The sequence below is a fragment of the Paenirhodobacter sp. genome, assembly GCF_041916475.1.
In the GTDB taxonomy this organism is placed as follows: Bacteria; Pseudomonadota; Alphaproteobacteria; order Rhodobacterales; family Rhodobacteraceae; genus Rhodobacter.
On the sequence record NZ_JAYRZN010000016.1, the window covers coordinates 1 to 55,395 of the forward strand.

51 protein-coding genes and 2 pseudogenes (1 of these 53 only partly in view) are annotated in these 55,395 nt (G+C 67.7%); 16 read left to right on the forward strand and 37 right to left on the reverse strand.

Translation table 11 applies throughout. The features are described from left to right. The 19 genes and pseudogenes from ACOMG5_RS08490 to fsa form a co-directional block, all read right to left on the reverse strand. Positions 1 to 127, reverse strand: a pseudogene (locus ACOMG5_RS08490) (bifunctional methylenetetrahydrofolate dehydrogenase/methenyltetrahydrofolate cyclohydrolase); the annotation flags it as partial. Further along, positions 124 to 429 carry a chorismate mutase gene (locus tag ACOMG5_RS08495; RefSeq protein ID WP_420343364.1) on the reverse strand — a complete coding sequence of 102 codons (306 nt, stop codon included), beginning with the start codon at positions 427 to 429 and terminating at the stop codon, positions 124 to 126. The gene ACOMG5_RS08495 and the pseudogene ACOMG5_RS08490, both read right to left, overlap by 4 nt. 54 nt (positions 430 to 483) lie before the next feature. Further along, complete coding sequence (locus ACOMG5_RS08500; RefSeq protein WP_420343365.1) at positions 484 to 1,077, reverse strand: MOSC domain-containing protein; 594 nt, start codon at positions 1,075 to 1,077, stop codon at positions 484 to 486. Next, complete coding sequence (locus ACOMG5_RS08505; RefSeq protein ID WP_420343366.1) at positions 1,077 to 1,853, reverse strand: methyltransferase domain-containing protein; 777 nt, start codon at positions 1,851 to 1,853, stop codon at positions 1,077 to 1,079. The genes ACOMG5_RS08500 and ACOMG5_RS08505 overlap by 1 nt, the downstream gene beginning before the upstream one ends. Positions 1,854 to 1,860: 7 nt before the next feature. After that, positions 1,861 to 3,762 (reverse strand): ATP-dependent zinc metalloprotease FtsH, encoded by a 1,902-nt coding sequence (gene ftsH / locus ACOMG5_RS08510; protein WP_420343367.1) that lies wholly within the window; start codon positions 3,760 to 3,762, stop codon positions 1,861 to 1,863. Positions 3,763 to 3,840: 78 nt separating this feature from the next. Then, complete coding sequence (tilS, locus tag ACOMG5_RS08515; RefSeq protein ID WP_420343368.1) at positions 3,841 to 5,040, reverse strand: tRNA lysidine(34) synthetase TilS; 1,200 nt, start codon at positions 5,038 to 5,040, stop codon at positions 3,841 to 3,843. Further along, positions 5,031 to 5,867 (reverse strand): tol-pal system protein YbgF, encoded by an 837-nt coding sequence (gene ybgF / locus ACOMG5_RS08520; RefSeq protein WP_420343369.1) that lies wholly within the window; start codon positions 5,865 to 5,867, stop codon positions 5,031 to 5,033. Before ybgF ends, tilS begins: the two co-directional genes overlap by 10 nt. Positions 5,868 to 5,870: 3 nt before the next feature. Continuing rightward, positions 5,871 to 6,410 (reverse strand): peptidoglycan-associated lipoprotein Pal, encoded by a 540-nt coding sequence (pal, locus tag ACOMG5_RS08525; protein WP_420343370.1) that lies wholly within the window; start codon positions 6,408 to 6,410, stop codon positions 5,871 to 5,873. A gap of 65 nt (positions 6,411 to 6,475) precedes the next feature. Then, entirely contained in the window at positions 6,476 to 7,792 is a 1,317-nt protein-coding gene (gene tolB / locus ACOMG5_RS08530) for a Tol-Pal system beta propeller repeat protein TolB (protein WP_420343371.1), read from the reverse strand. A 104-nt stretch (positions 7,793 to 7,896) separates the two neighbouring features. Further along, the gene (tolA, locus tag ACOMG5_RS08535; RefSeq protein WP_420343372.1) at positions 7,897 to 9,321 is read right to left on the reverse strand and encodes a cell envelope integrity protein TolA; all 1,425 of its coding nucleotides are present in this window, start codon (positions 9,319 to 9,321) and stop codon (positions 7,897 to 7,899) included. Between the two features lie 12 nt (positions 9,322 to 9,333). After that, positions 9,334 to 9,822, reverse strand: coding sequence for an ExbD/TolR family protein (locus tag ACOMG5_RS08540; RefSeq protein WP_420343373.1), 489 nt, complete (start codon positions 9,820 to 9,822; stop codon positions 9,334 to 9,336). A gap of 3 nt (positions 9,823 to 9,825) precedes the next feature. After that, positions 9,826 to 10,521, reverse strand: coding sequence for a protein TolQ (gene tolQ, locus ACOMG5_RS08545; protein ID WP_420343374.1), 696 nt, complete (start codon positions 10,519 to 10,521; stop codon positions 9,826 to 9,828). 170 nt (positions 10,522 to 10,691) lie between these two features. After that, positions 10,692 to 11,093: a tol-pal system-associated acyl-CoA thioesterase gene (gene ybgC / locus ACOMG5_RS08550; RefSeq protein WP_420343375.1), complete on the reverse strand. Its 402-nt coding sequence runs from the start codon at positions 11,091 to 11,093 to the stop codon at positions 10,692 to 10,694. Continuing rightward, positions 11,090 to 11,722, reverse strand: coding sequence for a hypothetical protein (locus tag ACOMG5_RS08555; protein WP_420343376.1), 633 nt, complete (start codon positions 11,720 to 11,722; stop codon positions 11,090 to 11,092). Before ACOMG5_RS08555 ends, ybgC begins: the two co-directional genes overlap by 4 nt. Before the next feature lie 110 nt (positions 11,723 to 11,832). Beyond that, on the reverse strand, positions 11,833 to 14,802 hold the full coding sequence (gene ileS / locus ACOMG5_RS08560; RefSeq protein WP_420343377.1) for an isoleucine--tRNA ligase: 2,970 nt from the start codon (positions 14,800 to 14,802) through the stop codon (positions 11,833 to 11,835). 174 nt (positions 14,803 to 14,976) lie between these two features. Continuing rightward, on the reverse strand, positions 14,977 to 15,675 hold the full coding sequence (locus ACOMG5_RS08565; RefSeq protein ID WP_420343378.1) for a CDP-alcohol phosphatidyltransferase family protein: 699 nt from the start codon (positions 15,673 to 15,675) through the stop codon (positions 14,977 to 14,979). Between the two features lie 47 nt (positions 15,676 to 15,722). Further along, positions 15,723 to 16,658, reverse strand: coding sequence for a tyrosine recombinase XerC (locus tag ACOMG5_RS08570; protein ID WP_420343379.1), 936 nt, complete (start codon positions 16,656 to 16,658; stop codon positions 15,723 to 15,725). Further along, complete coding sequence (locus ACOMG5_RS08575; protein WP_420343380.1) at positions 16,640 to 17,350, reverse strand: DUF484 family protein; 711 nt, start codon at positions 17,348 to 17,350, stop codon at positions 16,640 to 16,642. The genes ACOMG5_RS08570 and ACOMG5_RS08575 overlap by 19 nt, the downstream gene beginning before the upstream one ends. Positions 17,351 to 17,467: 117 nt before the next feature. Continuing rightward, positions 17,468 to 18,121, reverse strand: a complete 654-nt coding sequence (gene fsa / locus ACOMG5_RS08580) for a fructose-6-phosphate aldolase (protein ID WP_420343381.1) — start codon at positions 18,119 to 18,121, stop codon at positions 17,468 to 17,470. A 68-nt stretch (positions 18,122 to 18,189) separates the two neighbouring features. Here fsa and ACOMG5_RS08585 point away from each other — a divergent pair, with 68 nt between their 5' ends. The 6 genes from ACOMG5_RS08585 (at position 18,190) to ACOMG5_RS08610 (ending at position 25,267) form a co-directional block, all read left to right on the forward strand. Further along, a complete protein-coding gene (locus ACOMG5_RS08585) occupies positions 18,190 to 20,370 on the forward strand; it encodes a primosomal protein N' (protein WP_420343382.1) in 2,181 nt (726 codons plus the stop codon). Positions 20,371 to 20,504: 134 nt separating this feature from the next. Then, positions 20,505 to 21,146: a GcrA family cell cycle regulator gene (locus ACOMG5_RS08590; RefSeq protein ID WP_420343383.1), complete on the forward strand. Its 642-nt coding sequence runs from the start codon at positions 20,505 to 20,507 to the stop codon at positions 21,144 to 21,146. 84 nt (positions 21,147 to 21,230) lie between these two features. Beyond that, a complete protein-coding gene (gene rimO / locus ACOMG5_RS08595) occupies positions 21,231 to 22,625 on the forward strand; it encodes a 30S ribosomal protein S12 methylthiotransferase RimO (RefSeq protein WP_420343384.1) in 1,395 nt (464 codons plus the stop codon). Between the two features lie 54 nt (positions 22,626 to 22,679). Next, positions 22,680 to 23,066 carry an SH3 domain-containing protein gene (locus ACOMG5_RS08600; RefSeq protein ID WP_420343385.1) on the forward strand — a complete coding sequence of 129 codons (387 nt, stop codon included), beginning with the start codon at positions 22,680 to 22,682 and terminating at the stop codon, positions 23,064 to 23,066. A gap of 80 nt (positions 23,067 to 23,146) precedes the next feature. Continuing rightward, entirely contained in the window at positions 23,147 to 24,802 is a 1,656-nt protein-coding gene (gene ettA / locus ACOMG5_RS08605; RefSeq protein ID WP_420343386.1) for an energy-dependent translational throttle protein EttA, read from the forward strand. Positions 24,803 to 24,850: 48 nt separating this feature from the next. Next, positions 24,851 to 25,267 carry a hypothetical protein gene (locus ACOMG5_RS08610; protein WP_420343387.1) on the forward strand — a complete coding sequence of 139 codons (417 nt, stop codon included), beginning with the start codon at positions 24,851 to 24,853 and terminating at the stop codon, positions 25,265 to 25,267. Here the strand turns inward: ACOMG5_RS08610 and ACOMG5_RS08615 are convergent. From ACOMG5_RS08615 to hspQ, 6 genes are all read right to left on the reverse strand, one after another. Continuing rightward, entirely contained in the window at positions 25,264 to 26,142 is an 879-nt protein-coding gene (locus ACOMG5_RS08615; RefSeq protein ID WP_420343388.1) for a class I SAM-dependent DNA methyltransferase, read from the reverse strand. The two genes, ACOMG5_RS08610 and ACOMG5_RS08615, sit on opposite strands and share 4 nt — an antisense overlap. A gap of 104 nt (positions 26,143 to 26,246) precedes the next feature. Beyond that, positions 26,247 to 28,127, reverse strand: coding sequence for an acyl-CoA synthetase (locus tag ACOMG5_RS08620; protein WP_420343389.1), 1,881 nt, complete (start codon positions 28,125 to 28,127; stop codon positions 26,247 to 26,249). 123 nt (positions 28,128 to 28,250) lie between these two features. Further along, positions 28,251 to 28,694, reverse strand: a complete 444-nt coding sequence (gene lysM, locus ACOMG5_RS08625) for a peptidoglycan-binding protein LysM (protein ID WP_420343390.1) — start codon at positions 28,692 to 28,694, stop codon at positions 28,251 to 28,253. 82 nt (positions 28,695 to 28,776) lie between these two features. Beyond that, positions 28,777 to 30,561, reverse strand: coding sequence for an ABC transporter transmembrane domain-containing protein (locus ACOMG5_RS08630; RefSeq protein ID WP_420343391.1), 1,785 nt, complete (start codon positions 30,559 to 30,561; stop codon positions 28,777 to 28,779). Positions 30,562 to 30,634: 73 nt separating this feature from the next. Further along, entirely contained in the window at positions 30,635 to 31,132 is a 498-nt protein-coding gene (locus ACOMG5_RS08635; protein ID WP_420343392.1) for a hypothetical protein, read from the reverse strand. Positions 31,133 to 31,429: 297 nt separating this feature from the next. Then, on the reverse strand, positions 31,430 to 31,756 hold the full coding sequence (gene hspQ / locus ACOMG5_RS08640; protein ID WP_420343393.1) for a heat shock protein HspQ: 327 nt from the start codon (positions 31,754 to 31,756) through the stop codon (positions 31,430 to 31,432). Between the two features lie 186 nt (positions 31,757 to 31,942). Between hspQ and ACOMG5_RS08645 the strand changes: the two genes are divergently transcribed. Then, entirely contained in the window at positions 31,943 to 32,521 is a 579-nt protein-coding gene (locus ACOMG5_RS08645) for a lytic transglycosylase (RefSeq protein WP_420343394.1), read from the forward strand. Here ACOMG5_RS08645 and ACOMG5_RS08650 read toward each other — a convergent pair. The 4 genes from ACOMG5_RS08650 to ACOMG5_RS08665 all read right to left on the reverse strand — a co-directional run bounded on the left by ACOMG5_RS08650 (position 32,518) and on the right by ACOMG5_RS08665 (position 38,927). Then, positions 32,518 to 33,114, reverse strand: coding sequence for a LolA family protein (locus ACOMG5_RS08650; RefSeq protein WP_420343395.1), 597 nt, complete (start codon positions 33,112 to 33,114; stop codon positions 32,518 to 32,520). The two genes, ACOMG5_RS08645 and ACOMG5_RS08650, sit on opposite strands and share 4 nt — an antisense overlap. A gap of 62 nt (positions 33,115 to 33,176) precedes the next feature. Further along, positions 33,177 to 36,311, reverse strand: coding sequence for a DNA translocase FtsK 4TM domain-containing protein (locus ACOMG5_RS08655; RefSeq protein WP_420343396.1), 3,135 nt, complete (start codon positions 36,309 to 36,311; stop codon positions 33,177 to 33,179). An 8-nt stretch (positions 36,312 to 36,319) separates the two neighbouring features. After that, a complete protein-coding gene (locus ACOMG5_RS08660) occupies positions 36,320 to 37,498 on the reverse strand; it encodes an aminotransferase class I/II-fold pyridoxal phosphate-dependent enzyme (protein ID WP_420343397.1) in 1,179 nt (392 codons plus the stop codon). 112 nt (positions 37,499 to 37,610) lie between these two features. Further along, positions 37,611 to 38,927, reverse strand: a complete 1,317-nt coding sequence (locus ACOMG5_RS08665) for an amidase (RefSeq protein WP_420343398.1) — start codon at positions 38,925 to 38,927, stop codon at positions 37,611 to 37,613. Between the two features lie 83 nt (positions 38,928 to 39,010). Between ACOMG5_RS08665 and ACOMG5_RS08670 the strand changes: the two genes are divergently transcribed. Next, complete coding sequence (locus tag ACOMG5_RS08670; protein ID WP_420343399.1) at positions 39,011 to 40,237, forward strand: UbiH/UbiF/VisC/COQ6 family ubiquinone biosynthesis hydroxylase; 1,227 nt, start codon at positions 39,011 to 39,013, stop codon at positions 40,235 to 40,237. A gap of 91 nt (positions 40,238 to 40,328) precedes the next feature. On the opposite strand, the gene ACOMG5_RS08675 is transcribed toward ACOMG5_RS08670, so the two are convergent. Both ACOMG5_RS08675 and ACOMG5_RS08680 read right to left on the reverse strand, forming a co-directional pair. Beyond that, positions 40,329 to 40,676 carry a hypothetical protein gene (locus ACOMG5_RS08675; RefSeq protein WP_420343400.1) on the reverse strand — a complete coding sequence of 116 codons (348 nt, stop codon included), beginning with the start codon at positions 40,674 to 40,676 and terminating at the stop codon, positions 40,329 to 40,331. Positions 40,677 to 40,733: 57 nt separating this feature from the next. Next, positions 40,734 to 41,072 carry a winged helix-turn-helix transcriptional regulator gene (locus ACOMG5_RS08680; RefSeq protein WP_420343401.1) on the reverse strand — a complete coding sequence of 113 codons (339 nt, stop codon included), beginning with the start codon at positions 41,070 to 41,072 and terminating at the stop codon, positions 40,734 to 40,736. A 102-nt stretch (positions 41,073 to 41,174) separates the two neighbouring features. Here ACOMG5_RS08680 and ACOMG5_RS08685 point away from each other — a divergent pair, with 102 nt between their 5' ends. From ACOMG5_RS08685 to ACOMG5_RS08700, 4 genes are read left to right on the forward strand one after another with little or no spacing between them, the layout of a single operon-like run. Beyond that, complete coding sequence (locus tag ACOMG5_RS08685) at positions 41,175 to 42,038, forward strand: SDR family oxidoreductase (protein ID WP_420343402.1); 864 nt, start codon at positions 41,175 to 41,177, stop codon at positions 42,036 to 42,038. Between the two features lie 39 nt (positions 42,039 to 42,077). Then, positions 42,078 to 43,163: an NAD(P)/FAD-dependent oxidoreductase gene (locus ACOMG5_RS08690; protein WP_420343403.1), complete on the forward strand. Its 1,086-nt coding sequence runs from the start codon at positions 42,078 to 42,080 to the stop codon at positions 43,161 to 43,163. A 51-nt stretch (positions 43,164 to 43,214) separates the two neighbouring features. Next, positions 43,215 to 43,559, forward strand: a complete 345-nt coding sequence (locus ACOMG5_RS08695; RefSeq protein ID WP_420343404.1) for a carboxymuconolactone decarboxylase family protein — start codon at positions 43,215 to 43,217, stop codon at positions 43,557 to 43,559. Positions 43,560 to 43,615: 56 nt separating this feature from the next. Then, entirely contained in the window at positions 43,616 to 44,500 is an 885-nt protein-coding gene (locus ACOMG5_RS08700) for a GH25 family lysozyme (protein WP_420343405.1), read from the forward strand. 6 nt (positions 44,501 to 44,506) lie between these two features. On the opposite strand, the gene ACOMG5_RS08705 is transcribed toward ACOMG5_RS08700, so the two are convergent. Continuing rightward, a complete protein-coding gene (locus ACOMG5_RS08705) occupies positions 44,507 to 47,008 on the reverse strand; it encodes a GcvT family protein (protein WP_420343406.1) in 2,502 nt (833 codons plus the stop codon). 154 nt (positions 47,009 to 47,162) lie between these two features. Here ACOMG5_RS08705 and ACOMG5_RS08710 point away from each other — a divergent pair, with 154 nt between their 5' ends. Continuing rightward, a complete protein-coding gene (locus ACOMG5_RS08710) occupies positions 47,163 to 47,924 on the forward strand; it encodes a hypothetical protein (RefSeq protein WP_420343407.1) in 762 nt (253 codons plus the stop codon). Between the two features lie 152 nt (positions 47,925 to 48,076). Next, positions 48,077 to 48,514, forward strand: a complete 438-nt coding sequence (locus tag ACOMG5_RS08715) for a PRC-barrel domain-containing protein (RefSeq protein ID WP_420343408.1) — start codon at positions 48,077 to 48,079, stop codon at positions 48,512 to 48,514. Positions 48,515 to 48,565: 51 nt separating this feature from the next. Here ACOMG5_RS08715 and ACOMG5_RS08720 read toward each other — a convergent pair whose 3' ends face one another. Beyond that, positions 48,566 to 49,552 carry a 2-hydroxyacid dehydrogenase gene (locus ACOMG5_RS08720; RefSeq protein ID WP_420343409.1) on the reverse strand — a complete coding sequence of 329 codons (987 nt, stop codon included), beginning with the start codon at positions 49,550 to 49,552 and terminating at the stop codon, positions 48,566 to 48,568. An 87-nt stretch (positions 49,553 to 49,639) separates the two neighbouring features. Here ACOMG5_RS08720 and ACOMG5_RS08725 point away from each other — a divergent pair, with 87 nt between their 5' ends. Together ACOMG5_RS08725 and ACOMG5_RS08730 are read left to right on the forward strand one after the other, a co-directional pair. Further along, on the forward strand, positions 49,640 to 50,248 hold the full coding sequence (locus ACOMG5_RS08725; RefSeq protein ID WP_420343410.1) for an SH3 domain-containing protein: 609 nt from the start codon (positions 49,640 to 49,642) through the stop codon (positions 50,246 to 50,248). A 51-nt stretch (positions 50,249 to 50,299) separates the two neighbouring features. Then, entirely contained in the window at positions 50,300 to 51,190 is an 891-nt protein-coding gene (locus tag ACOMG5_RS08730) for a cation diffusion facilitator family transporter (RefSeq protein ID WP_420343411.1), read from the forward strand. Here ACOMG5_RS08730 and ACOMG5_RS08735 read toward each other — a convergent pair. The 4 genes and pseudogenes from ACOMG5_RS08735 to coaBC form a co-directional block, all read right to left on the reverse strand. Further along, on the reverse strand, positions 51,187 to 53,205 hold the full coding sequence (locus ACOMG5_RS08735) for a M3 family metallopeptidase (protein WP_420343412.1): 2,019 nt from the start codon (positions 53,203 to 53,205) through the stop codon (positions 51,187 to 51,189). The two genes, ACOMG5_RS08730 and ACOMG5_RS08735, sit on opposite strands and share 4 nt — an antisense overlap. A 56-nt stretch (positions 53,206 to 53,261) precedes the next feature. Beyond that, a pseudogene (locus ACOMG5_RS08740) lies at positions 53,262 to 54,065 on the reverse strand (HesA/MoeB/ThiF family protein); the annotation flags it as partial. Next, positions 54,008 to 54,481, reverse strand: coding sequence for a dUTP diphosphatase (gene dut / locus ACOMG5_RS08745; protein WP_420343413.1), 474 nt, complete (start codon positions 54,479 to 54,481; stop codon positions 54,008 to 54,010). The pseudogene ACOMG5_RS08740 and the gene dut, both read right to left, overlap by 58 nt. Beyond that, on the reverse strand, positions 54,478 to 55,395 hold the 3' portion of the coding sequence (coaBC, locus tag ACOMG5_RS08750; RefSeq protein ID WP_420343414.1) for a bifunctional phosphopantothenoylcysteine decarboxylase/phosphopantothenate--cysteine ligase CoaBC. Its footprint extends 288 nt past the window's final position; the window shows 918 of its 1,206 coding nt (coding positions 289-1,206); its start codon lies beyond the right edge, outside the window; it ends in the stop codon at positions 54,478 to 54,480. Before coaBC ends, dut begins: the two co-directional genes overlap by 4 nt.

The window sequence follows — 55,395 nt, forward strand, 5'->3', positions numbered from 1 at the left end:
CCTCGCCCACCAGCACAACCGCCAGACCGGGCACCACGCCACGCGCCTTCAGAGCCGCAACATGCGCCCCCACACGCCCGCGAACACCCGCCGCAAAAGCCTTCCCGTCAATAATCGCCGCGCTCATCCACGCTCTCCCTTGCCCAGAACGATTTCCTCACGGGCGATCGACCATTCGACCATCCGGCGCCAAATCTCTTCCACAAGATCGGGATCGAGGCTCTGCGCAAACGCGGCATTCCGGGCATTCTCCACGACTTCCTCCACCCGCGCATCGATCCGCGCGGGCCACCCGAGTGCGGGTTTCAGCGCGATCGCCCGGTCGATCAGCCGCGCACGATGGGCCATCAGCTCAATCAGCTGCCGGTCGGTCCGGTCGATCTCCGCCCGCAATTCGGTCATGTCGGGAATGGTGGATGGGTCCCGCATCGGCCTCGCCCCTGATTGACACCTGTGCCCGTATTGCAGCTTCCGCGGCGCGGCTCAACCCCGGGCATCCGCGAGATGCGCCCAGGGCCGCTGCCCCGGCACATGCAGGCGCAGGATTTGCCCGAGCCGCAGCTGGCCCGGACGCTCGACCCAAACGGTGACCCCGCGCCGCCCCTGCGCGGCGGGCTTGTAGCGCGCCCCGGTGCCCGGATGGATGCCTTCGATCACGCGCCCGGGCAGAACACAGGCCTGGTTCTCCATATCGACGACCAGCGTCGCGCCATCAGGCCCCTGCAACCGCGACGACGGCGGCAAATGGGTCAGATCGGGCAGCCCCCGCAGCACGACCGACGCGCCCACCCATTCCGGCGCCAGCTGCGAGATCCGCATCGCGAAAGCGGTTTCGGCCAGCTCTTCCTCTGACAGCACCGACAGCTGCCGGACATTGGCGATCTCGGTTCCCTTCGGATGCTGCTGCGCGACACGGCTGCAGCTCGGCCGGGTCAGGCCCGAATGCGCTTCGCCCACTGCCCCGCCGAAAGCCAGATCGAGGCTCGGTACCGGCTCCGAGGCGAGCCCGCCCCCCACCGGCACCCGCCCGAGAAATACCACCTCGCCGCGGAACTGCGTGGGCGTCAGCGCCGGCATCAGCGCACCCTCAGTACGAAGAACAGCCGCCGGAACGGGAACAGCACGCTGCCATCGGCCTCCGCCGGATAGGCGACATGCAGCGCCGCCTCATAGCGCGCGATCAGCTGCGCCAGCTCCTGCGCCGAGAGTTTCTCCGCGAAGGGGCGCATCGTGGTCGATTCCGTGAAAAGCCGCACCGGATGGCCGTCGCGCGCGGCGGGCAGGCGCTGAATATATTCGGTGGTCCAGATATCCGCCTGCCCGAGCGGCGCAAGCAGGCGGGCATAGTCCATCGGCCCCGCCACGGGCGGCACCCAGCCGGTAAAATCGAACCGGTCCGGGAACATTTCGGCCGCGAAATCGCGCAGGAACCGATGCGAAGGCGCCCCGCTCTGGACCGGCATCTGAACGGCGAGGGTGCCCCCCGGCGCCAGGAGCCTCGCCAGCCGCGGCAGGAGCCCGGCATGGTCCCCCACCCATTGCAGCGCGGCATTGGAGAAGATCAGCGCCGAGGGCTTGCCCGGATCCCAACTGCGGATATCGGCGAGATCGCAGCGGCGATAGGCGCCGGTCGCCGCGGCACGGGCGATCATCGCGGGAGAAGCATCGACGCCCACCAGCTTCTTGTCGGGCCAGCGGGCGGCGAGGGCGGCGGCGGCCGCACCCGAGCCGCAGCCCAGGTCGATCACCTTGCCATGCGGGAGCGCCCCGACCCGCGCGATCAGATCCAGCGCGGGGCGCAGCCGCAGGTCCTGAAAGCGGTCATAGGCGTCCGGGTTCCAGTCCTGCGTCATCTTCGCCTCAGGCCGAGGGTTTCGGCGCGGTATCGCCCTTCGGCGCAGGCTTGGTCTTGGGCAGCGCGGTCACCGAGGGCAGATTGCCGGAGGGCGGCTCGTCGCCATGGTCACCCTGGATCGGCTCGCCCGCCATGACCTTGCGGATCTCGTCCCCGGTCAGGGTCTCGTATTCCAGCAGGCCCTGCGCCAGGCGCTCCCATTCCTCGTGGTTTTCCATGAGGATCCGGCGCGCGTCCTGATAGCCGGTCTCGATCAGCTCGCGCACCTCTTCCTCGATCAGCTCCTTGGTCTTGGTCGAGACGGAGAAGCCGCCGGTATTGCCCTGATAGCCCTCATGCGCCTCGGAATAGTCGATGTTGCCGACCTTGTCGGACATGCCCCACCGCATCACCATCGCCCGCGCGATCGCCGAAGCCTGCATGATGTCGCCGGCCGGGCCGTTCGACACATGCTCCTCGCCCCATTTCAGGATTTCGGCCGCCTTGCCCGCCATGGTCATGGCGATCTTTTCCTTGGCTTCGTCCTTATGGTAGTTCAGCCGGTCCATTTCCGGCAGGCTGACCACCATGCCGAGAGCCTGACCGCGGGGGATGATCGTAGCCTTGTAGACCGGGTCGCATTTCGGCAGTTTCAGCCCGACCACGGCATGTCCCGCCTCGTGATAGGCGGTCATTTCCTTCTGCTCGGGCGTCAGCACCATGGACCGGCGCTCCACCCCCATCATCACCTTGTCCTTGGCGTTCTCGAAATCTTCCATCGTCACGAAGCGCCGCCCGACGCGCGCAGCCATCAGCGCCGCTTCGTTGACAAGGTTCGCGAGATCCGCGCCGGAAAACCCTGGCGTGCCGCGCGCAATCACGCGCAGGTCCACATCCGGCCCCACCGGCACCTTGCGGGCATGCACGGTCAGGATCTTCTCACGGCCCTTGATATCCGGGTTCGGCACATGGATCTGCCGGTCGAACCGGCCGGGGCGCAGCAGCGCCGGGTCCAGCACGTCGCGCCGGTTGGTCGCGGCGATGATGATGATGCCTTCATTGGCCTCGAACCCGTCCATCTCGACCAGAAGCTGGTTCAGCGTCTGTTCGCGCTCATCGTTGCCACCGCCGATGCCGACGCCGCGGGCCCGGCCGACCGCGTCGATTTCATCGATGAACACGATGCAGGGCGCGTTCTTCTTCGCCTGTTCGAACATGTCGCGCACGCGCGACGCGCCGACGCCGACGAACATTTCCACGAAATCGGAGCCCGAGATGGTGAAGAACGGCACCCCCGCCTCGCCCGCAATGGCGCGCGCGAGCAGCGTCTTGCCGGTACCGGGCGGGCCCACGAGCAGCGCGCCCTTCGGGATCTTGCCGCCCAGGCGGCTGAATTTCTGCGGGTTGCGCAGGAATTCGACGATCTCTTCCAGCTCTTCCTTGGCCTCATCGATGCCGGCCACGTCGTCGAACGTCACCCGGCCCTGCTTTTCCGTCAAGAGCTTCGCCTTGGATTTGCCAAAGCCCATGGCGCCGCCCTTACCGCCGCCCTGCATCCGGTTCATGAAGAAGATCCAGATGCCGATCATCACGATGAAGGGCAGCCACACGCCCAGAAGCGACATGAAGCCCGATTGCTGTTGCTTGACCACATTCACGGTCACGCCCTTGCCGATCAGCGTTTCGGCGATCGGGTCGGATTGCGGCTTCACCGTGGCATAGGTCGCGCCGTCGCCGGTCTGATAACGGACATCCTCGCCGTCGATCTGGACCGATTTCACCTCGCCCTTGTCCACGGAGTTGATGAAATCGGAATAGGCCACCTGCCGCGAGTTCATCGAAGTCTGGCCGTCACCGAACAGGTTGAACAGCGCAAGAATCAACAGGAACAACACGGCCCAGAAAGCCAGATTGCGTGCGTTGCCCAAGAGGCACCTCCAGATCAGACCGGGCCGCGGGACGCTGCCCGAGCCTTTCGTGTGAAAATAGGCATTACGGGGCGAGGTTCAACGCCTGAATCCGGCAAAGGCGAAACTGCCGCGGAGGTTGTGCACCTTCCAGCCGCCCGGAAGCCCCGCAAAAGGGGCCGCAAGCAGGCTTTCGCCGCGCCAGATCGCGGGCGACGCCATCACGGCCGCCCGGCTGAGGCCGGCCTCGCGCCAGGCCGGGCATTGGGCGATGGCGGCGCCAAGCGGCGCCACCTCGGCCGCGGGCCCCTCGGTCCGCCAGCCGTCCCAGACCGCGCCGACGGGCAGGCGCAGCCCGGCCACCGCGCGCAATTCGCGGGCAATGATGATCTCCCCCCCCGACAGGCGCAGCCGGCATCCGTGCAGCGTCGCATCGCGCATCTGCCCCAGGAGCCCGGCGAGCTGCGCCGCCCGCGGCGGATAGTCCGCGCAGGCGACCCAGATCAGCGCCGCGTTCACTAGCCTGCGCCGCAATTCCGGATCGAGCGCGGCGAAGGGCGCCGCCGCGATCCGGATCTCGGCCTCCCGCACCGCCACATGCGGCCCGGCCCAATCGCGCAGCATGCGCTCCAGCGCCGCATTCGCCGCCGCCAGATGCCCGGTCACGGCGCCCACCGCCGCGGGCGTCACCCCGGCCGGGCGAAGCCCTGCCATGGCGCGGCGCGCGCGCACCCGGCCGAACCGCGCGTTCTCGTTGCTCGGATCGTCGATCCAGCCGATTCCCCGCTCCCGCAGCCAGCCGCGCAGCGCCCCGCGCTCAACCCCGAGCAGGGGCCTGCACCACATCACCCCTTCGGCCGCGAACCGTGTGCGCATGCCGCTCAGCCCTTCGAGCCCGGCCTCGCGCGCAATCCGCATCAGAAAGGTCTCGGCCTGGTCATCCGCGGTATGGCCGAGCAACACCATGCCAATGCCACGCTCCCGCGCCCAGGCGCCGATCAGGCGCAGGCGCGCGCGGCGCGCGGCATCCATCACATTGCCCCGCGGCGCCTCGGCCCACCGCAGCACTGTATGCGGTACGCCAAGCGCCGCACAGGCCCGCCCCACCGCCGCAGCCTCCGCCGCCGATTCCGGGCGCAGGCCATGATCCACCGTCGCCGCCTCCACCGCGAAGCCCGCAGTCCGCGCCGCATGCAGCAGCGCCACCGAATCGCCGCCCCCCGAGAGCGCAACCCCGACGCGGCGGGGCGCATCGGGGCCAAGGGCTTCGGTCAGGATCGCTCCGAGGTCTACTGGCATCCCTGCTGGCTCAGCGTGGCAGGCACACGGCCCGCGGCCTGGCTGCTCGGGAATCGGGCCGCCACCTCGCGCAAAGTGGTGCAGGATTCGGCCTTCTGCCCGAGCGTGGAGAGCGAACGCCCGAGCTCGAACAGGTTGTCGGCCGCGCGCGGGCCTTCCGGATCGGCCGAGAAGGCGTCGAGCCAGGCCCGCGCAGCACCCGGCACATCGCCTGCCTTGCTGAGCGAATCCCCGGACATATAGGCCGCTTCCGCCGTCAGCGGACCGCCCGGGTAGGTTTGGGCAAAGGTCTTAAAGAGGTCCGCGGCGCCGCGAAAGTCACCTTGACCGAGCACCTCCTTGGCCCGGTCGAAATCTGCTTGCTCGTTCACGGTCAGATCGCCTTTCGGCGCATTGGTCACATTCGGCGCAGGCGCGGTGAGCGCGGAGGCCGTGCTTTTCGGAGCCGCGCCGCCGATCGGCGCCGCATTCCCGACGGAGCCCGGATCGCAGCCCTCTTCCAGCTCGCACACCCGGAATTCCAGGTCGCCGATCCGGTTGGTGCCGTCCTTCACCACACGGTCGATCCGGTTCGACAGATCCTCCGTGCGCGAGGTCAGCCGCGAGATCGAGGCTTCCATCGTATCCATCCGCTGGAGCGCGCTGGCGCCCCCGGCGGCCTGCATGCCCTTAGCGCCCGAAGCCACCAGCTCCGAGCGCAGGGATTGCAACTGCGACGACAGCTGGCCGAGCTCCTTGCGGATATCGGCCAGCGTCTCCTTGTCCTGGGCGAAGGCGGGCGCTGCCAGCGCCAGCGCCATCGCCGCCCCCAGCAGAACCCGCCGCATCGCTTAGCTCCCCGCGCCGAGCGAGATCACCGTGACCGCGCGCCGGTTTTGCGAGAAGCACGATTCCGAGGCGCAGGTCGCGAGCGGGCGTTCCTTGCCGTAGGAGACGGTGCGCAGACGGCTGCCGGAAATGCCCTGCGAGACCAGGTATTCCTGCACCGCGGTCGCGCGGCGGGCGCCAAGCGCGAGGTTGTATTCGCGGGTGCCCTGTTCGTCGGCATGGCCTTCGATGATCGCCGAATATTGCGGATGGCTGTTCAGCCATTGCGCCTGGCCGGAGAGGATCTGGCGTGCCTCGTCGGAGAGCGTGGACTGGTCGACCACGAAGTGGACCATGTCACCCACCTTGGCGTTGAAATAGGCCGGCGAGTTCGGGTCGTTGATATTGCCCATGGCAACGCCGCCCGCGCCGCCCGCGCCATATTGGCCCGAGCCGTAGGCGCCGCCGGGATCGTCCACGCCGTTGCCGTATTTGTCGGGGTTGTTACAGGCCGCGAGGCCGAGGAGTGCCAGCGCCAGTGCTGCCTTGGATGCGAAGTTCATGTCGTTTCCGCCTTTTGTTTCTGCCCTTCGGGGCTGACGTTATCAGATGAAGAATCCGGTGTGAATCAGGGAAGCAGCGGCCCCCAGGACGGGTCCGATGCCCCGCCCGGATTGCCGACCTTCTTCAGGTTGCGCCCGAAGATATCCACGCTGTAGAGCTGCGCGCCGCCGCCGGCGCCCGGCGCCTCGCGGGTGAACATGATCACCCGGCCGTTCGGAGACCAGGTCGGGCCTTCGTCCAGGTAGGAGGCGGTCAGCAGCCGCTCCTCCGAGCCATCCGTGCGCATCACACCGATGAAGAAGCGCCCGCCCGATTGTTTGGTGAAGGCAATCAGATCGCCGCGCGGAGACCAGACCGGCGTGCCGTAGCGGCCATCGCCATAGGAGATGCGCACCGGCTCGCCGCCCGAGGCCGACATGATGTAGATCTGCTGGCCGCCGGAGCGATCGCTCTCGAACACGATGCGCGAGCCATCCGGGCTGAAGGAGGGCGCGGTGTCGATCGCGGGGCTGTTCGTCAGCCGTTGCGGCGAGCCGCCGTTCACGCCCGCCTTGTACAGGTCCGTATTGCCGCTCTGTTCGAGCGAGAACACGATCGAGCCGCCATTCGGCGCGAAGCGCGGCGAAAAGGCCATCGTTCCGGGGGTTTCGGGCAGAAGCTGCCCCGAGGCATTGCCCACGTTCATGAGCTTGATCCGGGGGAAACCTGTCTCGAAGGTGGTGTAGAGCACCCGGTCTCCGGTGGGCGAGAACCGCGGCGCCAGCACGATGGTGGAGCTGTCGGTCAGGTAGTTCACATTGGCGCCGTCATAGTCCATCACGGCGAGCCGCTTCTGGCGCGCGTTCTTCGGCCCGGCTTCGGAGACGAACACCACGCGGCTGTCGAAATAGCCGCCCTCGCCGGTGATCCGGCTATAGATCACATCCGCGACCTTATGCGCCAGCCGACGCCAGTTCGCGGCGGAGCCTGCCAGCTGCTGGCCCGCGCCCAGCTCCTGCCCGGCATAGACGTCGAACAGACGGAACTTCACCACCAGCTTGCCGCCCTGGTTCGACACCCCGCCCACGACCAGCGCCTGCGCGTTGATCGCCTGCCAGTCCTTGAAGCTGACCGGGGTGTTGAAGGAGCCGAATTTCTGGATATAGGCGCCGTCCTGGATCCGCCGGAACAGGCCCGAGCCCTCCAGATCCGAATTGATCACCTTGGTCAGGTTCGCCGCAGCCTCCCCCGCCCCGCCTTCATCGATGAAGACCGGCATGGCATAGGGCATCGGCTCGACCACACCGTCGTCGATCTCGATATGCAGCGGGCCCTGCTGGGCGTGCACCACGCCCGGCCCGATCATCAGCGCCGCGACGGCGGCAAGTGCAAAACGGAACATCACAATATCCCTCTTGGGCTCCGGCCCGTTCTATCCAAAATGCCCCGCAAGCAACATCACAAGGCGTCGAGGTGAAGCGATTTCGCAGGACTGAGTCCTTTGCGTCACTTCATCCTCATCTTGTTCGGGTCGAACACGATCTCGATCTGCTGCCACCAGCCGTATTTCTCCTTCGGCAGCGGGAAGCCATCGGAGCCGCAGCGGATGATCGCGCGCCGCGCCGCCTCGAAGGCCTGCTTCGCCGCCGCATCCGAGCCGCCCGAAGAGCTCGCCATCTTGATCGTTTTCGTGTCCGGCTTGCCGTCCTGGTTCATGTTGACGAGCACCGTCACCGTGGTCCGCATCGCCTCGGAGCTGAGCGCCCCGACGTTCCAGCAGGCCTTCACATCGACGATCAGCGCTTCCTTCTCACCCGCGGTCACCGGCGGGCCGTTCTTGGCGATGCCGAGCCCGCCCGAGCCCGCGCCCTGGCCCTTGCCGGTCCCGGTTTCGGCGCCCATGGCCTCGGCCAGGGCGTCGTTGATGCCCGAGCCGGAGCCCGCCTTCGCCTTGTCCGCCGCGGCCTTCGCGGCAGCAGCCTTGGCGGCCTTGTCGGCGGCAGCCTTGGCATCGGCCGCCGCTTTCGCCTTCGCTGCCTTGTCGGCGGCGGCCTTGGCATCCGCTGCGGCCTTTTCCTTCGCGGCCTTGTCGGCGGCAGCCTTGGCATCGGCCGCAGCCTTCTCCTTCGCCGCCTTCTCCGCCGCCGCGATCTTCAGCTCTTCGGCATTGTCATCCGTCGGCTCCGCGTCGACCGGCTTGTTGGGCCGGTTCTTCGGGCGTTGTTGCGTGCTCGGCGCCGAGGTCTTTTCCGGCTCCTGCTCGGGCTCCGGCGTCGGCTGCGAGGTGGCCTCCGGGCGTGCGGCCGCGTCCTTCGGCTTCTCCACCGGCTCGGGTTTCTTCGCCTCTTCGGTCTTCTCAGGCGGGGTATCGGCCTTCGCGACCTGCGTATCTGGCTCCGGCGCGGGCGCAGGAACCGGCGCCACGCGGGGCGCAGGGCGCTCCTTCGGGCGCGGCGAGAAATCGGGCGAGGCGGTATCCTGCGGCCGCTCCACCGGCGGCAGCATCGAGGGCGGAATTTCCGTTACCTCCGCCTTTGGCGTTGGCGTGGCCACGGCCGACAGGTCGGGCTTCGGCTCCGGCTTCGCGGCGGGCGGCGGCGGGGCCGAGGGCGCGGCCGCGGGCGGCGGCGCCGCTTCGGCCGTAGCCTCCTCCGGAGCCGCCTCGGGCGGCGCGGCTTCGGGCTCGGCCGCGGCAGGTGCGCCGCCAGCCGGGGCCTCGGGTGCGGCCTCGCCCTTGGCAACCGTGTCCTCGCCCCCGGCCGCGGCCTGCAAGGCCTCGAAATCCGCCTGCGAGATCACCGCGACCTCGGTCATTTTCACCGGCTCCGCGGGCTTGGTCGGGAACCATTCACTGCCGACGATCGCCCAGAGGATCACCACGATGTGGAGCCCCGCCGAAACGATATTGCCGGTCTTCTCTGCCCTGTCCATGCTCATGGCGGATCAGTTCCCTTTGGGAGCCTTCCCCGTCAGCTGCGGCCCGCCGGTGTCGGTCACCAGCACGATATTCGTGAAGCCGCCCGCGTTCAGCGCCCCCATCACCTGCACCACATGGGCATATTCGATGCCCCCATCGGCGCGCAGGTAGATCTTGTCGGAGGTCCGCTCGGCCGCAACAGCGCGCAGCTGCTCGACCAGCGCCGCCTCCTCGACCGGGGTATTCATCAGCGACACGGTCCCGTCCTTCTGCAGCGAGATCGTCAGCGGCTCTTCCTGTTCGGTGGGCACGGCCTTGGCCGCGGTCTTCGGCAGCTCCAGCGGCACGCCCACGGTCATCATCGGCGCGGCGACCATGAAGATGATCAGCAGCACCAGCATCACGTCGACCATCGGCGTGACGTTGATCTCCGCCATCACACCATGGCGGCCCTTGCCCCCGCGACGGCGGCGGCCACTGCCCCCGCCCGCCTTCTTCATCACCCCCGCGCCCATCGCTCAGGCGTCCAGCTGGCGCGAAAGGATCGTGGAGAATTCGTCGGCGAAGGCCTCGTAGCCCGCGGTGATCTTGTCCGCATCGCCTGACAGCTTGTTGTAGAAGATGACGGCCGGAATTGCGGCGACAAGACCGATCGCGGTGGCGACGAGCGCCTCCGAAATCCCGGGCGCCACGACCGCGAGCGAGGTGTTCTGCGAGATCGCGATTTCCTCAAAGGCGACCTTGATCCCCCAGACCGTCCCGAACAGGCCGACGAAGGGCGCCGTCGAGCCGACGGTGGCGAGGAAGCTCAGCCCCGAGTTCAGATGCTCGCCCTCCTTGGCGATGGCGATATCCATCGAGCGGTCGATCCGCGCCTGCGCCCCGGCGATCAGCTCGCCATCCTGGCGGTGGCTGCGGCGCCATTCCAGCATGCCGGCAGCAAAGATGCGCTGGCTTGCGCCGGAAGGCGTCGGGCCGATCTGATCGAAAAGCTCATCGAGCGGCTCGCCAGACCAGAAAGCCTGATCGAAGGCCGCACCTTCCGAGCGCGCGGCGCGGAAGGTGATGAACTTCCGGATGATGATCGACCACGACCAGAAGCTGGCGAGGGTCAGCGCGAGCATCACCAGTTTCACGGTGATCGAAGCGCGCAGGAAAAGCGCGAGCAAGGAGAAATCAATCTCCTGCGCATGTGCGAGGGTTTGCTGGTCCATTTAGGTGCCTTGGGCGTTCACTGCTCTGATGAAACCGTCTTCGCGGTTCCTTTACGCCGATTCTATCCGAGGATCAGGGGGAACGCCATAACAACTGCGTCATCACGCGCGGATGAACGCCGCCATGCGGCAGGCACATGCCTGCCACCGGCTCCCAAGGCAGTGTGCGATCAGTGCACGGGCGGCGCAAGACGGTGGCGCACATCCGCGGGCAAACGCGCCGGTGCGCCGGCATCATTGAGGCAAACGAGCGTCACCGTGGCCGCAAACAGCCGCTCGCCATCGCGCAGCACCAGCTGATCCAGCACGATCCGCGCCCCGGTCGCGGAGATCAGCTCCGTCCGGACCTCGAGCGTATCGTCGAATTTCGCCGGGCGCAGGTAATCCGCCTCCACCCGGCGCACGGCAAAAACGATGCCATGGTCGCGCTTCAGTGCCACCTGATCCACGCCAAGCGCGCGCACCCATTCGCTGCGCCCGCGTTCGATGAACTTCAGGTAGTTCGCGTAATAGACGATGCCGGCGAGGTCGGTGTCCTCGTAATAGACGCGGAGGGCGAAGCTGTGGCTCATCCGATCCTCGCGGCCAGGCGGAGAGCATGGCTCGGGTCCTGCGCGCAGGCGGGCAGGACCGGATCGTAGGCTGCGCGGATCAGCCCCGCAATGCCGGGGCGCAGCACCGTGACCCCGCGCATCTGTGCGAGCGGCGGATGCGCATCGAACGCCGCCTCCCCCCAGAGCAGGATCACCTGCGTCGCAAGCGACAGCGCGATCGTCTCGGCCGGGGCCTCGTCCAGCGCGGGATCCATGCGGATGAAGGCGAAGCAGGCGCGGATCGCGCCATCGGCATCGAAGCGGAAGGCGCGGTACTGGTTGGCGCCCTGATCATCGAGCCGGGCGACGATATCCGCGAGGCCGTCGATCAGCTGATCGAGGTTCGGCACCTCCAGCAGCTCCTGCCAGTCGCGGAAGAAGAAGATCATCAGGTTCGCGCCGAGCTCCGGATCCGTCTCGGCCATCTTGTGGCCCGCCAGCGCGACCACCGCTTCCACCGCGCCCTTCACCGTCGCGAGCGTGGCCGCATCCACCCCGAACACCACCGGCACGATCGGCCGCCCCCAACGGGCAAAGAGGTAATCGCCCCCCGCCCGGGTGAACATTCGGGTGACGTCTGCGGGCGTCAGGGTCTCGGTTTCAGTCATGGTCAGCCCCCGGTTTGGCGCCACCCTAGGCGAAAGCGGGGGCGGGGTGAAGCTTACCAAAAGGAAAAAGGGCGCCAGCGTGGCGCCCTTTTACGGCATTGCATGGGCTCTCAGCCGAGGACCGCGTCGCAGCGGGCACAGGTATGCGCGTGCTTGTGGCTGCCGACGTCGGGCAGGATTTTCCAGCAGCGCTCGCATTTCTCGCCATCGGCACGAACGAATACAACCGCAACGCCCGGCACCTCGGCCAGACGGAAGGCATCGGCGGGTGCCGGATCCGTGGTCACCGTGAGATCCGAGGTGATGCACAGATCGGCGAAATCTGCCGCAGCGAGAGCACCGGCCAGAGCCGGATCCTCGACATGGACAACAGGCGCCGCTTCCAGCGAGGCACCGATGACCTTCGCCGTGCGCTGCACTTCGAGGGCCGCGGTGACGGCGCGGCGGGCGCGGCGGATGCCCTCCCATTTCGCGGCCAGGGCGGCATCGCGCCAGGCATCCGGCGTTTCCGCGAAGTCCTGCAGATGCACCGAGCCGTCTTCCGACGGGAACCGGCTGAGCCAGACGTCTTCCATCGTGAACGGCAGGATCGGCGCCAGCCAGGTGGTCAGGCGGTGGAACAGCAGGTCCAGCACCGTGCGCGCGGCACGGCGGCGCAGGCCGCCCGGCGCATCGCAATAGAGCGCGTCCTTGCGCACATCGAACCAGAAGGCGGAAAGATCCACGGTACAGAAGTTGAACAGCGTCTGGAACACGCCCGAGAAATTGAAGCCGCGATAATCCGCGCGAACCTGGGCATCGAGCTCCGCCAGACGGTGCAGGACCCAGCGTTCCAGCTCCGGCATTTCGGCGGGCCTCAGGCGCTCGGCCTCAGTGAAGCCTGCAAGCGCGCCCAGCATGAAGCGCAGCGTATTGCGCAGACGGCGATAGCTGTCGGCGGTGCCCTTCAGGATTTCCGGCCCGATGCGCTGATCGGCGGTGTAATCCGTCTGTGCCACCCACAGGCGCAGGATGTCGGCGCCATATTGCTTGATCACTTCGGCCGGCACGATGGTATTGCCGAGCGACTTGGACATTTTCATGCCCTTCTCGTCCAGCGTGAAGCCATGCGTCACCACGTTGCGATAGGGTGCGCGGCCCTTGGTCGCACAGCCCTGCAGCAGCGAGGAATGGAACCAGCCGCGGTGCTGGTCGGTGCCTTCGAGGTAAACGTCCGCGATGCCGTCCGCGGTGCCATCGGCCCGGTCGCGCAGCACGAAAGCGTGGGTCGATCCGCTGTCGAACCAGACATCGAGCACATCGAACACCTGTTCATAATCCGACGGATCGACGATACCGGAGAGCACACTTTCCTTGAATCCTTGCACATACCAGACATCGGCGCCGTCCCGCTCGAAAGCGGCCTTGATCCGGGCATTCACCTCGGCATTGCGCAGCAGGAAATCCGGATCTGTCGGGCGCGCGCCCTTTTTCGTGAAGCAGGTGAGCGGCACGCCCCAGGCGCGCTGACGGCTCAGCACCCAATCGGGGCGGTTCTCGATCATCGCATGCAGGCGGTTGCGGCCGGAAACAGGGGTGAATTTCACCAGCTCCTCGATCGACTTCAGCGCCCGCTTGCGGATCGTATCGCCATACTCCCCCATACCGTCATGCAGCTCGAAATCGATCGCGGCGAACCATTGCGGCGTGTTGCGATAGATCACCGGCGCCTTCGAGCGCCAGCTGTGCGGATAGCTGTGTTTGATCTTGCCCTTCGCGAGCAGCGCGCCGGCATAGGCCAGCTGCTTGATATTGGAGACATTGGCCGGGCCCTCCTTGCCATTCTGGTCGAGGATCGCCTCGCCCCCGAACAGCGGCAGATCCTTGCGGTAGCTGCCATCCGCCTCGACGTTGTAGGTCATCGGCAGCTTGTATTTCAGGCCCATCTGATAGTCGTCGTCGCCATGCGAGGGCGCGGTGTGCACGAAGCCCGTCCCGGCATCTTCGGTGACGTGATCGCCGGGCAGGAGCGGCACAGCGAAATTCCAGTTGTTGCCATCGTCCTCGGAGCCCTCGACCAGCCCCCTGTACGGATGAGCAAGGACCAGCTCCCCAAGCTCATCAGGAGCCACATCCCGCAAGCGGGTCCAGCCCGCGATTTTTGCCGCGGCCTTCACACTCTCGGCCAGCGCATCGGCGAGGATCAGCACCTCGCCGGCCACGGCGGTGGATTTCTCCTCCACCGCATCCACCCGATAGGCGCCATAGGCAATGCCCGGGCCATAGGCCACAGCGCGGTTCTGCGGGATCGTCCAAGGGGTTGTGGTCCAGATGACGACCGAAGCCCCCTTCAGCAGGCCGCTATTTGTCTCTCGCGAGGCGCCAGGCGCCCCGTCAGGGATGGCCACGACGTTCGACGGGGCCTTTACGACCTTGAACCGAACCCAGATCGTGTGGCTGGTGTGGTCGTGATACTCGACCTCGGCCTCGGCCAGCGCGGTCTTCTCCACCGGGGACCACATCACCGGCTTCGAGCCCTGATAGAGCGTGCCGTTCATCAGGAACTTCATGAATTCCTCGGCGATTACCGCCTCGGCGTGGAAATCCATGGTCAGGTAGGGGTCGTCCCAGTTGCCGGTGACTCCGAGGCGCTTGAATTCCTCGCGCTGGATGTTCACCCAGCTCTCGGCAAAGGCGCGGCATTCCTGGCGGAACGCCACCACATCCACCTCGTCCTTGTTCAGGCCCTTGGCGCGGTATTGCTCCTCGATCTTCCATTCGATCGGCAGGCCGTGGCAATCCCAGCCCGGCACATAGCGGCTGTCATGGCCCATCATCTGATGCGAGCGCACGATGATGTCCTTGATCGTCTTGTTCAGCGCATGGCCGATGTGCAGATGGCCGTTGGCATAGGGCGGGCCGTCGTGCAGCACGAAGGGCGCGCGCGTGGCGCCCCTGGCGCGCAGCTGGCCATAAACGTCGAGCCGCTCCCAGCGGGCGAGCCAGTCGGGCTCGCGCTGCGGCAGGCCCGCGCGCATCGGGAACTCGGTTTCGGGCAGAAATACGGTATCGCGGTAATCGACGGTGGCGTCAGTGCTCATCGGAATGTCCTGTGGAAACGGGCGCATCCCGCGCCCATGGAACGGCTCACATCTCCCGGCCACCCTGACGCGTCAGAGCGCCGGGCCGGTAATTCGATGGATATGAGCACACCGGGTCATGCGGCGCGTTATAGGCAAGGCACTCGCGCGCGGCAAGCGCCTTGACCGGCCGCTTCAGGGCCGCGCGCGCTCAGGCACGAGCTGCTGCACGATGCCCACCACCATCAGGTAGATCGACGTCACCACCAGGCCCCAATGCGCGATATGCCCTTCGGCGAAATCGAGCCAGGCGGCCCAGGCGGCAAAGATCGTCCAGGCCAGCGCCACCGGCAGCGACAGCCAGCGCCAGCGCATCGTCCGCGTCGGGTGGATGAATTTCAGCGGGAAGAACATCGCGACGGACAGCGCCAGAACCACACCGAGGATCGTCCAGTAGCCGGGCTGCAGCGCAAACATCACCAGAACCACCATGTTCCAGCAGGCAGGAAAGCCGGAGAAGGAATTGTCCTTCGTTTTCATGCGCGTATCGGCAAAATAGATGACGCTTGCATAGGTGATCGCGATGATCGCGAGCCAACCCGTCCAGCCCGGCAGCAGGCCCGATTTGAACAGCGCATAGGCCGGGATGAAGACATAGGTCAGGTAATCGACGATCAGGTCCATCAGGACGCCGTCATAGGTCGGCCAGTTGTGCTTGGTATCGTAGCGCCGCGCGAGCGGGCCATCCACGCCATCCACCACCAGCGCGACCACCAGCCACAGGAACATCAGCGCCCATTTTTCCTCGACGGCCGCCAGCATCGCCAGCATCGACAGCACTGCGCCGGTCGCAGTGAGGAGGTGAACCGAAAGAGCTTTGAAGCGAATATCCATGCCCCTCTCTGCCCCAAAGCGCGCGGGGGCGCAAGGCGCGGCGCCGTTCAGGCGCGGGGATGGGCGGCGTTGTAGACCTCCATCAGGCGGGCGCTGTCGACGGCGGTATAGATCTGTGTGGTCGACAGGCTGGCATGGCCCAGAAGCTCCTGAATCGCCCGCAGATCGCCCCCGGCCGCGAGCAGATGAGTCGCGAAGCTGTGGCGCAGCGCATGCGGCGTCGCCGTCGCGGGCAGGCCGAGCGCGCTGCGCGCGCGCTCCATCGCCAGCGCGACCAGCCGCCCATTGAGCGCGCCGCCGCGCGCGCCGCGAAACAGCGCCGCCGCGGGCTCCGGCGCCCAGGGGCAGAGCCGTACATATTCGGCCACCGCCTCGCGCGCCACGGGCAGCACCGGCACCATACGCTCCTTGCCGCCCTTGCCGCGGATGCGCAGCGATTCCGGCAGCGGCAGATCGGCGCCGGTAAGGCCGAGCGCCTCCGAAATCCGCAGCCCGCAGGCATACATCAGCGTGACCACAGCCGCATCCCGCGCCGCGATCCAGGGTTCCATCGCCTGCAGGTCGACCTGGGCGATCACCTGCTGCGCCCCCTCCTCGCTCAGGGGGCGTGGCAGCTTACGCTCGAATTTCGGCGCACGGGTCGCGAGCACATGGGTCGCATCGAACCCTTCGCGATCCGCGAGCCAGCGGAAGAAGGCTTTGACCGATGACAGCGCCCGCGCCAGCGACCGGGCTCCAAGGCCCCTGCCCCGCTCATGGGCCATCCAGGCGCGCATATCGGCGGGCGCCACCTGCGCCAGACGCGAAAGCCCGAGGCTGTCGCCCAGATGCTGGTGCTGGAAACCCAGAAAGCCCGCGACGTCGCTCCGGTAGGCGGTGAGCGTATGCTCGGAAACGCCCTCCAGCGCGCGCAGATGGTCGCACCAGCGCAGGAGCGCATCGCCCACCGCGGGCGATACGCCCGTCAGGCCAGCGCCAGCCACCGCCGCATCGTCCGCTCGAACGCCCCGGCGAAGAAGCCAAGGAGATCTGTCCCCTGCGAAGGCCGGAACTGATCCGCATCCTCGGCGCCCAGCACCAGCATCCCGGGCAGCCGCCCCTCGCCGAGGTCGAGCCGCATCAGCGCCTCCGACCGGATCCAGTCCGCCGCAGGGCCGAACACGGCCACGGAATCGGCATGGGTGCGGCGCAGCACCACCGGGCGCGCCGGGCGCCCATGCGCGCCGCGCATGTATTCGGTGACGAAGCCGGGCCCGGCCACGACCAGCGCATCCCCCAGCCGCGCGAGCGCCGCATCGCGCGTGCCCTGCTTCGTTTCCAGCACGAGGCGCACCGAATCGACGCGCAGGATATCGGCGATATCGGCCGAGAGCAGCCGCATGAAGCTCTCGAAATCCAGCGCCTCGAGCATTCGCAGGATCGCGCGGTGGATCTGGTTCGTGCCGGCCAGGTTTTCATAGGCGGCGGCGATCACGGTGCGGTGGGTATCTTCGAGGCGGTCCAGCCGGCGCTCCAGCCGCTCCATCGCGACGCCGCGCAGGTCGATCACATTCTCGCCCATCGCCTTTTGCGTCGCAGTAATCAGGGCCCGCATCAGATCATGGTCGCCGAGGATCACCTCGGGGTCCGCCATGATCTTCTCGCGCATCTGCTCTGCCAGTCCCATGTCGTTCATTGTGTCTGCCTCACCGGGATTTTTGCCGAGGCTGACACAGATCCGGTAAATTTTGCATGGATATTTCGAATTGCGCGGATTTATGGCCCGCGGGGTCGCCCGCGGGCCACAATCATGTCAGACGATCTTCTGGCCGGTCTTGGCCCAGTCCTTCAGGAACTGGTCGAGCCCCTTGTCGGTGAGCACATGGTTCGCCATCGCCTTGATGACCGAGGGCGGCGCGGTGATCACGTCGGCGCCGATCCGGGCCACATCGGTGATGTGGTTGACGGTGCGGATCGAGGCGGCGAGGATTTCGGTGCGGAAATCGTAATTGTCGTAGATCGTGCGGATGTCTTCGATCAGCTGGATCCCGTCGAGGTTGATGTCATCGAGCCGCCCGATGAACGGGCTGATGAACGCGGCCCCCGCCTTCGCGGCCAGGATCGCCTGCGCGGCCGAGAAGCACAGCGTGACATTGACCATATGGCCCTCGGATGCGAAAGCCTTGCAGGCGGTCAGCCCGGCCCAGGTCAGCGGCACCTTGATCGCGATATTGGGGGCGATCTTGGCCAGCTTCAGACCTTCGGCGATCATGTCCTTGGCTTCGGTCGCGACGACCTCGGCCGAGACCGGCCCGGAGACCATGTCACAGATCTCCTTGGTGACTTCCACAATGTCGCGGCCCGATTTCAGGATCAGCGACGGGTTGGTGGTGACGCCATCCACCATGCCAAGGTCATTGAGTTCCTTGATCGCGGCGACATCGGCGGTATCGACGAAGAATTTCATGGTCAGCCTCCTGAATGGATCTTGCCCCGCTGATAGCGCAAACCGCACCGGGTGCCTAGGGCGGATCCATGGCTGAGCAGGGCTGGTATCCGGCAGGCGGGCGTATCGCGGTGCTGACGGCGAAGCCGATCGGGCGGCCGCTGGATTACCTCGCGCCCGAGGGCGGCTGCGCGGCCGGCGCCTTCGTCGAGGTGCCTCTGGGCCCGCGCCGGGTGCTGGGCGTGGTCTGGGGCCCGGGCGATGGCAGCTTCGATGCGGGCAGGCTGCGCACGGTTGCCCGCGTGCTCGATGTACCGCCGATGCGCGAGGAACTGCAGCAGTTCCTGCTGCGGATGGGCGCTTATACGATGACCTCGCTGCCCGCAATGCTGCGCCTTGCGACCCGCACGCCGGGGCTGTTCGATGCGCCGGGCGCGCGCAAGGTCTACCGCCTGGCCGGGCGCGACCCGGGCCGTATGACGGAAGCGCGCGAGAAGGTGCTGGAGGTGCTGCAGGGGCAGGACGGGCTCTATCTGGGCGAGCTGGCCGAGATGGCCGGGGTGACGCCGCAGGTGGTGAAGGGGCTGGTGAAGGCCGGCGCCGTGCTGGAGCTGGAGGAGCCGCGCGACCTGCCCTTCCCGCGGCTGGACCCCGATCGCCCCGGCAAGGCGCTCTCGGACGATCAGGCGGCGGCGGCGGCGGCGCTGCGCGCGGGCGAAGGCTTCGGGGTCACGCTGCTGAAGGGGGTGACGGGCTCGGGCAAGACCGAGGTCTATCTGGAGGCGGTCGCCGAATGCCTGCGCCGCGGGCGGCAGGCGCTGGTGCTCTTGCCCGAAATCGCGCTGACGACGGAATTCCTCGCCCGCGTGGAGGCCCGCTTCGGCGCGCGCCCCGGCGAATGGCATTCGGGCGCGACCCAGTCCGAGCGCCGCCGGCTGTGGAAAATGGTGGCCGAGGGCGGCGCGCAGATGGTGATCGGGGCGCGCTCGGCGCTGTTCCTGCCGTTCCGCGACCTCGGGCTGATCGTCGTCGATGAGGAACACGACAGCTCCTACAAGCAGGAGGAGGGCGTGATCTACAACGCCCGCGACATGGCGGTGCTGCGCGCCTCCTTCTGCGCGGCGCAGGTGGTGCTGGCCTCGGCCACACCGAGCCTCGAAACCTGGGTGAACGCTGAAAGCGGCAAATATGCGCGGCTGGAGCTGAAGGCCCGGTTCGGGGTCTCCGACCTGCCCGAGATGCGCGCGATCGACATGCGCGAGGAGCGGATCGAGCCGGTGCACTGGATCTCGCCCACGCTGGTGGGCGCGGTGCAGGGGCGGCTGATGGCGGGCGAACAGGCGATGCTGTTTCTGAACCGGCGCGGCTATGCCCCGGTGACGATCTGCCGCGCCTGCGGCCATCAGATCGGCTGCGACCATTGCGACGCGCGGATGGTGGAGCACCGGTTCCAGAACCGCCTCGTCTGCCACCAGTGCGGCGAGACGAAGCCCATTCCCACCGTTTGCCCCGCCTGCGGGGTGGAGGGCAAGCTCGCCCCCGTCGGCCCGGGGGTGGAGCGGCTGGCCGAAGAGGTGAAGGAGCGGTTTCCGGGCGCGCGGGTCTCGGTGCTGTCCTCCGATCTGTTCGGCTCGGCGCGGGCGCTGAAGGAGGCCATCGTCGATATCGCCGGGGGCGGCGCCGACATCATCATCGGCACGCAGATCGTGGCCAAGGGGCACAATTTCCCGCGCCTGACGCTGGTCGGCGTGATCGACGCCGATCTGGGCCTGCAAGGGTCCGACCTGCGCGCGGCGGAGCGCACCTTCCAGCTGATGCGCCAGGTGGCGGGCCGGGCGGGCCGGGCGGAGCGGCCCGGGGTGGCGCTGCTGCAGACCTTCCAGCCCGAGCATCCGGTGATCCGCGCCATTCTGGGCGGCGACGAGGAGGCCTTCTGGCGCGCCGAGGCCGAGGCCCGCCGCGCGGCGGGCGTGCCGCCCTTCGGCCGGATGGCGGGGATCATCCTGTCGGGCCCGGAGGTCGCGCCGCTGTTCGAGATTGGCAACGAGCTCGCCCGGCGCGCGCAGCCGCTGGCGAAGGTGGGGGCGCAGCTCTTTGGCCCTGCCCCGGCCCCGATTGCGCGCGTGCGCGGCCGCCATCGGGTGCGGCTGCTGATCAAGGCCGACAAGGCCGCACCCCTGCAGCCTGCCATCCGCGCCTGGGTCCGGCGGGTCAAACTGCCCAATTCCGTGCGCCTCGCGATCGACATCGACCCGCAAAGCTTCCTCTGAGCGCGCGCAGGCCTTGAAATCCCGGGGCGGCGCTTGTATCTCGTCACGTCCCCACTAGAATGGGAAGAACCTCCCCCGGGGCCGCCCGCCATCGCGCCGTTGCCCGCCCCGACCTGCATGACGAAAGGGTGCCGATGTCCTGGACCGATGAACGCGTCGAGCTTCTGAAGAAGATGTGGACAGAGGGTCAGTCCGCCAGCCAGATCGCCAAGGAGCTGGGTGGTGTGACGCGCAATGCCGTGATCGGCAAGGTGCACCGGCTCGGCCTGTCGAACCGGATCGAGGGCGCGCCCGCGGCCCCGGCGCCGGCCGCCCCGCATGCGCCTGCGGCCGCCGCGAAGCCGGTGATCGAGGATGTGACCCCGGAGCCCGAAGTGGTGCGCCCGGCGCCGCAGCCCACCGCCGCCGCCCGGCCGGAGCCCGCGCCCGTGCGCCCGGCGCCGCAGCCCGCGCCTGCGGCCGCCCGCCCCGAGACCAACGTGACGCCGATGATGCGCAAGCCGATCGTGCCTGCGGGCCAGCCGCTGCCGCCGCAGCCCTCGCTGAACGAAATCAGCCCGGAAACGCTCGCCTCGGTGCGCGAGGTGGAGAAACGCTCGCGCAAGATCGGCCTGATGGAGCTGACCGAGCGCACCTGCAAATGGCCGATCGGCGACCCGGCGACGGATCATTTCTACTTCTGCGGCCTGCCGAGCCAGGCCGGCAAGCCCTATTGCGAGGCCCATGTCTCGGTCGCCTTCCAGCCGATGAGCGCGCGGCGCGACCGGCGCCGCTGAGGCCCGCAGCACAGCAACGACGACCGGGCGGGCCGCAGGGCCCGCCTTCGCATTCCCGCCACCCGCCCGCCGAAAGCCCGCCCGATGAGCCAGAACCCCCCGAACCTGCGCCCCGACCTCGCGCCGCTGCCGCGGTTCGACGCCGCCCCCCGCCCCGGCCAGCCGACGATCGGGATGGTCAGCCTCGGCTGCCCCAAGGCACTGGTGGACAGCGAGCGGATCCTGACGCGCCTGCGCGCCGAGGGCTATGCGATCAGCCCGGATTACAAGGGCGCCGAGGCGGTGATCGTGAACACCTGCGGCTTCCTCGACAGCGCCAAGGCCGAGAGCCTGGAAGCGATCGGCGAGGCACTGAAGGAAAACGGCAAGGTGATCGTGACCGGCTGCCTCGGCGCCGAGCCCGAATTCATCACCGGGGCGCATCCGAAGGTGCTGGCGGTGACCGGCCCGCAGCAATACGAACAGGTTCTGGATGCGGTGCATGGCGCGGTGCCGCCCGCGCCCGATCCGTTCGTCGATCTGCTGCCCGCCACCGGCGTGAAGCTGACGCCACGGCACTTCAGCTACCTGAAGATTTCCGAGGGCTGCAACCACGCCTGCAAGTTCTGCATCATCCCCGACATGCGCGGCAAGCTGGTCTCGCGCCCGGCGCATGCGGTGCTGCGCGAGGCGGAGAAGCTGCTCGATGCGGGGGTGCGCGAGCTCTTGGTGATCTCGCAGGATACCTCCGCCTATGGACTCGATCGCAAATACGATCTGAATCCCTGGAAGGGCGGCGAGGTGCGCAGCCACATCACCGATCTGACCCGCGAAATGGGCAAGCTCGCGCAGGGCGCGGGCGCCTGGGTGCGGCTGCATTACGTCTATCCCTACCCGCATGTGCGCGAGCTGGTGCCGCTGATGGCCGAGGGGCTGGTGCTGCCCTATCTGGACATCCCGTTCCAGCACGCCCACCCGGATGTGCTAAAACGCATGGCCCGGCCCGCGGCTTCGGCCAGAACGCTCGATGAAATCGCGGCCTGGCGCGCGGCCTGCCCGGAGATCGTGCTGCGCTCCACCTTCATCGTCGGCTACCCCGGCGAGACGGAGGCGGAGTTCCAGTATCTGCTGGACTGGCTGGAGGAGGCGCAGCTCGATCGCGTCGGCTGCTTCCAGTATGAGAACGTGGCGGGTGCGCGCTCGAACGCGCTGCCCGATCATGTGCCCGACGATGTGAAACAGGACCGCTGGGACCGCTTCATGGAAAAGGCGCAGGAGATTTCGGCGGCGAAGCTGGAGGCCAAGGTCGGCACGCTGCAGCAGGTGATCGTGGATGCGGTGGATGACGAAGGCGCCACCTGCCGCACCCGCGCCGATGCGCCCGAAATCGACGGCAATCTGTTCATCGACGAGGACTTCGAGGGCCTGAACCCCGGCGACATGGTGACGGTGACGGTGGAGGAAGCCTCCGAATACGACCTCTGGGGCAGGCTGTCCTGACGCGCAGTTTCATGGCAGGCTGTGGCGATTGCCCCCAAGCCACAGTGAGCTGCCATGTTGCGTAGATTTGCCCTGTCCGCTGTCGCGGGCGTCGTCACCCTCCTGCCCTTTGCCGCCGCCGCCGAGCCGCTCGACGTGCCCATCCGCGGCTTTTGCGGCGATGGCCAGGCTGCGGATTACAGCTCCAGCACCGTCGCCGGCCTGAAGGCAGGAGGCGACGGGTTCCTGGCCGTCCGCACCGGGCCGGGCGCGAATTTCCGCAAGATCGACGAATTGCACAATGGCGATGTCGTCTATGTGCTGGCCGTGAAGGGGGACTGGTTCGGGGTGCTCTATGGCTCCGGCGCCGACAGCTATTGTCAGGGGTCGGTCCGGATCCCGGCCGCGCGCGCGCCGCAGGGCTGGGTGCACCGGCGCTGGCTGCGCGATCTCGCCGGATAGGATTTCGCCGAAGCCCTTCCCTCGCACGCCGCTTTCGCCTATCTGGGGGGCAACCCGAATTTCGCGCGAAAGGTGCCCCGATGGCCTCGTATCAGTATGTCTACCACATGGATGGGGTGTCGAAGACCTATCCGGGCGGCAAGAAGTGTTTCGAAAACATCCGCCTGAACTTCCTGCCCGGTGTGAAGATCGGCGTCGTCGGCGTGAACGGCGCCGGTAAATCGACGCTGCTGCGCATCATGGCGGGCATCGACAAGGACTTTCAGGGCGAGGCCTGGGCCGCCAAGGGCGCCAAGGTCGGCTATCTGTCGCAGGAGCCCTATCTGGACCCGGCACTCGATGTGCGCGGCAACGTGATGCTCGGCGTCGCCGAAAAGCAGGGCAAGCTCGACCGCTACAACGAACTCGCCATGAACTACTCTGACGAGACCGCCGAGGAAATGGCCCGCCTGCAAGACGAGATCGACGCCGAGAACCTGTGGGACCTCGACAGCCAGGTCGATATCGCGCTGGAGGCCCTGCGCTGCCCGCCCGACGATGCCGATGTGGAAACGCTCTCGGGCGGCGAACGGCGCCGGGTGGCGCTGTGCAAGCTGCTGCTTGAAGCTCCCGACATGCTGCTGCTCGACGAACCGACCAACCACCTCGATGCCGAAACCATCGCCTGGCTGCAAAAGCACCTGATCGAGTACAAGGGCACGATCCTGTGCGTGACCCACGACCGCTACTTCCTCGACGACATCACCTCCTGGATCCTGGAGCTGGAGCGCGGCCGCGGCATCCCCTACGAGGGCAACTATTCCAGCTGGCTGGAGCAGAAGGCGAAGCGGCTGGAGCAGGAAGCCCGCGAGGACAAGGCCAAGCAGAAGGTCATGGCGAAGGAGCTCGAATGGATCCGCGCCGGGGCCAAGGCGCGCCAGGCGAAATCCAAGGCCCGGATCGCGGCCTACGAGAAGATGGCGGACCAGTCCGAGAAGGAACGGGTCGGCACCGCGCAGATCATCATCCCGAACGGGCCGCGGCTCGGCGGAAAAGTGATCGAGCTCGAAGGCATCTCCAAGCATTACGGCGAGAAGCAGCTGATCGAGAACCTCTCGCTCTCGATCCCGCCGGGCGCCATCGTCGGCGTGATCGGGCCGAACGGCGCGGGCAAATCGACGCTGTTCAAGATGATCACCGGGCAGGAAGCGCCCGACGCCGGCACCGTGACCATCGGCGACACGGTGAAGCTCTCCTATGTCGACCAGTCGCGCGATGCGCTGGACCCGGAGAAGAACGTCTGGGAGGAAATCTCGGGCGGGGCGGAGCTGATCCAGCTCGGCGAGGCCACGGTGAACTCGCGCAGCTATGTCGGCGCGTTCAACTTCAAGGGCTCGGACCAGCAGAAGAAGGTGGGCCTGCTGTCGGGCGGTGAGCGCAACCGCGTGCACATGGCGAAGCTCCTGAAATCGGGCGGCAACGTGCTGCTGCTCGACGAACCGACCAACGACCTCGACGTGGAAACCCTGCAGGCGCTGGAAGCGGCGATCGAGGATTTCGCGGGCTGCGCGATCATCATCTCGCACGACCGTTTCTTCCTCGACCGGCTCTGCACCCATATCCTGGCCTTCGAGGGCGACAGCCATGTGGAATATTTCGAAGGCAACTTCGAGGATTACGAAGCCGACAAGGCCCGCCGCCTCGGCCCCGACGCGCTGGAGCCGAAGCGGGTGAAATACAAGAAGTTCAGCCGATAACATTTGCCTCCCGCCGCGATGTCGCGCAGCATCGCGGCAGGAGGACGCATGAGCGACAGACCAGACCCGGCCTTCAGCGACTATATGGCGGCCTATCGCCACTACAGCCTGCTGCGCTTCTCGATCCTTCCGATCTATCTCAGCTTCAGCCTCGCCATGCATGCGGGCTTCTATGTGCTGGCCACCGGCGCGGCGCATCCGCCGCAGCTCTGGCTTGCGGGCGCGCTCCTCCCCGTGGCCGGCATGATCGCGACCCTGGTGTTCATGGGGCTGGAATACCGGCTCGATGCCTATATCGGCCGGTTCCGCGCGCTGTGCGAAGAGATCGAGCGCCGCGGCCGCCTGGCCGATGCGAACATGCCGCGTGGCTTTGGCTCCATCAGCACCCTCGCGCAGGTGCTCTATGCATTGGGGCTCGTGTGCTTCTTCATCGAGCTGGTGCTGATCACCGGGCTGATCGGCTAGCGCTGCGCCACCACCACGAAGCCTTCGATCGGCGCGCCCCGGTCCATCCGCAGCGGCGCCCGGCTGAAGCGGGCGGTGAAGCCCGCGCCGTGCAACAGGCCCCGCAGATAGGCCTCCGAATGCGCATAGCGGCGGCTCTCGCGCAGCGTGAAGCCGGGGCCGTCATGCGCCTCGGTGGTGAAGGCAAAGCTGCCCCCTGCCGCCAGCGCCCGCCCGACCCAGCCGATGATCGCCTCCAGCCCGCCGAGGTAGGCGAACACATCCGCGGCCGTGATCAGGTCCCATCCTGCGCCGGGCTCCGGCAGGTCCGAGAGGTCGCGCTTTTCGAGCAGGTCATAGAGACCCTTCGCCTCCGCCTCACGCAGCATTTCGGCCGAAATGTCCCAGCCCTCCAGCCGCGCCACCAGCGGGCGCAGCTCCGCCCCCATCAGCCCGGTGCCGCAACCCAGATCCAGCGCCCGTGGCCAGTGGCCCTGCAGCTCCGCCCGCAGCAGCTGCGGCGCGCGGTAGTCCAGCGTTTCGACCAGCGCATGGTCGAAATGGCCCGCGTATTGGTCGAACAGCGCCTCGACGAAGGCAGAAGGCATCTCCGCCGTGCCCGCGCCCAGCAGGCCCAGCCGCAGCGCCGCCCCCATCGTATCGGCCGGATCCAGCCGCAGCGCCGCGCGCAGCGCCTCCGCCGCGCCCGGCAGGGCATGATCGGCGCGGATCTCGCCCAGCCGGTACCAGCCCGCGGCCCAGCCCGGCGCAATCTCCAGCGCCTGCGCATAGAGATCTGCCGCGGCAGTGGCATCGCCCACCGCCAGCAGGCCCTCGGCATAATCCGCGCGCCTGTCGGCGATGAGGTCGCCGGAAGAGAATTTCAGGGGTGTCATGGGGCCTCCAGATGTCCGGGAACGGGGCTGGAGGCAGGGCTAGGGTTCGCGCATTCGGATCCTGGGAAAAGCTGCGCCGCATGTGCAGCGGCGCCGGGCTTTCGTCAAGGGCTGACGCGCTCCCAGGCGACGGTAAACTGGCCGAGGATCTCGCGCAGCCCGGCCTCGTCGGCGCCCTGAACGGCCGCCACCAGCCCGCGCTTGCGGTCCTCGCGCACGGAGACGACCCGCCCCCCGACCCCCGCCAGCGCCGCATCCAGCACCCGGCGGATCGCCAGCTTGCGCAGATCGGGCTTGAACACTTTGCCCACAGCGGTCTTGGGCAGCTCAGGCAGGATCTCGATCACCTTCGGGATCGCGGCGCGTTCATGGATATGCTCGGCCGCGAAGGCCATCAGCTCCGCCGGATCGACCCGCGCATCCTTCACCAGCTCCACATAGGCGCAGGGCAGCTCGCCCGCGAACGCGTCGGGCTGGCCGATCGCGCCCGCGAAGGCCACCGCCGGATGGTGCAGCAGCGCCTCCTCGATCTCGGCCGGGTCGATGTTGTGCCCGCCCCGAATGATCAGGTCCTTCGCCCGCCCGGTGATCCATAGATAGCCATCCGCATCCAGCCGCCCGAGATCGCCCGTGCGCAGGAACCGCCCCTCGGCGAACAGGTCGTGGTTCTTGTCGGGCTCGGTATAGGTCGAGCCCTCGAACACACCGGGATTGGCAATACAGATCTCGCCCACCTCATCCACGCCGCATTCGAGGAAGGCCCCCTCCACCCGGCGCAGGATCCGCACGTGGGTATAAGGCAGCGGCAGGCCGACGGAGCCGATCTTCTTCACGCCCCCGGGCGGATTCACGGCCACGAGGCAGGTGGCTTCCGTCAGGCCATAGCCTTCGCAGATACCGACCCCCGTCGCCTCCTTGAACCGGTTGTAAAGCTCCAGCGGCAGCGGCGCCGAGCCCGAAATCGCCGTGCGCAGCGAGGAGATATCGGCATCCACCGGCCGCTGCATCAGCGCCGCCAGCGCCGTGGGCACGGTGATCAGGAAGCTCACCTTCCAGCGCGCCACCAGTTTCCAGAAATTGTCGAACACCCCCTCGCCGCGGTAGCCCGCGGGCGTCGGCATCACCACATGCGCGCCGGACTGGATCGCCGACATCAGGATCGGATAGGCCGCGAAGACATGAAACAGAGGCAGCGGGCAGATCAGCACATCGCTCTCGGTGAACAGCAGCGTGCCGCCGAGCCAGCCGTTGTAGATCATCCCCGAATATTTGTGCTGCGCGACCTTGGGCATGCCGGTGGTGCCGCCGGTATGAAAATAGGCCGCGACCCGGTCGCCGGTGCTGTCGGCGAAGGTCAGCCTGTCGGCCGGCTGGGCGGCGCAGGCACGGTGGAAATCCAGCACATGCGCATGGTGGCGCGTGGGCACCTTCGGCCGCAGAAAGGGCACGATCCAGCGCCTGGGCGGCGGCAGGTAGCGGTTCAGATCCACCTCCAGCACCGCCTGCACGCCCGGCGCGGCCCGCACTGCCTCCGCCGCCTTCTGCGCCACATCGCTGCGCGGGAAGGCCTTCAGCGTCACCAGCACCTTCGCCCGCGTCTCGCGCAGGATCGCCGCAATCTGCTCGGGCTCCAGAAGCGGGTTGATCGGGTTCACGATCCCCGCGACCGCCCCCCCGAGGAGCACGGCCGCCGTCTCCAGGCAATTGGGCAGCAGGTAGGCCACGGTATCGCGCTCCCCTACCCCCATCTCGCGCAGCAGGTTCGCGACCTGCGTCACCTGGCCATGCAGCTCCGCCCAGCTCAGCGTCTCCGCAGGATCCGTCGGGCCCGAAGTCAGCTGAAACGACAGCGCCGGGCGGGCGCCGTGGCGGGCCTTCGCGCGGCTGATGAACTCATAAATTGTGACGGCCCGGTCGCGCAGCTCCCAGGGCATTTCACGCTCGATCCTGTCGCGATCGGCCACGGTCGCGAATATATTAGGCATATTGTCCTCCCCGCGCGCCGTCCTCCTACGGCACGCCCGGGCAGAATGCGTGCTTCGCCCAGCCGGGGCAAGCCGGGGTTGACCCGAACGTCACGTCAGAAACGGGTGACGTCCGGGCAGCGCTCAGGCTTTGCCGCCCGGGATCCGCAGCATCTGCCCGGGGTAGATCTTGTCCGGATGGGTCAGCATCGGCTTGTTCGCCTCGAAAATTTCCGGGTAGCGGTTCGCATTACCTAGGTATTTCTTCGCGATGGCCGAAAGCGTGTCGCCCTTGACCACGGTATGGAACACGGCTTCGGCCGTATCTTCGTCATGATCGGTCTCGACGGCTGCGACGCCATCGACATTGCCGACCGCGAGGATGATCTTTTCCTTGGTCGCGGCATCCACGGCCTTGCCCGAGACCACCACCTTGTCGCCCTCGACCTTGAGCCCGATCCCCTGCGCATCCAGCCCGAGCGTTTTCAGCTCCGCCTTCAGCGCCTCCTCCTTCGGCGCCTCGGCAGCCTCCGCCTTCGAGCCGAACAGGGATTTGCCCGCATCCTTCACGAAACTCCACAGACCCATCTCATCCTCCTTCACCGGGCGCCATTGCGCGCGCCACGCGGCCAGAATGCCGCAGAAGCCGCCGCCGCGATAGGAAAATCGCTCAGGCGGCGCCGCCGTCGGTGAACTGCAGCCTTGCCAGCTGCGCATAGAGCCCGCCCTGCGCCACCAGCTCGTCATGCGTGCCTTGCGCGACGATGCGGCCCTCCTCGAAGACCACGATCCGGTCCGCGCGCTTCACCGTCGCGAGCCGGTGCGCGACGATCACCGTGGTGCGCCCCACGGCGAGCTGCTCCACCGCGGCCTGCACCGCGCGCTCCGAAGCCGCGTCCAGCGCCGATGTCGCCTCATCGAGCAGCAGGATCGGCGCGTCACGCAGGATCGCCCGGGCGATGGCGATGCGCTGTTTCTGCCCGCCCGAGAGCATCACGCCGCGCTCGCCCACATAGGTCTCGTAGCCCTCGGGCAGCGCGCTCAGGAACTCATGCGCATGGGCCGCGCGCGCGCCCGCCTCCACATCGGCATCGCTCGCCTCCGGGCGGCCAAAGCGGATGTTCTCGCGCGCGGTCGCGGCAAAGATCACCGGGTCTTGCGGCACCAGCGCAATCGCGCGGCGGAAATCGCTGCGCGCAAGGCTGCGCAGGTCGTGCCCGTCGATCCGCACCGCGCCCGTCTCCGGGTCCCAGAACCGCTGGATCAGCTGGATCACCGTGGTCTTGCCCGCGCCGGAGGGGCCCACCAGCGCCACCGTCTCACCCGGCGCGATCACCAGATCCACGCCCTGCAGCGCCGAGACGTCGGGCCGCGTCGGGTAGTGGAAGCTCACGTTCTCGAAGCGGATCTCGCCCTTCGCGGGCATCGGCAGGGCCAGCGGATGCGCGGGATCGCGGATCGCATCCTCGGTCGAGAGCAGCTCGACCAGACGCTCCGTCGCCCCGGCCGCGCGCTGGATCTCGCCCCAGATCTCGGAGAGCGCGCCGACGGAGCCCGCCACCATCACCGCATAGATGACGAACTGCACCAGCTCGCCCACCGTCATCGCGCCCTCGCGCACATCGCGCGCGCCGACCCACAGCACCCCGATCACCCCGGCGAAGGCGAGGAAGATCACCACCATGGTCATGATCGCGCGCGTGCTGATGCGCTTTTGCGCCGCATCGAAGCTTTTCTCCGTGACGTCGGAGAAGCGCTGCCGGGTCAGGGCTTCATGGGTGAAGGCCTGCACCGTCTGCGCCGAAAGGAGCGCCTCGGAGGCCGCCCCCGAGGAGGCCGCGATCCAGTCCTGGTTCTCGCGGCTCAGCCCGCGCAGCCGCCGCCCCATGACCACGATCGGGATCACCACGACCGGCACCAGCAGCAGCACGAGCCCGGTGAGTTTGGCCGAGGAGAACATCAGCATCACCAGGCCGCCAAGCAGGATCAGCGCGTTGCGCAGCGCCACCGAAACCGAGGAGCCGATCACCGAGAGGATCAGCGTGGTATCGGTGGTGATGCGCGAAATGATCTCGCCGGTGAGGATCCGCTCGAAAAACGCGGGCGACATCGAGAGCACCCGGTCAAACACCGCCTTGCGGATATCGGCCACCACGCGCTCGCCAAAGCGCGTAACGAGCCAGTACCGCGCCCCGGTGCCCAGAGCGAGCGCCGCCGCGATGAACAGCGCCGCCTCGAAATAGTAGTCGAGCAGCCCGCCGCCCTTCTGGAAGCCATCGACCACGCGCCGCACGGCAATCGGCAGGATCAGGCTGATCCCCGCCGTCACCATCAGCGCCGCCAGCGCCGCCAGGGCCGTCCAGCGGTAGGGCCGGATGAACGGGGCGAGCCCCCGCAGGGCGCCGATGCGCTTCGAGGTCGGCCGATCGACCGGCGCCTGAGGTCTGCGTGCCATGTGTCCTCCTGTCGCTTAGCGACCGTTTAGGCTGCACGGCACGGTGCGGCAAGCTCCGTTTGGTCGCAGGCGCTCAGCTGGCCCCGGTGAGGGCGCCCTGCAGCCGCTCCAGCGTCGCCGTCTCCGCAGCGCTCACCGCGGTGCCGCCGAAGCCGAGAAAGCCGCCCTCCTTACCGGCCTCCGCCACGCTTTGCGCCACCCCGATCAGCCATGCGGTGAAGGCCGGGGCCTCCGCCGGCAGCTTCGCCGTCACCAGGCTGGCGATGCGGGCCAGCTCCGTCACGCTGGCCGCCACGACATCGGCGGGCGCCCGCGCCTCGCCCAGAGCCGCGCGGATCGTCTCCATCACCCCGGCGCTGTCTCCGAAACTCTTGTAGGTGCGGGTCAGCTCGGGGATCAGCCCGTCACCTTCCTGCGGCCCGGTGGCGATGGCCTTCGCCACCGCGGCGCTCTCCTGAAACGCGCTGAACAGCCCGCCCGGATCCGCCGCGGTGACCGCCATCGCGGTCAGCATCGGCGCGGAAACCACGCGCTTCCACTCTTCCTCCGTGAACATATCCTTCGCACTCATGACCATCTCCTCCCGACTGGACCGGTCCATAGTGCCAGCCCCGGGCGGGAAAGCGAGTCCGAAGATCCGGGCCACCTGCCCCCTGGGAATGCCCTGTTCGGGAGGCGGGAGCCGGTGCACCTGCGGCATCCGGCGCGCGCGCAGCAGCAGCCCCCGTTCACCAGCCCAAGACCGGCTGCGGCTTTCGTGTCCGATGCGTGTTGCCGGGGCCATCCTGCGCGGCGCCCTCCTCCGCATCAGGAGGTACCTCTCCGGGCCAAAGCGCACGCTCCCGACGCCAAGGCCCCGGCGCGGCGCTCAGTTCATCTGGAAATGGAGCGGATAGCGGCCGTTCTGAAAATCCCCGAACAGCTCTGGAAGGTCCGGATGCTCCACCGGCTCGCCGGTATCGTCCGCGACGAGGTTCTGCTCGGAGACATAGGCGACGTAGTAGCTCTCGTCGTTCTCGGCCAGCAGGTGGTAGAAGGGCTGGTCCCGGTCCGGGCGGTTTTCCTCGGGAATGGACTCGTACCACTCATCCGTATTCGAGAACCGCGCATCCACGTCAAAGATCACGCCCCGGAACGGATGTTTCCGGTGCCTGACGATCTGTCCGATATGATACTTCGCGTGCGTGGTCTGCATGGGTCCGAATCCTGCCGCTTCCCTAAACCTCCGGGGGCCGCTCGTAAACAGCGGAAGCAGCGCCGCCCCGGGCGCAGGCCGCCGCGTGGCGGGATTGTCGCGCCTGGCGCTCATCGGAATGTCATTTCACCTTCCTGCGATTTCGCTTAAGCTCGCTGAAAAAAGAGACAAACGAGCAGTGCAGTCATGAACAAGTTTCTGAAGCTGGCCATCCTGCTGATGGTCGCCTCCTGTGGTGGCGGCACCAGCAAGGCGCCGAAAAATCTCGATAATGCCTGCCTGCTCGCGCGCGAGAAGCCGCAGTATTTCGCCGCGATGAAGCGTACGGAATCCCGCTGGGGCGTGCCGGTGAACGTGCAGATGGCGACGTTCCATCAGGAATCGAAATTCATCGGCACCGCCAAGACCCCGCATCGCTTCGCCCTCGGGATCATCCCGCTCGGGCGGCAGAGCTCGGCTTATGGCTACAGCCAGGCCATCGATTCGACCTGGCGCGACTATCAGTCCTCCACCGGCCGGCGCAGCGCCAACCGCGCCAAATTCCAGGATGCCGCCGATTTCATGGGCTGGTACATGGATGGCTCGACCCGCGCGCTCGGCATCTCCAAATACGATGCGCGCAGCCAGTACCTCGCCTATCACGAGGGGCGGCAGGGCTTCGTCAACGGCAGCCACAATTCCAAGGGCTGGCTGCTCGCGACCGCCGACCGCGTGCAGCGCCGCGCCGACATGTATGGCACCCAGCTCGCGGGCTGCCGCCGCTAGCGCCGGGCGCGGGTTTCCACGTCGATGCTGAACATGCGGTCCGGGAAGTCCATTCCCGTCGTCATGTCGCCCAGAATCACCACCGTCTTCTTGCCCGCGCCATCGGTGATCACCCATTGCCGCAGCTGCGTCGGGTTCGGCGTGAAGACCAAGGCGATGGTGCCGTAATCGGGGTGGTCCGGGTCCTGCGCGATCACCGTGGTGGTCTTGCCGTCCGATGTCTGCCCGGTGACCATCCGCGCCCGGCTCAGGTCGATGTTATCGGCCAGGATCAGGCTCAGCGGCGTGCGCGACAGCGGATATTGCGTCGGCGGCTGATTGGATTTCGGATCGAAGATCGCGACAGATCCGGTGGAGGCCAGCACCAGCGACTTGTCGCTGCTGTATTCGAACCGCACCCGCCCGGGCCGCTTGATATAGATCTTGCCGGTGGCCATGGAGCCATCGGCATTCACCTGGGTGAAATCGGCCTGCGCTGTGCCGATGCTGTTCAGGTAGCGCGAGATCTCGGCCAGGGGGATCGCCTGCGCGAAGGCAGGCAGCGCGAGCATCGCGGCGAAGACGGGGGCGAGGGCAAATCGAAGCAGGGTCATGGCGCCAACATAGCGCGCCCGGCGCAAAGCAAAAGCCCCGCAGGATGCGGGGCTTCTTCAACTTACTGTTCCGGGACCAGGATCTCGCGCTTGCCGACATGGTTCGCGGAGCTGACCACGCCCTGCTCCTCCATCTGCTCCACCAGCCGCGCGGCCTTGTTGTAGCCGATGCCCAGCTTGCGCTGGATATAGGAGGTGGAGCATTTCCGGTCCTTGATCACGATCGCGACCGCCTGATCATAGAGCGCATCCTCGCCCTCGGTATTGCCGCCGAGGCCGAGCACCTGGTCGATATCGCTGGCCACTTCCTCATCCGGCCCGTCGACCACGCCCGACATGTATTCGGGCGGCCCGAAGCTCTTCAGATGGGTGACGATCTCCTCGACCTCCTCATCCGAAACGAAGGGCCCGTGGATCCGGGTGATGCGGCTGCCCGTGCCCATATAGAGCATGTCGCCCATGCCGAGGAGCTGCTCCGCCCCCTGCTCGCCCAGAATGGTGCGGCTGTCGATCTTCGAGGTCACCTGGAAGGAGATCCGGGTCGGGAAGTTCGCCTTGATCGTGCCGGTGATCACGTCCACGGAGGGGCGTTGCGTCGCCATGATCAGGTGGATGCCGCTCGCCCGCGCCATCTGCGCCAGGCGCTGAATGCAGGCTTCGATCTCCTTGCCCGCGACCATCATCAGATCCGCCATTTCATCGACGATGACGACGATATAGGGGAAGGGCTGCGGCTGGAATTCCTCGGTCTCGAACACCGGCTCGCCGGTGTCCTCGTCGAAGCCGGTCTGGACGGTGCGCTTGAACATTTCGCCCTTGTCCATCGCCTCGCGCACGCGGCCGTTGTAGCCCTCGATGTTGCGCACGCCCATCTTCGACATGCGGCGGTAGCGCTCCTCCATCTCGCCCACGACCCATTTCAGCGCGACGACGGCCTTCTTCGGGTCGGTCACCACCGGGCTGAGCAGATGCGGGATCCCGTCATAGACGCTGAGTTCCAGCATCTTCGGGTCGATCATGATCAGGCGGCATTCCTCGGGGCTGAGCTTGTAGAGCAGCGACAGGATCATGGTGTTGATCGCGACCGACTTGCCCGAGCCCGTCGTCCCCGCGATGAGGAGGTGCGGCATCTTCGCGAGGTTCGCAATCACCGGCTCGCCGCCGATATCCTTGCCCAGAGCCAGCGGCAGCCGCATGTTGCTGTCGCCGAAATCGCGCGCCGAGAGGATCTCGCGCAGCACCACCTTTTCGCGATGCGCATTCGGCAGCTCGATCCCGATCACCGAGCGCCCCGGCACCGTGGATACCCGCGCCGACAGCGCCGACATCGAGCGCGCGATGTCATCGGCAAGGCCGATCACGCGCGAGGCCTTCAGCCCCGGCGCGGGCTCCAGCTCGTACATCGTCACCACCGGCCCGGGCCGGACCGAGACGATCTCGCCCTTCACCCCGTAGTCGTCGAGCACGTTCTCCAGCATCCGCGCGTTTTCCTCCAGCGCCTCGTCCGAAAGCGAGTGGCGCTGGATCGTGGTCGGGTTGGTCAGCAGGCTGAGCGGCGGCACCTCATAGGCGGGATGCTTCGGCGCCTCGAAGGCCAGCGCCGGCTGCGCCTCGGCCATGGCCTGACGCGACGGCGGCGGGGCCTTCTTCGAAGGCGCCACCACGCGGCGCTCCGGCGCGGGCGGGATCACCTGCCGGTTCAGCAAGATCCGCGGCGCCTTGCCCCCCTCCCCCGCCAGGGCGGAGGGCAGCGCCGGGATTTCATCATCGAGCCGGGCGAAAGCGTTGCGGTCGAAATCGTCCTCGTCCGCGGCCCAGGCATTCTCCTCCGCCTGCGGATATTCCGGCTCCCGATAATCGGGCTCCTGCAGCGCATACTGCGCGGCGGGCATCATTTCAGGCACCTCGGCCATCGGCGCCTCTGCCATCGGGGCGGGCGCGGCGCCGGGCATGAAGCGCGGGCGTGCCTGCAGCGGCGGCTCGGCGCGCTTCACCGGCGGCGCGGGCTGCGGCTTCGCGCTGCGCGCAAGCCGCTTCGCCACCGCCGCCAGCACCGAGGCGGGCGTGCTTGCGGGTTCGGGCTCGGGCGCCGGTTCCATCCGCGGCATCGCGCGCAGTTCCTGGCGCGGGGCCGCGCGCGGCGGCTCGGCCCGGGGTTGCGCGCGCACGGGCGCGGGCTCCTGCCAGTCGGGCTCGGTCAGCGGCGCATCGTCCCAGTCGGCATCGGCATGGACCATGGGCGCGGGCGCGCGGGTCTGCACGGCGCGCGCGATCCGGGCCTTGATCCGCTCCTCGGGCGCGGCCTGCATCTCGGGCTCGTAATAGTCCTGCTGCGGGGCATAGGCCTGCGCGTCGTATTGCGGCTCCACCGCGCGGCGGATGCGCGACATCAGGCCCGGCTTCGGCGCCGGCTGGTAATAGTCCTGCCCGTTGCTCCAGGCCTGCTGCGCCTCCCATTCGGCCAGATCGGCGGCGCGCTGCGCGGCGTCATACTGGCGCTGGCGGCGCCGTTCGGCCAGATTCTGCGCCGCGAGAACCGAGGCCTGCGCCCCCTTCCCGGCCGCGCGCATCAGCGCATCATAGGTGGCCAGCGAGCCCAGCATCAGGAACCGCGCGATCACCTGCAGCTCGAGCTTGGTGAAGCCCAGCACGAAAAGGCTGATCGCGATCGTCCCGACCGCGAGGATCACCGACATCAGCTTCAGCCCGAACGAGCCCGACACCGGCGACATGCCCAGAAGCGAGCCCGCGATCATATCGCCGAAATGGCCCCCGAGGCCGAAGGCCTGGCCCCAGCCCTCGCCCGGCACCAGCAGCGCCGCATAGACGGCGGCAACCGCGACCCCGATCGGGAAGAACACCAGCCGCTGCATCGCGCGCTCCTCGCCCCGGTGCAGGATGCAGCGCAGCCCCCAGACGATCAGCCCCGCCGGAAGCAGCCAGGCCCCGCGCCCGATGATGACGAAGAGCGGCGAGGCGATGCCCGCCCCGATCCGGCCGAGCCAGTTATCGACCGGCGCGTCCGACACGGCCATCCAGCTCGGATCGTTGGGCGAATAGCTGCCCAGCAGCATCACCACCAGAACGCCCACCGCCACAAGCGCCATGCCCACCAGTTCGCGGAAGCGCCGCTCCAGCGCCGCCTGCGTGTTCTGGTCCAGAAGCGGATCGCGTTGCCGTGCCTGATACGAAGCCATGCCCGTCCTCACGTGTAGAGGCAGTCGCGGAGCCGCATCAGCCCGCGCTGCGTTTCTTCTCTTGGGGCGACCAGGGCCACCCGGATATATCCCTTGCCGGGGTTGTGGCCGCCGACCTCGCGCGCCAGATAGGCGCCGGGCAGCACACGCACCCCGGTTTCGCGCCACAGCTTCAGCGCCGCCTGCTCGCCGTCCTCGACCGGCAGCCACAGGAAGAAGCCGCCCTCGGGCAGCCGGAAGCTGTTCACGCCCGCGAAAATCTCCGCGGCATCCTCGTATTTCTGCCGGTAGAGCGCGCGGTTTGCCACCACATGGCTCTCCTCCGCCCAGACCCGCTCGGAAACGCGCTGGATCGGCAGCGGCAACGGCGCGCCGGAATAGGCCCGCAGCTGCCGGATATGCTTCATGCTTTCGGCGCCCGCCGCGACGAACCCCGAGCGCAGCCCGGGCAGGTTCGAGCGCTTCGACAGCGAATGGAACACCGCCACCCGCTCCGGGTCGATGCCCTCGGCCACCGCCACCTGCAGCGCGCCGGGGGGCGGCGCGGTGCGGTAAAGCTCGCAATAGCATTCATCGGCGAACAGCCGGAAGTCGTGCTTCTGCGCCAGATGCAGCAGCCCGGCCAGATAGTCGCGCGAGGCGACCGAGCCCTGCGGATTCGCGGGCGAGCACAGATAGGCGATCGTGGCGCGATCGAGGATCTCCGCGGGCAAGGCCGCAAAATCCGGCAGGAAGCCGGTTTCCTCGGTCGCAGGCACGAAGACGGGCTCCGCGCCGACTTCCACCGCCGCCACCGCATAGACCTGATAGAACGGGTTCGGAATCAGAACGACCGGCTTCTTGCCGTTCTTCGTCTCCGGGCTGAGCGCCAGCGCCGCGTTGAACAGCCCCTCGCGGGTGCCGTTCAGCGCCATGATCCGCTCCGGCCCGACATCGACATCGTAGCGCCGCCCGATCCAGCCGGAAATGGCGCCCAGCAATTCGGGCGTGCCCTCATTGGGTGGGTATTTCGCAAAGCCGTCCATGTTCGCCGCCAGCACCTCGCCCACGAAATCGGGCATCGGATGGCGCGGCTCGCCAATCGTCAGATGCACGACCTCGCCGCCCGCAGGCGTCGAATCGAGAAGCTTCCGCAAACGCGGAAATGCATATTCGGGCAGGTTCGAAAACCGCTCGGGAGTGTCCATCTGTGCCTCATGGTCGGAGTCGTATCGCCCCGTTGAGCCCCGAGGTTACCCAAGAGCGGCCCCCGCGTCCAGAAAAACGACAAGGGCCGCGGGGACTTGACACCGAAATGCATCAGTTCAGCGCAGCTTCGGCCGCGATTCCCAGCCGCAGCAGACGCTCTTCGCCATAGGGCGTATCCAGGAGCGAGATCCCGCACATCGGCTCGCCCGTCGGTAGAGTGAGCGCGCAGAGGCCGAACAGATTGCCGATCCGGGTGTTGCGCAGCGCAAGCAGGTTCTCGGTGGCGAAGTAATCCGCATCAAGCAGCAGCCTGCGCGCATCGGGCGGCAGGATCGGCGCGGTCGGCAGCAGCACCGCATCATAGCCCGCCGTGGCCGCCGCCCATTCGCCGCGCAGCCGCTCCAGCTCGGCCCAGCCCGCCACATAATCCGCCGCCAGCACCTGCGCCCCGCCCCGGAACCGCTCCAGGATCGGCGCCCACATCAGCTCGGGGTCGGCCTCGATCACCTCTTTCCACAGCCCATAGGCCTCGGGCGCATAGAGCACGCCGGAGAGCGCCATCGCCGGCGCCACCATCGGCAGCGCCTTGCGCTCGATCCGGGCGCCTGCCTTCGCAAGGCGGTGCACAGCGGCCTCGAAGCCCGCCACCGGCGCCTCGCGCGCGCCCTCGAACGGCACCCCTTCAAGCACCAGCAGCGTGGCGCCTTTCAGCGTCGCATCCTCCAGATCGGGCGCCCGCCCACCCTCCAGCGCCGCGAGCAGCAGCGCGCAATCCTCCACCGTCCGCGCCAGCGGCCCGACGGTATCGAACCGCTCGCACAGCGCCACCACCCCCTTGGCCGAAACCCGGCCATGGGTGGTCTTGAGCCCGACGATATCGTTCCAGGCGGCCGGGATCCGCACCGAGCCGCCGGTATCGGAGCCCACCGCCGCCGCCGCCATCGCAAGCTTCACCGACACCGCCGCCCCCGAGCTGGAGCCGCCCGGCGCCAGCCCGGCGGTGACGGCATTGCGCGGCGTCGCCGTCATCGGGTTCAGCCCGAGCCCGGAAAAGGCAAGCTCCGTCATATGCGTCTTGCCGAGGCAGACCGTGCCCTGCAGCGTCGCCTGCACCAGCACTTCGGCATCCGCGCGCGGCACCCGCCCCTTCAGCAGCCGCGACCCGGCCTCGGTCGCGACGCAGGCGGTATCGAACAGGTCCTTCCAGCTGATCGGCACCCCGTCGAGCGGCCCGCGCAGGAGCCCCGCCCGCGCCCGCTCGCGCGCCGCCATCGCCTCGCCCCGCGCCCGCTCCGGCGTCAGCCGCGCATAGACATCGGGCGCCTGCGCAGCCGCCTCCAGATAGGCCTCGGTGATATCGACCGGATCGAGATCGCCCGCCGCGATCGCGCGCCCCTGTTGTGCCGCAGACCAGAACCGCTCGAGCATGTTGCCTCCGTTGACGTTGGTGCGCCCAAGCTAGCGACACCGCCGCGCATGGACAATCCCGCCCGGAGCGACATATTTGGACCATGAACTACGATTCCGATGTCCTGATCGCCGGTGGCGGGCTGAACGGCCCCGCGCTCGGCCTGGCCCTTGCGCGGTCCGGCCTGCGCGTGTGCGTGATCGATGCCGCGCCGCCCCGCGCCCGCGCCACCGATGTTTTTGATGGCCGCGCCTATGCGCTGGCCATCGCCTCGCAGAAGCTGCTGGCCGCGGTCGGCGTCTGGCCCGCGGGGGCGGCGCAGGCAGAGCCGATCATGGCCGTAGAGGCCTGCGATGGCCGGGCGGGCGAAGGGGCCTCGCCGCTGTTTTTGCATTTCGACGGGCGCGAGCTGGACCAGCCGCCCCTGGGCTACATGCTGGAGGACCGGCATCTCTACCGCGCCTTTCTGGCGGCAATGGAGGCCGAGCCCCACCTGACCCTGATCGGCGGCACCGAAGTCATCGCGCAGGAAAATGCGGGAGGCGGGATCGCCGTGACCCTTTCGGATCGGCGGCGGCTGACCGGCCGGGTGCTGATCGGGGCCGACGGGCGCCGTTCGGCGACGGCCGAACGCGCCGGGATCGCGCGTGAGGGCTGGGGCTACGGCCAGACGGCGGTCGTGGCCGCAATCGACCATGAAAAGCCCCATGGCGGCGTCGCGCATCAGTTCTTCATGCCGACCGGGCCGCTCGCGATCCTGCCGCTGCGCGGCAACCGCTCCTCCATCGTCTGGAGCGAGACCGATGCCAATGCCCGCACGCTGATGGGCCTGAGCGATGCGGATTTCCTCGCGGTGCTGCGGCCAAGGTTCGGCGATTTCCTGGGGGGCATATCGCTTGCCGGGCCGCGATTCAGCTATCCGCTGAGCCTGACGCTGGCGAAGTCCTATGTGGCGCCGCGGATCGCGCTGGTCGGCGATGCGGCGCATGGGGTGCATCCGATCGCGGGCCAGGGCCTGAACCTCGGGCTGCGCGACGTGGGCGCCCTGGCGGAGGTGCTCGTCGATGCGAGCCGCCGCGGCGAGGATATCGGCGCCATCGACGTGCTGGAGCGGTATCAGAGCTGGCGGCGTTTCGATGCCACCTCGCTTGCGCTCGGGATGGATACGGTGAACCGGCTGTTCTCGAACGACGATGCGCTGCTGCGCCCGGTCCGCGATCTCGGCCTCGGGATCGTGCAGGCGATCGGCCCGCTGCGCCGCGCCTTCATGCGGCAGGCCGCCGGCCTCTCGGGCCCGCTGCCGCGGCTGCTGCAGGGCCGCCCGCTGTAATCTGCCCGAATGTGGCAAAATCACAAGGCCGCGGCATTTCACTGTCGCGGCCTGTTCTTGAATGTTGAAAAAGTACTGCCTCAGTCAGCCTTCAGCCAGCCGGAGCGACCGAGGCCGGATCCGCGGCGGCGCGATCGAAGACATAGGTCGAGAAGCATTCCGGGTTCACCTTCATGATCTCGCGCTCCTTCGCCACCGCCGCATCGACCTTCGCAGCACTCAGCCCCCGCGCATAGACCGCCTTCGGCTCGGCCGAGCCATCGCCCACCCCGGTGGCCAGCGCGTAGCTCCCGTCCTCGGCCTTGGAGACCACCGCGAAGCAGGTTCCGGCCTTGCCGTAGCCCTCTGCGCTCGGGGCCGGTGTGGATTGCGGCTGAACCCCCTCCAGCGAGCAGGCGGAAAGCGCGACGGCGCCGAGAAGATAGGCAATGCGGGTCATGTCCAGCTCCGATATGTCACGCCCAAGGGATAGCAGCGCGCGCCCCGGTTGCAAGACCTAGCGCGCCATCGTCCGCGCGGCGGCGATCTCGGGGGCGCTGATCTCGGCCCAGTCGATCAGGCTGCGCAACGGTGGCAGCAGCGACTGCCCGAGCGCCGTGAGCGCATATTCTACGCTCGGCGGCTTCGTCGGATAGACCACGCGCGAAATCAGCCCGTCGCGTTCCAGATCGCGCAGCGATTGCGTCAGCATCCGGCGCGACACATCCGGCAGCGCCCTGCCGAGGGCATTGAACCGCGTCGGCCCGGCGGCCAGCTCCAGAATGATCAGCGTGGTCCATTTCGCGGCGATGTGATCGAGCACATGCCGCACCGGGCACCTCGCCAGATCCTGCATGGTATCCTCCGTTTTACCTTGTGCGGCAAACCTGCCTCCTTTGCGGCGGCAATGGTAGTCTCTAAATGTAACCTGATCTCATTCCAACACAGGGAACAGAACATGAGCGACGCAATCTACATGGTGACCGGGGCCAACGGGCAGCTTGGCAAACTGGTTCTGGCCCATCTGCGGCGCCTGGTTCCGGCCGATCAGATCCTCGGCCTGGTCCGGCGCGAGGAGGATGCGGTGGCGCTGCGGGCCGAGGGCCTCGGGGCGCGGCTCGGCGATTACGAGGACCCGGCCAGCCTCACGGAGGCGCTGCAGGGCGTGAAGCGGCTGCTCTTGATTTCCGGCTCGCAGATCGGCCGGCGCAGCGTGCAGCATGCGAATGTCATCGCGGCAGCGAAGGCGGCGGGGGTCGAGTTCATCGCCTATACCTCGCTTCTCGATGCTGCGCAGTCCGGCATGGCGCTGGCGGCCGAGCACCGCGACACCGAGGCCGCGCTCGTCAAATCCGGCATCCCCTATGCGATTCTGCGCAACGGCTGGTATTCGGAAAACCTGCTGGCCGGCCTTCAGAACGACCTGGCCATGGGCAAGCATTTCGGCGCCGCCGCCGATGGCCGCTTCTCCACCGCCCCGCGCCATGATTATGCCGAGGCCGCGGCACTGGTCCTTTCCGCGGCCGGGCATGAGGGGCGCGTCTATGAGCTCGCGGGCGACAGTTCGGTCTCCCTGGCGGAGCTGGCCGGGCTGATCACGGCGGCCGCGGGCAAGGAGGTCGCCTATGTCGATCTGCCGGAGGCGGATTATGCCGCGGCGCTGGTGGGCGCGGGCCTGCCGGAAGGCTTCGCCAAGATTCTGGCCGACAGCGATGCCTGGGCCGCGAAGGGCGCGCTCCAGTCCGAGAGCAAGGATCTGAGCACCCTGCTCGGGCATCCGACCGAGCCGATGGAGGGCACCCTCCGCCGCGCTCTGGCCTGAGGGCTTTTCTTCGGGGCGGCGCCCGCCTAGGGTGCCGCCATGACACCCGATATCCTGATCATCGGCGGCGGCGTCGCGGGCCTTTCGGCCGCGGCCCATCTCGCCCCGCTCGGCTCCGTCCTCCTGCTGGAGGCCGAACCGCAGCTCGCCTATCACAGCTCCGCCCGCTCCGCAGCGCTTTATGAGCCGCATTATGGCAATGCGGCGATTGTGGCGCTCTCGCAGGCTTCGGGCGAATTCTACCATGGCTCGGGCTTCCTGAGCCCGCGGGGCGTGATGCTGGTCGATGATGCCGCGCACCGGGCCCGGTTCGCGGCGCATGTGGCGGATTTTGCGCTCACCGAGCTGAGCATGGCCGAAGCGCTGGATCTGGTGCCGATCCTCGACCCTGCCGCCATCGCCTTCGCCGGGATCGCCGACAGCGCCTGGGACATAGACACCGATGCCCTGCTTGCCCGCTGGCAGCGTGAGGCCCGCGCCGCGGGCGCCGAAATCCGCACCGCTGCCCCGGTGACGGCGCTGCACCGGCAGGCCGGGCTCTGGCAGGTGACCGCAGGCGGAGCCGAGTATACCGCGCGCATCGTCATCAATGCCGCCGGCGCCTGGGCCGACACGATCGCGGCCCGCGCGGGCATTGCCCCCCTCGGCCTGCAGCCGATGCGCCGCTCGATGGCGCGAATCCCCGCCCCTGAGGGCCTGGACGTGCGCCGCTGGCCGATGATCATCGGCGGCAACGAGGACTGGTACATGAAGCCCGATGCCGGCGCCCTGCTGGTTTCGCCCGCGGAGGAGGATCCGGTCCCGCCGATGGACGCCTGGGCCGACGACATGGTGCTGGCCGAAGGGCTGGCCCGGTTCGAAGCCGCCGTGACCATGCCGGTCACGCGGTTGCTGGCGAATTGGGCCGGGCTGCGCACCTTCGCGCCGGACCGCACCCCGGTGGTGGGCTTCGATCCGCGGGCGGAGGGCTTTTTCTGGCTCGCGGGCCAGGGCGGATATGGGTTCCAGAGCGCCCCGGCCATCGCCCGGCTGGTGCGCGACCTGATCGCCGGGCGCCCCCCCGAGATCGGCGCCGCGATTGCCGATGCGGTTTCTCCCCTGCGCTTCCGTGACGCATTCCAATAAATGAATTTATAGTCCATCCTGCGCGGGCAACCCCGGCGCGAGGAGGAAAGCATGTCCTGGAAGCAGAAGATCGACGACATCCGCAGCGAATTGCGGGTGATGAACAAGGCCATCCCCGCGACCACGGCAGGCTTCGGTGCCCTCTCAAAGGCGGTGAAGGAAAACGGGCCGCTGAGCGTGAAGGACAAGGAGTTCATCGCGCTCGGCATGGCGATCGTGCTGCGCTGTGAGCCCTGCATCACCTTGCATGTGGAAGCGCTGATGAAGGCGGGCGCCACGCGCGAGGAGCTGGGCGATGTGCTCGGGATGGCGATCCAGATGGGGGGCGGCCCGGCGATGATGTATGCCGCCCATGCGCTGGCCTGCTGGGACGAGCTGGCAGCCCTGTCACCGTGACCCCGTGACATCCCCGGCGAATTGCGGGATTTTGCACGCGAATCAGGGGGTATCTCATGGCGAAGATCAAGATTCTGGCCGCACTTGCGGTGCTCGCCGCGCTGGCGGCTTGCGGGGGCGACAGCAGGGCGCCGGCGAAACGGGGGACGCTGATGTCTCCGGGCTATATGAACCCCGGAGATTTCCGGGCCGCGGGCGTTCCGGCGCAGTTCGGCGATACGCGGCCGCATGAATGGGCCGATATCTCGCCCGCGATGCTGCCGATCCACGGCATCGACGCCGCCCGCTATCAGGGCCGGATCAACTGGTTCGATGCGCGCTCGGGCGGGGTGAACTTCGCCTGGCTGAAGGCGACTGAGGGCGGCGACTATATCGACCCGGGCTATGCGATGAACGCCCCGCTGGCGCGGGCGGCCGGGGTGCCGGTAGGTGCCTATCACTTCTACTATTTCTGCCGCACCCCGCGCGAGCAGGCGAACTGGTATATCGACAACGTGCCGAAAGTGCCGGGCGATCTGCCGCCGGTGCTCGATATCGAATGGAACCACCAGTCCAAGACCTGCCGCCGCTTCCCGGATGCGGCGACGGTGCGGCGCGAGATCACCGAATATGTAGGGATCGTGGAGCGGCATTACGGCACCAAGGCGATCATCTACACCACCCCGGATTTCTATGCCGACAACCAGCTCGGCCAGCTGCGCGGCGTGGAATTCTGGCTGCGCTCCACCGCCGGGCACCCGACGGAGCGCTACCCGGGCGAGCGCTGGAGTTTCTGGCAATGGACGGGCACCGGCGTGGTGCAGGGCGTGGGCGGCATCGCCGATATCAACGCCTTCGCCGGCTCCACCGATGTCTGGCGGGCCTGGCTGACTGCGCGGCGCCAGCAATCGCCCCCCCCCCGAAAGCGAAAACGCCCGCCAGTCCGGCGGGCGTTTCCATGAGTGGGATCAGCCGTCGATGCGGATCCGGGCGTTCGACGGGTCGTGCGGGCTGTCCTCGGCCACGACCGCATCCCATTCCTGCAAGCGGATCTTCACCTTCAGCTTCGTGCCCACTTCAGCCAGATCGGGGCGCACATAGCCCATGCCGATCTGCTTGCCGAAGGCCACCGAATAGCCGCCCGAGGTCAGCCGCCCGACCTTCTCGCCATTCAGCGTGATCGCTTCCTTGCCCCACGGATCGGTATCTTCCGGCCCGTCGATCAGCAGCGTCACGCATTTCGCGCGGATGCCCGTGTCGAGCATCGCCTGCTTGCCGCGGAAGTCCTTCTCCAGGTCGACGAAACGGTCGAGCCCGGCTTCCAGCGGCGTCGCATCGCGGCCCAGCTCCGAGCCGAAGGCGCGGTAGCTCTTCTCCTGGCGCAGCCAGTTCTGCGCGCGTGCGCCCACCGGCTTCAGCCCGTGCTTCTCGCCCACGGACCAGATCAGGTTCCACAGGTAGCGGCTCATTTCCACCGGGTGGTGCAGCTCCCAGCCGAGCTCGCCGGTATAGGCCACGCGCACCGCCCGCACCGGGCACATGCCGAGCTCGATGTCGCGGTAGCTGAGCCAGGGGAAGCGCTTGTTGCCCAGAACGGTATCCGGCTCGGCGTCCTTCACGATTTCCTTCAGGATCGCCCGCGCATTCGGCCCGGCCAGCGCGAACACGCCCCATTGCGTGGTGATATCGTGCACATCGATGTAATCGCCACCCGCCGCGCGGAAGTCCTCCACGGATTTCAGCAGGAAATCGGCGTCATAGGCCGTCCAGGCACCGGCGGAGATTAGGTAGTATTCGTTCTCGGCCAGGCGGACGATGGTGTATTCCGTCCGCGTCGTGCCCGCATCGGTCAGCGCATAGGTCAGGTTGATGCGCCCGACTTTCGGCAGCTTGTTGCAGGTGAAGTGGTCGAGGAAGGCGGTGGCACCGGGGCCGCGCACGAGGTGCTTGGTGAAGGCGGTCGCGTCGATGATGCCCGCGGTGTCGCGGACCGCCTCGGCCTCGGCCTTGGCATATTGCCACCAGCCGCCGCGGCGGAAGGAGCGGCTGTCATGGTCGAAGTGCGCGGGCGCGTCCTTCGGGCCGTAGTAGTTCGGGCGTTCCCAGCCGTTCACCTGGCCGAATTGCGCGCCCAGAGCCTTCTGCGCATCGTAGTTCGGCGCGGTGCGCAGCGGGCGGGCCGCGCCGCGCTCTTCGTCCGGATGGTGCAGGATGAAGACGTGCTCGTAGCATTCCTCGTTCTTCTTCACCGCGTAATCGGTGGTCATCCAGGAGCCGTAGCGCTTCGGATCCAGCGAGGCCATGTCGATTTCCGCTTCGCCCGCGGTCATCATCTGCGCCAGATAGTAGCCGGTGCCGCCCGCGGCGGTGATGCCGAAGCTGAAGCCCTCGGCCAGCCACATGTTGCGAAGCCCGGGCGCCGGGCCGACGAGCGGGTTGCCATCGGGGGTGTAGCAGATCGGGCCGTTGAAATCGTCCTTCAGGCCCACCGTTTCCACCGAGGGCAGGCGGTGGATGAACGACATGTATTCGTTCTCGATCCGCTCGAGGTCCAGCGGGAACAGGTCGGCGCGGAAGCTGTCGGGCACGCCATACTGGAAGCGCGCGGGCGCATTGCGCTCATACGGGCCGAGGATCCAGCCGCCGCGCTCTTCGCGCACATACCACAGCGCGTCGGAATCGCGCAGCACCGGATGCTCCGGGTTGCCCTCGGCGCGCCATTTCACCAGCGCCGGATCGGGTTCGGTGACGATATACTGGTGCTCCACCGGGATCGCCGGGATCTTGATGCCCAGGAGTTTCGCGGTGCGCTGCGCGTGGTTGCCGGTCGCGGTGACCACATGCTCGGCATGGATCTCGAACTTTTCCTCGCCCGGCAGCAGCATGCCGCCCTTCTCCACCATCCGCGTGACCGAAACGATCCACTCCGACCCGGTCCAGCGATAGCCGTCCACCTGGATCTTGCGCTCGATCGTCACGCCGAGCTGGCGCGCGCCCTTGGCCATGGCCTGGGTCACGTCGGCGGGGTTGATGTAGCCGTCCTGCGGGTGGAACAGCGCGCCCACCAGATCTTCGCAGTTCATCAGCGGCCAGCGGTCCTTGATTTCCTTCTGGTTCAGGAATTCGTGATACACACCCGCGGTCTCGGCGACCGACGAATACAGCATGTATTCGTCCATCCGGTCCTTGGTCTGCGCCATGCGCAGGTTGCCGACGATGGCGAAGCCTGCATTGAGCCCGGTCTCGGCTTCCAGCGTCTTGTAAAAATCGACCGAGTATTTGTGGATATGGGTGGTGGCGTAGTTCATGTTGAACAGCGGCAGCAGCCCGGCGGCGTGCCAGGTCGAGCCCGCGGTCAGCTCGTCACGTTCGACGAGCATGGTATCCCAGCCGGCTTTCTGGAGGTGGTAGGCAACCGAGACGCCGACGGCACCGCCGCCGACGACCAGAGCTTTGACATGGGTTTTCATGGCGCGATTCCTTGCGAGGTCCTGCCCCCGTTCTGCCAGACCCGCCGGGCTTCGGGCCAAAGGACCCGACCTTTGCCAGACAAAAGCGACATCGGCCGATGTCGCCGGTAACCAGTTCACCAATGATGCAACCTGGGCGTGCATTTAACGGAAGATGAAGTATTCCAGATCTTGTAGTGAAATTTCGAGGAAAGCCATGGGACTCATCAGTTCAGTACTCTTCTCATTACTCTTCCCGCCAACGCAGACGCAGCCCTCCTCCAATGCCGCGCCCGCCTCGAGCACCACCGGAAACGAGACATCGGCTGCCGCCTCCAGCAGCAACAATTCCGCCGCATCCCCGAATACCGAGACGACATCGGCCTCCTCCGCCGAAAGCACCAGCCAGCAGGGCACGATCGTCGAGACGATGATGAGCGAGCCCTCGGAGAGCGCCCCCGCAGAAGAGGCGGCGCCGTCGCCCGCTGAAGCCGCAGCAGAGGCTGCTGCCGAACCGAGCGAGGCCGCGGCTGCGGAAGCCGCCGCATCCGGAGAAGCAACGTCGGAGGCACCCGCCGCTGATGCATCGGGGTCTGCGTCGAGCCCGGTTGCCGGCGCACAATCTGGCCTCTCCGCAGGCCTCTCTGTGGCCAGCTCCGGATCGACCTTCTCGCCGGAGCTGAAAAGCGCGGATGCGGAAGAAGACGCCGCCCGCGCGCTGGCCGAGCAACGCACGCTCACGGCACGGGCCGAAGCGCTGTATGGCCGCGTCGCCGATGCTGTCGCAACGGCCCAGAACAGCAGCGCGGCCTCCGCGCTCAGTGCGGCCCAGAGCGGGGGCGCCAGCGGCATCGACCCGCAGCACGGCGCCTACCAGGGCTCCGTCCTTGCGGCCGCCAATACCTCCACGGCGCCCGTGCTCGCGCGGCGCGTGTAACTCAGACGCTTTTCTCCGGTTCCCCGATCCACGTTCAAGGCTTGTTGAACGCCGGATCGGGAACGTTGGCCGCGCCAGCGGGTTTCCTTCCTGTTCGACGGGGCAACACCAAGCGCCCCAACACCGACGAAGCCTGATGACAGGAGGAAATCATGAAAAAGCTTCTTATCACCACCGCCGCCGGTCTGATGTTCGCGCTGCCGGTCGTGGCGCAATCGACGCAGCCGACCACCCCGGAAACGAGCCATACCACCCAGCCGACGGGCGGCACCGCCACGCCGCCTATGGCGAGCGCTACGACGGTTGACCCGGCCTGGGCCAACGTGACGGCGGATGAGCTGAAGGGCAAAGCCGTGACCGGCCTCGACGACAAGAAGGTGGGCGATGTGGCCGATGTCGTCATGGGCAGCGATGCCAGCGTCTCGAAAATCGTGGTCGATGTGGGTGGCTTCCTCGGGATGGGCGCGAAGCCGGTGGCCCTCGATCCCTCGCAGCTGACCCTGGTGCGCGGCGAGGACGCCGACGACATCACTCTCCGCGTCGCCGCGACCGAGGACGAGCTGAAGGCCATGCCCGAATATCAGGGCTGATACCTGCCGCCAGCAGAAAAGGCCCGGGGGAAACCCCGGGCCTTTTTGCGCTCAGACCATCCCCGGCACGACCAGATCCGGCGGCCGGTGGCCATCGGCGAAGGTCTTGACGTTGATGATGACCTTCTCGCCCATCTCGGCGCGACCCTCATAGGTCGCCGATCCCATATGCGGCAGCAGGACCACATTGGGCAGCGCGCGCAACCTTGGGTTGATCTCGTGCCGCCCCTCGAACACATCGAGCCCTGCCCCGGCGATTTCGCCAGAGCGGAGCATGCGGGTCAGGGCATTCTCGTCGATCACCTCGCCGCGCGACGTGTTCACCACCACGGCCGAGGGCTTCAGCATCTTCAGCCGCCGGGCGTTCAGCAGGTGGAAGGTCGATGGCGTATGCGGGCAGTTCACCGAAATCACATCCATCCGGCTGATCATCTGGTCGAGGCTCTCCCACCAGGTCGCCTCCAGCGGATATTCCACCTCGGGGCGCAGCCGGCGGCGGTTGTGGTAGTGGATCTGCATGCCGAAGGAGCGGGCACGCTTGGCCAGCGCCTGCCCGATCCGGCCCATGCCCAGGATCCCCAGCCGCTTGCCGCCGATCCGCCCGCCGAGCAGCGCCGTCGGCGCCCAGCCGCTCCACTCCCCGGCCTGCATCAGCGCCAGCCCCTCGGGGATGCGCCGCGTCACCGCGAGGATCAGCGCCATCGCCATATCGGCGGTGTCTTCGGTGGTGACCCCCGGCGTGTTGGAGACCAGAACGCCGCGGCTGCGCGCCGACGCGATGTCGATATGGTCCACCCCGGCGCCGTAGTTCGCGATCAGGCGCAGCCGCTCGCCGGCCTGTGCCAGCATGTTCGCGTCAATGTGATCGGTGATCGTCGGGACCAGGACATCGGCCCGGGTCATCGCCGCGACCAGCTCCTCGCGCGTCATCGGCACGTCGGAATCGCGCAATTCGACGTCGAAAAGCTCCTTCAACCGGGTCTCGACGACCTCGGGCAACCGTCGCGTCACGACAACACTCAGCCGCGGTGCGGGCATAGGGGGCTCTCCTCTCTTCCAATGACCTGACCTTGGGTGCAAAGTGACGCTCAACGAGGCCGGACACAAGAGCCGGAAAGAGCAGAAATGGCAAGATTCCAAACTTTGACGCAATTTTGTTGCGCGCGCGTTTCGGCGACCGCAGCAGTTCTGGCCGCCGGAGCGGTTGTTCTGGCGCTTTCGGGGGCCGCCTGGGCGCAGGAAGAGGACGATGACGCCGCCATGCCGTCGGATCTCGACGTGTCGATGGCGGTCGCGAACCAGAACGGGCGCGGGCCGGTCACCAACCTGCCGCTGCCGCGCTATGTCTCGCTGAAGGGCTCGGAGGGCAATGCCCGGCGCGGCCCCTCGCTCAGCCACCGCATCGACTGGGTGTTCAAACATGCCGGAATGCCGCTGAAGATCACCGCGGAATTCGGCAACTGGCGCCGGGTGGAGGACCGTGACGGGGCCAGCGGCTGGGTGCATTACTCGCTCCTCTCCGGGGTGCGCACCGTCATCATCGACGACGACATGACGCAGCTGCGCGCGCGCGCCGACGACAAGGCCCCGGTGGTGGCGCTGGCCGAGGCAGGTGCTATCGCCAAGCTCGGCAAATGCAGCATCGACTGGTGCGAGATCAGCTCCAAGGATGCCGACGGCTGGGTGCAGAAAACCCGGCTCTGGGGCGTGGAGCCCAACGAAACCCGTGACTAGGCCCGCGTTCGGCGCTATGAGCAGGCGCCGCTAACTGCCGCAGGTCCGCCCATGCCCCAGATCGATTCCCAGCTGCGCCTGAACATTTCGGCGGGCCTGGCCTCCGTCGTCGTCGCCTCCACACTGGTCAGCCTGAAGCTCTGGGCGCTCTGGGCCACCGGGGCGCTGTCGATCGCGGCCTCGCTGGCCGATTCGGCGATGGACCTGCTGATCTCGCTCGCAGGGCTTGCCGCCATCGTCTATGCCGCCCGCCCCGCCGACGACGACCATGCCTTCGGCCATACCTCCGTGGAGGACCTCACCTCGCTCGGGCAGGCGGTTTTCGTCTTCGGTTCCGGCTGCGCGATCCTGTGGTCGGCGGCGCATCGGCTGATGGCGCCCGAGCCGCACGCCCTCGCCTCCGAGGGCCTCGGCGTCACGATCATGCTGATCTCCGCTGCAATCACCCTGGCCCTCGTCGCCTGGCAGTCGCGCGTGGCGCGCAGCACCGGCAACAAGGTCGTCGCGGCCGATATGCTGCATTATGTGGGCGACCTGATGCCCACTCTGGGCGCCGTGCTGGCGCTGTTCCTTTCCGCGCATTTCGGCTGGGGCCGGGTCGACAGCATCGTCGCCATCATCGCCGCGATCATCATGATCCGGGGCGCGATCTCGATCGGGGTCAATGCCTGGCATGCGCTGATGGACCGCTCGATTCCCGGGAGCGACCTCGCGGAGCTGGAGCGGATCACCCATGGGACCCCCGGCGTGCGCGCCTATCACGACCTGAAGACGCGCTCCGCCGGCACCGCAATGTTCGTGCAGGTGCATATCGAGCTCGACGGCGGCCAAAGCCTGACCGAAGCCCATGCCATCGCCGCCGAGCTGAAACGCCGGATGATCGCCGCCTTCCCGAAGGCCGACGTGATCATCCATATGGATGTGTTCGGCGCGGCCGATTAGGCGGTTTCGAGCAGCCCGCGCCCCTTCAGCAGCGCCTCCACCCCCGGCTTCTTGCCGCGGAATTCGAGCCAGAGCTCATCGGCCGGGCGCGAGCCGCCCGCCGAAAGGATGAAGCGCTCGAGCTTCTCCGCCGTGGCCGGATCGAAGGCATCGCCCGCCTCCTCGAAGGCCTCGAACGCATCCGCATCCATCACCTCGGACCACATGTAGCTGTAATAGCCCGAGGAATAGCCATCGCCCGAGAACACATGCGCGAAATGCGGCGTGGCATGGCGCATCCGGATCGCATGCGGCAGGCCCAGCCCGCGCAGGATCTCCGCCTGGCGCGCCATCGGGTCCTGCGGCGCCGGGCCATCGTGGAACTCCAGATCGACCAGCGCGGAGGCCACATATTCCACCGTGGAGAAGCCCTGATCATAGGTTCCGGCGGCGAGCAGCTTGTCGATCAGCGCCTGCGGCATCGCTTCGCCGGTGCGGTAATGGCGCGCGTGCTTCTGCAGCACCTCCGGCACCTCCAGCCAATGCTCGTAAAGCTGGCTCGGCAGCTCCACGAAATCGCGCGCGACCGAGGTGCCGGAAATGAACTGATAGGTCACATCCGAGAGCATCTGGTGCAGCGCATGGCCGAATTCGTGGAACACCGTGCGCGCATCATCATAGGAGAGCAGCGCAGGCGCCCCCCGCGTGAAGTTGCACACATTGACCACGATCGCCCGGGTATCGCCGCCAAGCTTCTTTTGCGAGCGCATCGCCGAACACCAGGCGCCCGAGCGCTTCGAGCCCCGTGCGAAATAATCGCCGAGGAACACCGCCACATGCACGCCCTTGCGGGTGACCTCCCAGCCGCGCACATCGGGGTGATAGAACGGCCCCGGCAGCGCGCGGAACTCCAGCCCGAACAGGCGGTTCGCGGTATCGAAGGCGGCCCCGATCATCGCATCGAGCGACAGATAGGGCTTCAGCAGCGCCTCGTCGAAATCGAATTCCGCCACCCGGCGCTTCTCGGAATAGTAGCGCCAGTCCCAGGCCTCCAGATCGCCGTTCACACCGTCGGCATGCATCATCTCGGTGAGGCGCGCGGCATCGGCCTCGGCCTTGCGTTTCGCCGGCGCCCAGACCCGCATCAGCAGATCGCGCACCTGATCCGGGCTCCGGGCCATCTCGTCATCGAGCTTGAACGCCGCGAAATTCGCAAATCCCAGCAGATGCGCGCGCTCCTCGCGCAGTGCCAGGATCTCGGCCGCATGCGCGCGGTTGTCGGTCTCGCCGCCATTCGCGCCGCGCGCGACCCAGGCCTCATAGGCGATCTCGCGCAGCTCGCGCTTCGGCGAGAACTGCAAAAACGGCACGATCAGCGAGCGGTTCAGCGTGAGCACCGGCCCCTCCTGCCCGCGCTCGCGCCCCGCTTCGCGCGCGGCCTCCACCACGAATTCCGGCAGCCCCTCGAGGTCCGCCTCCGTGAGCGGGCGGAACCAGCTGCGCTCATCGCCGAGCAGGTTCTGGCTGAAGGCGGTGGACAGAACCGCCAGCCGCTCCTTGATCGCGGCCATCCGCGCCGCGGCCGGCCCCTCCAGCGCCGCGCCCGCCCGCACGAACATCTTGTGATAAAGATCCAGCACCCGCGCTTGCTCCGCGCTCAGGCCCAGCGTCCCGCGCGCCTGCCAGAGCTGGTCGATGCGCGCGAACAGCGCCTTGTTCATCGTCACTTCAGAGGAGAAGGCCGCCATTTTCGGCGCCAGATCGCGCATCAGCGCCTCGCGCGCGGGGGTGCTGTCGGCGCCCGACAGGTTGTAGAACACGCCCGCCACCCGGTCGAGCAGCCGCTCCGCCTGCTCGAGCGCCTCGATCGTATTGGCAAAATCCGGCGGCTCCGGTGCAGCGGCGATGGCGGCGATATTGGCGCGCGCCTCGGCCAGGGCCGCGTCGAAGGCGGGGGCGAAATCCGCGTCGCGGATCTCGGCGAAGGGCGGAAGGGCGAAGGCGCCGGTCCAGTCGGTCAGCAGCGGATTGGTCATCGCGTGGTCTCCTTTGCGGTCAAGCTAGGATGCGCGCCGCCCGGATGCCAGCCCCCTCACGCAATCGCGCCGCAAACCGGGCAGGCCGGATCGCGCCGCACCGCGATCTGGCGGCTTTCGGCCCAGAGCGCATCATGGATCACCAGCCGGCCGCGCAGGCTGGCGCCCGCGCCGGTGATCTCCTTGATCGCTTCCGCAGCCATCATCGCGCCCACAATCCCCGGCAGCGCCCCCATCACCCCGGCCTCGGCGCAGCTTGGCGCCAACCCTTCGGCCGGGATCACCGGGAACAGGCAGGCGAGGCAGGGCGCGCCGCGGGCCGGGTCGAACAGGCTCAGCTGCCCCTCCCATTGCGCGATGGCGCCCGAAATCAGCGGCCGCCCCGCCGCCACGCAGGCCCGGTTCACCAGATGCCGGGTCTCGAAATTGTCGGATCCGTCGAGGATCAGGTCATGCTCCGCGACCATGCCCGCATTGGCCGGGCTCAGCCGCGCAGCCACCGGCACCACCGTCACCTGCGGGTTCAGCGCGGCCAGCGCATCGCGCGCGGCCTCCACCTTCGGCCGCCCGATATCCTGCATGCGGAAAATCACCTGCCGCTGCAGATTCGAAAGGCTCACGCGGTCATCATCCAGGACCGTGATCCGCCCGACCCCGGCCGCCGCGAGATACAAAAGCGCCGGCGCACCGAGGCCCCCCGCCCCCACCACCAGCACCCGCGCCGCGCGCAGCTTCTGCTGCCCCGCGCCGCCGATCTCGCGCAGCAGGATGTGGCGGGCGTAGCGCTCCAGCTCCTCGGGGCTCATTCCCGGCCGGTGGAGCCGAAACCGCCCGCGCCGCGCCCGGTTTCCGTAAGCGCCGCATCGGTGATCTCGAACAGGGCCTGCACCACCGGGGCGATGATCGCCTGGGCGATGCGCTCGCCGTGCTGGATCACATAGGGCTCGCGGCCGAAATTGATCAGCAGCACGCCCAGCGGCCCGCGGTAATCGCTGTCGATGGTGCCGGGGGTGTTGGGCAGGCTGATCCCGTGCTTCAGCGCGAGCCCCGAGCGCGGCCGGATCTGCATCTCGAAGCCCTCGGGGATTTCCACGCGCAGCCCCGTCGGGATCACCGCGCGCTGCATCGGATAGAGGGTGAAGCCCTGCGCCCGGTCTTCGGGAAGCAGGTTCGCGCGAATATCGGCCCCGGCCGCCCCCGTGGTTTCATAGCGCGGCAGCGGAACCGCCGTGTCGGCCCAATCTTCCTGCAACACGCGGATCACGGGTGCTGTCATGCCTTGTCTCCCAATGCGGTGGCGATGCGCGCGGCCAGCCGGCGCGCAACCTCGGATTTGCTCATGCGCGCCCAATGCTCGGCGCCCGCGGCGTCGATGATGGTCACGGCGTTCTCGGTGCCGCCCATGATGCCGGTGGCGGGGCTCACGTCATTCGCCACGATCCAGTCGCAGCCCTTGCGGGCGCGCTTCTCGGTCGCATGGCGCTCCACGTCATCGGTCTCGGCGGCAAAGCCCACCACCAGCCGCGGCCGCCCCGCGCCCATGCGCGACACGCTGGCGAGAATGTCGGGGTTCTCGGCGAAGTCCAGCACCGGCATCCGGCCGGAGCCGTCCTTCTTCATCTTCTGCCCGGCGGCATTGGCCACCCGCCAATCGGCCACCGCCGCCGCAAACACCGCCGCCTCCGCGGGCAGCGCCGCCTGCACCGCCTCCGCCATCTCGCGCGCGGTTTCCACGCGGATCACCTGCACGCCCTGCGGCGGCGGTACTTCGGCCGGGCCGGTGATGAAGCTCACGCGCGCGCCAAGGTCGCGCAGCGCCGCCGCCAGCGCCGCGCCCTGCGCGCCCGAGGAGCGGTTCGCAATATAGCGCACCGGGTCGATCGGCTCATGCGTCGGGCCCGAAGTCACCAGCACATGGCGCCCCTTCAGCGGCCCCTCCGCCAGTGCGCGCCCGATCGCCGCGAGGATCTCCAGCGGCTCCGCCATCCGCCCCGGGCCGTATTCGCCGCAGGCCATGTCGCCCGCATTCGGGCCCACAAACAGGATGCCATCGGCCTTGAGCGTGGAAATGTTGCGCTGCGTCGCCCGATGCTCCCACATCCGCACATTCATCGCAGGCGCCAGCAGGACCCGCTTGTCCGTCGCGAGAAGCAGCGTCGAGGCGAGGTCATTCGCGAGCCCCCCCGCCAT

What these genes read in the sequence shown, in the direction of transcription:
- ACOMG5_RS08720 (WP_420343409.1), bottom strand. Translation starts at nt 49,552, where the DNA reads ATGCCCGCACCGCGGCTGAGTGTTGTCGTGACGCGACGGTTGCCCGAG.
- tolQ (WP_420343374.1), bottom strand. Translation starts at nt 10,521, where the DNA reads ATGGACCAGCAAACCCTCGCACATGCGCAGGAGATTGATTTCTCCTTG.
- ACOMG5_RS08715 (WP_420343408.1), top strand. Translation starts at nt 48,077, where the DNA reads ATGAAAAAGCTTCTTATCACCACCGCCGCCGGTCTGATGTTCGCGCTG.
- pal (WP_420343370.1), bottom strand. Translation starts at nt 6,410, where the DNA reads ATGAACTTCGCATCCAAGGCAGCACTGGCGCTGGCACTCCTCGGCCTC.
- ACOMG5_RS08630 (WP_420343391.1), bottom strand. Translation starts at nt 30,561, where the DNA reads ATGGCACGCAGACCTCAGGCGCCGGTCGATCGGCCGACCTCGAAGCGC.
- ACOMG5_RS08500 (WP_420343365.1), bottom strand. Translation starts at nt 1,077, where the DNA reads ATGCCGGCGCTGACGCCCACGCAGTTCCGCGGCGAGGTGGTATTTCTC.
- ACOMG5_RS08540 (WP_420343373.1), bottom strand. Translation starts at nt 9,822, where the DNA reads ATGGGCGCGGGGGTGATGAAGAAGGCGGGCGGGGGCAGTGGCCGCCGC.
- ACOMG5_RS08690 (WP_420343403.1), top strand. Translation starts at nt 42,078, where the DNA reads ATGACACCCGATATCCTGATCATCGGCGGCGGCGTCGCGGGCCTTTCG.
- ACOMG5_RS08495 (WP_420343364.1), bottom strand. Translation starts at nt 429, where the DNA reads ATGCGGGACCCATCCACCATTCCCGACATGACCGAATTGCGGGCGGAG.
- ACOMG5_RS08705 (WP_420343406.1), bottom strand. Translation starts at nt 47,008, where the DNA reads ATGAAAACCCATGTCAAAGCTCTGGTCGTCGGCGGCGGTGCCGTCGGC.
- fsa (WP_420343381.1), bottom strand. Translation starts at nt 18,121, where the DNA reads ATGAAATTCTTCGTCGATACCGCCGATGTCGCCGCGATCAAGGAACTC.
- ACOMG5_RS08695 (WP_420343404.1), top strand. Translation starts at nt 43,215, where the DNA reads ATGTCCTGGAAGCAGAAGATCGACGACATCCGCAGCGAATTGCGGGTG.
- ettA (WP_420343386.1), top strand. Translation starts at nt 23,147, where the DNA reads ATGGCCTCGTATCAGTATGTCTACCACATGGATGGGGTGTCGAAGACC.
- ACOMG5_RS08585 (WP_420343382.1), top strand. Translation starts at nt 18,190, where the DNA reads ATGGCTGAGCAGGGCTGGTATCCGGCAGGCGGGCGTATCGCGGTGCTG.
- ybgC (WP_420343375.1), bottom strand. Translation starts at nt 11,093, where the DNA reads ATGAGCCACAGCTTCGCCCTCCGCGTCTATTACGAGGACACCGACCTC.
- ACOMG5_RS08660 (WP_420343397.1), bottom strand. Translation starts at nt 37,498, where the DNA reads ATGGACACTCCCGAGCGGTTTTCGAACCTGCCCGAATATGCATTTCCG.
- ACOMG5_RS08665 (WP_420343398.1), bottom strand. Translation starts at nt 38,927, where the DNA reads ATGCTCGAGCGGTTCTGGTCTGCGGCACAACAGGGGCGCGCGATCGCG.
- rimO (WP_420343384.1), top strand. Translation starts at nt 21,231, where the DNA reads ATGAGCCAGAACCCCCCGAACCTGCGCCCCGACCTCGCGCCGCTGCCG.
- ACOMG5_RS08575 (WP_420343380.1), bottom strand. Translation starts at nt 17,350, where the DNA reads ATGAACGACATGGGACTGGCAGAGCAGATGCGCGAGAAGATCATGGCG.
- hspQ (WP_420343393.1), bottom strand. Translation starts at nt 31,756, where the DNA reads ATGCAGACCACGCACGCGAAGTATCATATCGGACAGATCGTCAGGCAC.
- ACOMG5_RS08645 (WP_420343394.1), top strand. Translation starts at nt 31,943, where the DNA reads ATGAACAAGTTTCTGAAGCTGGCCATCCTGCTGATGGTCGCCTCCTGT.
- ACOMG5_RS08600 (WP_420343385.1), top strand. Translation starts at nt 22,680, where the DNA reads ATGTTGCGTAGATTTGCCCTGTCCGCTGTCGCGGGCGTCGTCACCCTC.
- ACOMG5_RS08675 (WP_420343400.1), bottom strand. Translation starts at nt 40,676, where the DNA reads ATGACCCGCATTGCCTATCTTCTCGGCGCCGTCGCGCTTTCCGCCTGC.
- ACOMG5_RS08655 (WP_420343396.1), bottom strand. Translation starts at nt 36,311, where the DNA reads ATGGCTTCGTATCAGGCACGGCAACGCGATCCGCTTCTGGACCAGAAC.
- ACOMG5_RS08505 (WP_420343366.1), bottom strand. Translation starts at nt 1,853, where the DNA reads ATGACGCAGGACTGGAACCCGGACGCCTATGACCGCTTTCAGGACCTG.
- ACOMG5_RS08730 (WP_420343411.1), top strand. Translation starts at nt 50,300, where the DNA reads ATGCCCCAGATCGATTCCCAGCTGCGCCTGAACATTTCGGCGGGCCTG.
- tolB (WP_420343371.1), bottom strand. Translation starts at nt 7,792, where the DNA reads ATGTTCCGTTTTGCACTTGCCGCCGTCGCGGCGCTGATGATCGGGCCG.
- ACOMG5_RS08555 (WP_420343376.1), bottom strand. Translation starts at nt 11,722, where the DNA reads ATGACTGAAACCGAGACCCTGACGCCCGCAGACGTCACCCGAATGTTC.
- ACOMG5_RS08685 (WP_420343402.1), top strand. Translation starts at nt 41,175, where the DNA reads ATGAGCGACGCAATCTACATGGTGACCGGGGCCAACGGGCAGCTTGGC.
- ACOMG5_RS08590 (WP_420343383.1), top strand. Translation starts at nt 20,505, where the DNA reads ATGTCCTGGACCGATGAACGCGTCGAGCTTCTGAAGAAGATGTGGACA.
- ybgF (WP_420343369.1), bottom strand. Translation starts at nt 5,867, where the DNA reads ATGCGGCGGGTTCTGCTGGGGGCGGCGATGGCGCTGGCGCTGGCAGCG.
- ACOMG5_RS08700 (WP_420343405.1), top strand. Translation starts at nt 43,616, where the DNA reads ATGGCGAAGATCAAGATTCTGGCCGCACTTGCGGTGCTCGCCGCGCTG.
- ACOMG5_RS08710 (WP_420343407.1), top strand. Translation starts at nt 47,163, where the DNA reads ATGAAGTATTCCAGATCTTGTAGTGAAATTTCGAGGAAAGCCATGGGA.
- tilS (WP_420343368.1), bottom strand. Translation starts at nt 5,040, where the DNA reads ATGCCAGTAGACCTCGGAGCGATCCTGACCGAAGCCCTTGGCCCCGAT.
- ACOMG5_RS08615 (WP_420343388.1), bottom strand. Translation starts at nt 26,142, where the DNA reads ATGACACCCCTGAAATTCTCTTCCGGCGACCTCATCGCCGACAGGCGC.
- ACOMG5_RS08650 (WP_420343395.1), bottom strand. Translation starts at nt 33,114, where the DNA reads ATGACCCTGCTTCGATTTGCCCTCGCCCCCGTCTTCGCCGCGATGCTC.
- ileS (WP_420343377.1), bottom strand. Translation starts at nt 14,802, where the DNA reads ATGAGCACTGACGCCACCGTCGATTACCGCGATACCGTATTTCTGCCC.
- dut (WP_420343413.1), bottom strand. Translation starts at nt 54,481, where the DNA reads ATGACAGCACCCGTGATCCGCGTGTTGCAGGAAGATTGGGCCGACACG.
- tolA (WP_420343372.1), bottom strand. Translation starts at nt 9,321, where the DNA reads ATGGACAGGGCAGAGAAGACCGGCAATATCGTTTCGGCGGGGCTCCAC.
- lysM (WP_420343390.1), bottom strand. Translation starts at nt 28,694, where the DNA reads ATGGGTCTGTGGAGTTTCGTGAAGGATGCGGGCAAATCCCTGTTCGGC.
- ACOMG5_RS08565 (WP_420343378.1), bottom strand. Translation starts at nt 15,675, where the DNA reads ATGGATATTCGCTTCAAAGCTCTTTCGGTTCACCTCCTCACTGCGACC.
- ACOMG5_RS08610 (WP_420343387.1), top strand. Translation starts at nt 24,851, where the DNA reads ATGAGCGACAGACCAGACCCGGCCTTCAGCGACTATATGGCGGCCTAT.
- ACOMG5_RS08635 (WP_420343392.1), bottom strand. Translation starts at nt 31,132, where the DNA reads ATGAGTGCGAAGGATATGTTCACGGAGGAAGAGTGGAAGCGCGTGGTT.
- ACOMG5_RS08620 (WP_420343389.1), bottom strand. Translation starts at nt 28,127, where the DNA reads ATGCCTAATATATTCGCGACCGTGGCCGATCGCGACAGGATCGAGCGT.
- ACOMG5_RS08735 (WP_420343412.1), bottom strand. Translation starts at nt 53,205, where the DNA reads ATGACCAATCCGCTGCTGACCGACTGGACCGGCGCCTTCGCCCTTCCG.
- ACOMG5_RS08725 (WP_420343410.1), top strand. Translation starts at nt 49,640, where the DNA reads ATGGCAAGATTCCAAACTTTGACGCAATTTTGTTGCGCGCGCGTTTCG.
- ACOMG5_RS08670 (WP_420343399.1), top strand. Translation starts at nt 39,011, where the DNA reads ATGAACTACGATTCCGATGTCCTGATCGCCGGTGGCGGGCTGAACGGC.
- ACOMG5_RS08680 (WP_420343401.1), bottom strand. Translation starts at nt 41,072, where the DNA reads ATGCAGGATCTGGCGAGGTGCCCGGTGCGGCATGTGCTCGATCACATC.